This is a genomic window from Thermanaerosceptrum fracticalcis (assembly GCF_000746025.2).
Classification (GTDB): Bacteria; Bacillota; Peptococcia; order DRI-13; family DRI-13; genus Thermanaerosceptrum; species Thermanaerosceptrum fracticalcis.
In genome coordinates this window covers 2,210,401-2,268,071 of the sequence record NZ_CP045798.1, presented here as the reverse complement: position 1 = coordinate 2,268,071, position 57,671 = coordinate 2,210,401, and the positions used below count along the sequence as shown (strand labels likewise).

At 46.6% G+C, this 57,671-nt stretch carries 57 protein-coding genes and 1 other RNA gene (2 of these 58 only partly in view); 50 read left to right on the top strand and 8 right to left on the bottom strand.

Features of this window, described 5'->3' with window-relative positions:
• Nucleotides 1–1,159, top strand: partial view of a PDZ domain-containing protein gene (locus BR63_RS11565; protein WP_153802006.1) — the 3' portion only. 104 nt of this gene lie to the left of the window's left edge; only the last 1,159 of its 1,263 coding nucleotides appear in the window; the start codon falls outside the window, past its left edge; it ends in the stop codon at nucleotides 1,157–1,159.
• On the opposite strand, the gene BR63_RS11560 is transcribed toward BR63_RS11565, so the two are convergent.
• The 4 genes from BR63_RS11560 to BR63_RS11545 form a co-directional block, all read right to left on the bottom strand.
• Nucleotides 1,160–1,642, bottom strand: a complete 483-nt coding sequence (locus BR63_RS11560; RefSeq protein ID WP_034420329.1) for a hydrogenase maturation protease — start codon at nucleotides 1,640–1,642, stop codon at nucleotides 1,160–1,162.
• 152 nt (nucleotides 1,643–1,794) lie between these two features.
• The gene (locus tag BR63_RS11555; protein ID WP_034420328.1) at nucleotides 1,795–2,379 is read right to left on the bottom strand and encodes a cytochrome b/b6 domain-containing protein; all 585 of its coding nucleotides are present in this window, start codon (nucleotides 2,377–2,379) and stop codon (nucleotides 1,795–1,797) included.
• 286 nt (nucleotides 2,380–2,665) lie between these two features.
• Entirely contained in the window at nucleotides 2,666–4,045 is a 1,380-nt protein-coding gene (locus tag BR63_RS11550) for a nickel-dependent hydrogenase large subunit (protein WP_034420327.1), read from the bottom strand.
• On the bottom strand, nucleotides 4,045–5,259 hold the full coding sequence (locus BR63_RS11545) for a hydrogenase small subunit (protein WP_051965432.1): 1,215 nt from the start codon (nucleotides 5,257–5,259) through the stop codon (nucleotides 4,045–4,047). Before BR63_RS11545 ends, BR63_RS11550 begins: the two co-directional genes overlap by 1 nt.
• 422 nt (nucleotides 5,260–5,681) lie before the next feature.
• On the opposite strand from BR63_RS11545, the gene uvrB reads away from it, so the two are divergent.
• The 32 genes from uvrB (at nucleotide 5,682) to ssrA (ending at nucleotide 41,978) form a co-directional block, all read left to right on the top strand.
• Nucleotides 5,682–7,658, top strand: coding sequence for an excinuclease ABC subunit UvrB (gene uvrB, locus BR63_RS11540; protein ID WP_034420326.1), 1,977 nt, complete (start codon nucleotides 5,682–5,684; stop codon nucleotides 7,656–7,658).
• 107 nt (nucleotides 7,659–7,765) lie between these two features.
• On the top strand, nucleotides 7,766–10,606 hold the full coding sequence (gene uvrA / locus BR63_RS11535) for an excinuclease ABC subunit UvrA (protein ID WP_034420325.1): 2,841 nt from the start codon (nucleotides 7,766–7,768) through the stop codon (nucleotides 10,604–10,606).
• 279 nt (nucleotides 10,607–10,885) lie between these two features.
• Entirely contained in the window at nucleotides 10,886–12,754 is a 1,869-nt protein-coding gene (gene uvrC, locus BR63_RS11530) for an excinuclease ABC subunit UvrC (protein WP_051965444.1), read from the top strand.
• 96 nt (nucleotides 12,755–12,850) lie between these two features.
• Nucleotides 12,851–13,189, top strand: a complete 339-nt coding sequence (locus BR63_RS11525; protein ID WP_034420324.1) for a phage holin family protein — start codon at nucleotides 12,851–12,853, stop codon at nucleotides 13,187–13,189.
• A 153-nt stretch (nucleotides 13,190–13,342) separates the two neighbouring features.
• Nucleotides 13,343–14,140, top strand: coding sequence for a Cof-type HAD-IIB family hydrolase (locus BR63_RS11520; RefSeq protein WP_034420323.1), 798 nt, complete (start codon nucleotides 13,343–13,345; stop codon nucleotides 14,138–14,140).
• A gap of 146 nt (nucleotides 14,141–14,286) precedes the next feature.
• Nucleotides 14,287–14,496 carry an aspartyl-phosphate phosphatase Spo0E family protein gene (locus BR63_RS11515; protein ID WP_034420322.1) on the top strand — a complete coding sequence of 70 codons (210 nt, stop codon included), beginning with the start codon at nucleotides 14,287–14,289 and terminating at the stop codon, nucleotides 14,494–14,496.
• Nucleotides 14,497–14,612: 116 nt separating this feature from the next.
• Nucleotides 14,613–15,542 (top strand): S66 peptidase family protein, encoded by a 930-nt coding sequence (locus BR63_RS11510; RefSeq protein ID WP_034420321.1) that lies wholly within the window; start codon nucleotides 14,613–14,615, stop codon nucleotides 15,540–15,542.
• Nucleotides 15,542–16,738: a M20 metallopeptidase family protein gene (locus BR63_RS11505; RefSeq protein WP_034420320.1), complete on the top strand. Its 1,197-nt coding sequence runs from the start codon at nucleotides 15,542–15,544 to the stop codon at nucleotides 16,736–16,738. Before BR63_RS11510 ends, BR63_RS11505 begins: the two co-directional genes overlap by 1 nt.
• Before the next feature lie 67 nt (nucleotides 16,739–16,805).
• A complete protein-coding gene (locus BR63_RS11500) occupies nucleotides 16,806–17,543 on the top strand; it encodes a phosphatase (protein WP_034420319.1) in 738 nt (245 codons plus the stop codon).
• Nucleotides 17,544–17,870: 327 nt separating this feature from the next.
• Nucleotides 17,871–18,608, top strand: a complete 738-nt coding sequence (locus BR63_RS11495; RefSeq protein WP_034420317.1) for a PHP domain-containing protein — start codon at nucleotides 17,871–17,873, stop codon at nucleotides 18,606–18,608.
• 233 nt (nucleotides 18,609–18,841) lie between these two features.
• A complete protein-coding gene (gene rapZ / locus BR63_RS11490) occupies nucleotides 18,842–19,738 on the top strand; it encodes an RNase adapter RapZ (protein ID WP_034420314.1) in 897 nt (298 codons plus the stop codon).
• Entirely contained in the window at nucleotides 19,735–21,081 is a 1,347-nt protein-coding gene (locus BR63_RS11485; protein WP_034420313.1) for a gluconeogenesis factor YvcK family protein, read from the top strand. Before rapZ ends, BR63_RS11485 begins: the two co-directional genes overlap by 4 nt.
• A 27-nt stretch (nucleotides 21,082–21,108) precedes the next feature.
• Nucleotides 21,109–22,068, top strand: coding sequence for a DNA-binding protein WhiA (gene whiA / locus BR63_RS11480; protein WP_034420312.1), 960 nt, complete (start codon nucleotides 21,109–21,111; stop codon nucleotides 22,066–22,068).
• Between the two features lie 88 nt (nucleotides 22,069–22,156).
• Nucleotides 22,157–22,327, top strand: coding sequence for a DUF362 domain-containing protein (locus BR63_RS11475; protein ID WP_034420310.1), 171 nt, complete (start codon nucleotides 22,157–22,159; stop codon nucleotides 22,325–22,327).
• A 282-nt stretch (nucleotides 22,328–22,609) separates the two neighbouring features.
• Complete coding sequence (locus BR63_RS20005) at nucleotides 22,610–23,116, top strand: acyltransferase (protein ID WP_034420308.1); 507 nt, start codon at nucleotides 22,610–22,612, stop codon at nucleotides 23,114–23,116.
• Nucleotides 23,103–23,720 carry a DUF1405 domain-containing protein gene (locus BR63_RS11465; RefSeq protein WP_051965431.1) on the top strand — a complete coding sequence of 206 codons (618 nt, stop codon included), beginning with the start codon at nucleotides 23,103–23,105 and terminating at the stop codon, nucleotides 23,718–23,720. The genes BR63_RS20005 and BR63_RS11465 overlap by 14 nt, the downstream gene beginning before the upstream one ends.
• Nucleotides 23,721–23,833: 113 nt before the next feature.
• Nucleotides 23,834–25,213: an RNA polymerase factor sigma-54 gene (gene rpoN / locus BR63_RS11460; protein ID WP_034420305.1), complete on the top strand. Its 1,380-nt coding sequence runs from the start codon at nucleotides 23,834–23,836 to the stop codon at nucleotides 25,211–25,213.
• Nucleotides 25,214–25,388: 175 nt separating this feature from the next.
• Nucleotides 25,389–26,444, top strand: a complete 1,056-nt coding sequence (locus tag BR63_RS11455; RefSeq protein WP_034420303.1) for a sugar-binding transcriptional regulator — start codon at nucleotides 25,389–25,391, stop codon at nucleotides 26,442–26,444.
• Nucleotides 26,445–26,618: 174 nt separating this feature from the next.
• Entirely contained in the window at nucleotides 26,619–27,620 is a 1,002-nt protein-coding gene (locus tag BR63_RS11450) for an ArsJ-associated glyceraldehyde-3-phosphate dehydrogenase (protein ID WP_034420302.1), read from the top strand.
• 206 nt (nucleotides 27,621–27,826) lie between these two features.
• Nucleotides 27,827–29,008, top strand: coding sequence for a phosphoglycerate kinase (locus BR63_RS11445; protein WP_034420301.1), 1,182 nt, complete (start codon nucleotides 27,827–27,829; stop codon nucleotides 29,006–29,008).
• A 10-nt stretch (nucleotides 29,009–29,018) separates the two neighbouring features.
• Complete coding sequence (gene tpiA / locus BR63_RS11440; protein WP_034420300.1) at nucleotides 29,019–29,777, top strand: triose-phosphate isomerase; 759 nt, start codon at nucleotides 29,019–29,021, stop codon at nucleotides 29,775–29,777.
• 10 nt (nucleotides 29,778–29,787) lie between these two features.
• Nucleotides 29,788–31,329, top strand: coding sequence for a 2,3-bisphosphoglycerate-independent phosphoglycerate mutase (gpmI, locus tag BR63_RS11435; protein ID WP_034420299.1), 1,542 nt, complete (start codon nucleotides 29,788–29,790; stop codon nucleotides 31,327–31,329).
• Nucleotides 31,330–31,536: 207 nt separating this feature from the next.
• Nucleotides 31,537–32,832, top strand: a complete 1,296-nt coding sequence (eno, locus tag BR63_RS11430) for a phosphopyruvate hydratase (protein ID WP_034420297.1) — start codon at nucleotides 31,537–31,539, stop codon at nucleotides 32,830–32,832.
• Between the two features lie 208 nt (nucleotides 32,833–33,040).
• Complete coding sequence (gene secG, locus BR63_RS11425; protein WP_034420425.1) at nucleotides 33,041–33,268, top strand: preprotein translocase subunit SecG; 228 nt, start codon at nucleotides 33,041–33,043, stop codon at nucleotides 33,266–33,268.
• 33 nt (nucleotides 33,269–33,301) lie between these two features.
• Nucleotides 33,302–35,311, top strand: coding sequence for a sodium-translocating pyrophosphatase (locus BR63_RS11420; protein ID WP_034420295.1), 2,010 nt, complete (start codon nucleotides 33,302–33,304; stop codon nucleotides 35,309–35,311).
• 312 nt (nucleotides 35,312–35,623) lie between these two features.
• Nucleotides 35,624–36,631: an aldo/keto reductase gene (locus BR63_RS11415; RefSeq protein ID WP_034420294.1), complete on the top strand. Its 1,008-nt coding sequence runs from the start codon at nucleotides 35,624–35,626 to the stop codon at nucleotides 36,629–36,631.
• 10 nt (nucleotides 36,632–36,641) lie between these two features.
• Entirely contained in the window at nucleotides 36,642–37,409 is a 768-nt protein-coding gene (locus BR63_RS11410; protein ID WP_034420293.1) for an alpha/beta hydrolase, read from the top strand.
• The gene (locus BR63_RS11405; protein ID WP_034420292.1) at nucleotides 37,409–37,837 is read left to right on the top strand and encodes a PaaI family thioesterase; all 429 of its coding nucleotides are present in this window, start codon (nucleotides 37,409–37,411) and stop codon (nucleotides 37,835–37,837) included. The genes BR63_RS11410 and BR63_RS11405 overlap by 1 nt, the downstream gene beginning before the upstream one ends.
• A gap of 183 nt (nucleotides 37,838–38,020) precedes the next feature.
• Nucleotides 38,021–38,572: an HDIG domain-containing metalloprotein gene (locus BR63_RS11400; protein WP_034420424.1), complete on the top strand. Its 552-nt coding sequence runs from the start codon at nucleotides 38,021–38,023 to the stop codon at nucleotides 38,570–38,572.
• 82 nt (nucleotides 38,573–38,654) lie between these two features.
• A complete protein-coding gene (gene rnr / locus BR63_RS11395; RefSeq protein WP_081908015.1) occupies nucleotides 38,655–40,850 on the top strand; it encodes a ribonuclease R in 2,196 nt (731 codons plus the stop codon).
• A gap of 187 nt (nucleotides 40,851–41,037) precedes the next feature.
• Nucleotides 41,038–41,511 carry an SsrA-binding protein SmpB gene (smpB, locus tag BR63_RS11390; protein ID WP_034420290.1) on the top strand — a complete coding sequence of 158 codons (474 nt, stop codon included), beginning with the start codon at nucleotides 41,038–41,040 and terminating at the stop codon, nucleotides 41,509–41,511.
• A gap of 117 nt (nucleotides 41,512–41,628) precedes the next feature.
• Nucleotides 41,629–41,978, top strand: a transfer-messenger RNA (tmRNA) gene (gene ssrA, locus BR63_RS11385).
• Here ssrA and BR63_RS11380 read toward each other — a convergent pair.
• The 4 genes from BR63_RS11380 to BR63_RS11365 are packed head-to-tail and all read right to left on the bottom strand — an operon-like array spanning nucleotide 41,957 to nucleotide 45,032.
• Nucleotides 41,957–43,453: a recombinase family protein gene (locus BR63_RS11380; RefSeq protein WP_051965430.1), complete on the bottom strand. Its 1,497-nt coding sequence runs from the start codon at nucleotides 43,451–43,453 to the stop codon at nucleotides 41,957–41,959. The genes ssrA and BR63_RS11380 overlap by 22 nt on opposite strands.
• A gap of 18 nt (nucleotides 43,454–43,471) precedes the next feature.
• Nucleotides 43,472–44,254, bottom strand: a complete 783-nt coding sequence (locus BR63_RS11375) for a copper amine oxidase N-terminal domain-containing protein (RefSeq protein WP_051965429.1) — start codon at nucleotides 44,252–44,254, stop codon at nucleotides 43,472–43,474.
• Nucleotides 44,244–44,582, bottom strand: a complete 339-nt coding sequence (locus BR63_RS11370) for an ImmA/IrrE family metallo-endopeptidase (RefSeq protein WP_051965428.1) — start codon at nucleotides 44,580–44,582, stop codon at nucleotides 44,244–44,246. The genes BR63_RS11375 and BR63_RS11370 overlap by 11 nt, the downstream gene beginning before the upstream one ends.
• Before the next feature lie 54 nt (nucleotides 44,583–44,636).
• Nucleotides 44,637–45,032: a helix-turn-helix domain-containing protein gene (locus BR63_RS11365; RefSeq protein ID WP_034420289.1), complete on the bottom strand. Its 396-nt coding sequence runs from the start codon at nucleotides 45,030–45,032 to the stop codon at nucleotides 44,637–44,639.
• A gap of 136 nt (nucleotides 45,033–45,168) precedes the next feature.
• Here BR63_RS11365 and BR63_RS11360 point away from each other — a divergent pair, with 136 nt between their 5' ends.
• The 17 genes from BR63_RS11360 to BR63_RS11280 form a co-directional block, all read left to right on the top strand.
• A complete protein-coding gene (locus BR63_RS11360; RefSeq protein WP_034420287.1) occupies nucleotides 45,169–45,417 on the top strand; it encodes a helix-turn-helix transcriptional regulator in 249 nt (82 codons plus the stop codon).
• 136 nt (nucleotides 45,418–45,553) lie between these two features.
• A complete protein-coding gene (locus tag BR63_RS11355; protein WP_034420286.1) occupies nucleotides 45,554–45,751 on the top strand; it encodes a hypothetical protein in 198 nt (65 codons plus the stop codon).
• Nucleotides 45,752–45,893: 142 nt separating this feature from the next.
• Complete coding sequence (locus tag BR63_RS11350) at nucleotides 45,894–47,396, top strand: AAA family ATPase (RefSeq protein ID WP_034420284.1); 1,503 nt, start codon at nucleotides 45,894–45,896, stop codon at nucleotides 47,394–47,396.
• The gene (locus BR63_RS11345; protein ID WP_034420283.1) at nucleotides 47,393–48,412 is read left to right on the top strand and encodes a YqaJ viral recombinase family nuclease; all 1,020 of its coding nucleotides are present in this window, start codon (nucleotides 47,393–47,395) and stop codon (nucleotides 48,410–48,412) included. The genes BR63_RS11350 and BR63_RS11345 overlap by 4 nt, the downstream gene beginning before the upstream one ends.
• Before the next feature lies 1 nt (nucleotide 48,413).
• The gene (locus tag BR63_RS11340; protein ID WP_153802005.1) at nucleotides 48,414–48,740 is read left to right on the top strand and encodes a hypothetical protein; all 327 of its coding nucleotides are present in this window, start codon (nucleotides 48,414–48,416) and stop codon (nucleotides 48,738–48,740) included.
• Nucleotides 48,741–48,756: 16 nt separating this feature from the next.
• The gene (locus BR63_RS11335) at nucleotides 48,757–49,086 is read left to right on the top strand and encodes a hypothetical protein (protein WP_034420281.1); all 330 of its coding nucleotides are present in this window, start codon (nucleotides 48,757–48,759) and stop codon (nucleotides 49,084–49,086) included.
• A 31-nt stretch (nucleotides 49,087–49,117) separates the two neighbouring features.
• Nucleotides 49,118–49,879, top strand: coding sequence for a hypothetical protein (locus BR63_RS11330; RefSeq protein ID WP_034420279.1), 762 nt, complete (start codon nucleotides 49,118–49,120; stop codon nucleotides 49,877–49,879).
• 169 nt (nucleotides 49,880–50,048) lie between these two features.
• Nucleotides 50,049–50,963 (top strand): recombinase RecT, encoded by a 915-nt coding sequence (locus BR63_RS11325; RefSeq protein ID WP_051965426.1) that lies wholly within the window; start codon nucleotides 50,049–50,051, stop codon nucleotides 50,961–50,963.
• Between the two features lie 38 nt (nucleotides 50,964–51,001).
• The gene (locus BR63_RS11320) at nucleotides 51,002–51,544 is read left to right on the top strand and encodes a 3D domain-containing protein (RefSeq protein ID WP_034420277.1); all 543 of its coding nucleotides are present in this window, start codon (nucleotides 51,002–51,004) and stop codon (nucleotides 51,542–51,544) included.
• Nucleotides 51,528–52,460, top strand: a complete 933-nt coding sequence (locus BR63_RS11315; RefSeq protein WP_051965425.1) for a hypothetical protein — start codon at nucleotides 51,528–51,530, stop codon at nucleotides 52,458–52,460. Before BR63_RS11320 ends, BR63_RS11315 begins: the two co-directional genes overlap by 17 nt.
• Nucleotides 52,460–53,194: an ATP-binding protein gene (locus tag BR63_RS11310; protein ID WP_034420276.1), complete on the top strand. Its 735-nt coding sequence runs from the start codon at nucleotides 52,460–52,462 to the stop codon at nucleotides 53,192–53,194. Before BR63_RS11315 ends, BR63_RS11310 begins: the two co-directional genes overlap by 1 nt.
• A gap of 24 nt (nucleotides 53,195–53,218) precedes the next feature.
• On the top strand, nucleotides 53,219–53,671 hold the full coding sequence (locus tag BR63_RS11305) for a class I SAM-dependent methyltransferase (protein WP_034420273.1): 453 nt from the start codon (nucleotides 53,219–53,221) through the stop codon (nucleotides 53,669–53,671).
• A 238-nt stretch (nucleotides 53,672–53,909) separates the two neighbouring features.
• Entirely contained in the window at nucleotides 53,910–54,266 is a 357-nt protein-coding gene (locus tag BR63_RS11300; protein ID WP_034420271.1) for a RusA family crossover junction endodeoxyribonuclease, read from the top strand.
• A 2-nt stretch (nucleotides 54,267–54,268) separates the two neighbouring features.
• Complete coding sequence (locus tag BR63_RS11295; protein WP_051965424.1) at nucleotides 54,269–54,556, top strand: hypothetical protein; 288 nt, start codon at nucleotides 54,269–54,271, stop codon at nucleotides 54,554–54,556.
• A gap of 84 nt (nucleotides 54,557–54,640) precedes the next feature.
• On the top strand, nucleotides 54,641–55,321 hold the full coding sequence (locus BR63_RS11290) for a hypothetical protein (RefSeq protein ID WP_034420269.1): 681 nt from the start codon (nucleotides 54,641–54,643) through the stop codon (nucleotides 55,319–55,321).
• On the top strand, nucleotides 55,309–56,721 hold the full coding sequence (locus BR63_RS11285; RefSeq protein ID WP_034420267.1) for a terminase large subunit domain-containing protein: 1,413 nt from the start codon (nucleotides 55,309–55,311) through the stop codon (nucleotides 56,719–56,721). Before BR63_RS11290 ends, BR63_RS11285 begins: the two co-directional genes overlap by 13 nt.
• 16 nt (nucleotides 56,722–56,737) lie before the next feature.
• Nucleotides 56,738–57,671, top strand: partial view of a portal protein gene (locus tag BR63_RS11280; protein WP_051965423.1) — the 5' portion only. 908 nt of this gene lie beyond the right edge of the window; the window shows 934 of its 1,842 coding nt (coding positions 1–934); the start codon lies at nucleotides 56,738–56,740; its stop codon lies beyond the right edge, outside the window.

Here is a 57,671-nt window from a genome sequence, read left to right as displayed (position 1 = left end):
CAAACGGATGGCGCGCAACAAAAGCTACCAGTTTAATCTGCCGGAAGAGCCGGTATGGCGTCCAACCCTTATTGCGGCACTCTTTGGATTGGGCGGCGGGATTATCGGGAGTTTCCTGATGATTCTTGTAGGTGTCTCTGTACTGGAGGTAGGCGTTAATTACCTGTGGCTTACGGCCATTGCTTTAATGTTTATCCAGCAGCGCTTTTTGTGTTTTGCCTATGCAGGGGGTGTTTTATCCCTGAGCAAACTCATTTTTGGCGTACCGGAGCTCTCTATACCACAGCTCATGGCCCTGGTAGCCATTCTCCATATGGTTGAATCGTTACTTATTCTCTTTAGCGGGCACCTGGGTGCGGTGCCGGCCTATATTCGAGCCCATGATGGGCGTGTGGTGGGAGGGTATAACCTGCAGAAATTCTGGCCCTTGCCCCTGGTGGCACTGGCCGCCTGGATTTATCCCAATACGGAAGCGCTGCAGGGGGCAGTACAGATGCCCGATTGGTGGCCTCTTATTAAACCCGAACTCTTGAAAGGTTCGGGAGAGACTGTGTATATGATGATGCCTGTAGTAGCTGCTCTGGGTTATGGTGACATAGCCTTGACCGCCCTGCCTAAGGATAAAACCTACAGGTCAGCTTTGGAACTGGCCGGTTACAGTCTGATTCTGCTGACCTTAGCCATCACGGCCAGCTACTACCCTGCCCTGGCCTTTCTTCCCGCCCTCTTTGGGCCCTTTGGCCACGAATTTTTGATTTATACGGGGCAGAAACGGGAACTGCGGGGCAAGCCTGCCTTTGTCCCCCCCGAAAGGGGCATCATGATCCTGGATACGCTACAGGATTCCCCGTTGAAAAAAGCAGGTGTGAAGCCGGGTGATATCCTGCTTTCCTTGAATGGGATACCTGTGAACAGCGAATACCAGGTGGAAACCTTGCTTTTGGATGCGGGGAAAGTTGTTGAGATTGAGTATCTTTCTGGAAAAAGGCGAAGTTTTCGCCGGGCCCTGGTCAACAGGGGATTTGGTAAACCCTTGGGCTTTATCCCGGTACCCAACTGGTATGAACACAGTTACATGGAAGTGACCGGTTCGGTAAGCTTCTTAAAAGGTCTGTGGCAGCGGTTAATAAACAGAATTAGCTACAAGAAAAGGCCTTAGCTAAAGTGTGCTAAGGCTTTTTTCTTTCATTTTTTTTATTTCTTTTTTCGCAAGTTCCAAAAGTCGGGGCAGGCTTTTTCTTACTTCTGACGACATTGCTTTACCCCAGGTCAGGTTGAGGGGTTCTATCCCCAGGATAACCATCTCTTTAGGCCCTTTAGTACCCAGCTTTTCCAGGTAGGAGGCCAGGCTGACCTGGTGGAGGGAGAAAGGTTCCTCCTCTGGGACCAAATCCGTGATGTTAAGCCGATGTAAATTACCTGGCTGGCCGCCGGCCTGGATACAATCAAGGACTAGAAGCCTTTCCGCCTGCCATAAGGTGGAGAGAATAGCGCCGGGATCGATACCTGCAGGTACTACTCTAATTCCCGGTATGTTTTCTTTTTCCAGTCTTTCTGCGGCAATGATGCCTACCCCGTCATCTCCACACATGATATTGCCCAGGCCTAGGACGATTATCTCGTTAGTTTTTGCCAGGTCCAAAATGCTTCGACCTCCGATATCCGAAATCCGACTTCTGACTGACTTAATCGCTGCCCGCTACCAACTACCCGAAAAAGTATCGGGAAGCGGGAAACGGGAAGCATTAGTCACTGCCAACTGCCAACTAGCAACTACCAACTATCAACTAACAACTACTTCCGCCTCAGATAACCACTAAAAATGGCCTGGAGTTTAGCCGGGTTTTCTGTGAGGGCTAAATAGATATGGACGGGAACGGTGGCGGCAAAATACACGGCCAGGTAATAGTGTAAAAGGCGGACCGAACTTATATTGAGATAAGGTGTAAAGAAGTCCAGGAAAGGACCCTTGAGTTTAAGAGTCAGTCCTGTTAAGGACAGTCCCAGACTGGTGAGATACCAGGAAGTATAGATTAACTTTTGTCCGGGATTATATTTGCCATAAAAAGGGTGGTATTTTTTCAGGAAAAAAGCGTAGCGAAGGAAGCCCGGGAACTCCCGGAGGTCTCGCCAGCTGAGGATAATATGGTACCATTGTTTGCTAAAGATATAGTAATATGTGTAGCCTGCCAGGTTAGACATAAAGATAAAGGCACTGGTGGCGTGGATTGTTTTTATTGTTCGCATAGGAAGCCCCTGGATGAAGGGATAGGTAATGTAGAAACCGCTGATAATGAGAAAGATGGTGGTAAAGACTAAAGTCCAGTGAAAGAGGCGCGTGGCCAGGGTTTGATGGAGAACCTTTTCATTTTTGAGCATGGATACCTCCTTTTATTAGTTGTTAGTTGTTAGTTGTTAGTTGTTAGTTGGTAGTTACGGACGCTCCCCGTTTACCGACCTCCGACTACCGACTTCCGACAATTCTGTACTAGAACATGAACTTGAGAAGCAACTAAATTCGGAAATCGGATATCGGATATCGGAAGGCGAAGCCGTATTCGCCCAAAAAGATATCGGATAACGGAAAGCGGATATCGGAAATCGTATAAAATATCGGAAGTCGGTTGGTAGAAATCGAATGTCGGAAATCGGATTTCGGTTATGGTTACCTGGCCCGTGTCACCTGCACGGCGCAGGAAAAGCAGGGGTCGAAAGAACGCAGGATACGCCCTACGCTAAGGGTGTTGTCCAGGTCCTCCACAGGGGCCCCGATGAGGGCCTGTTCGGCAGGACCGCGCTGACTTTTTTCGTCTCGGGGTGAAAAATTCCAGACCGAAGGGGTGATTACCTGGTAGTGGCTGATTACCCCTTTTTCTATTTTCACCCAGTGACCCAAGGCACCTCGCATAGCGCCGGTTAAACCGATTCCCTGAGCGTTGGGTAAGGGCTCATAGGGGTATAAATGGGGCTGCCCCGGAATAATTTCCATAATCCAGCGGGCCAGGAGTTTGGAAATTTCCCGGGCTTCCAGGGCCCGGGCCACCAAACGATCCATGGTGGAAATGCCGTTACGGTACGTTCCTTTGACCCAGAGCCGGGCCAAAGGGCCTGTTTCCATAGGAATTCCCTTATAACGGGCAGCTTTGTTCCAGGTATAGGCCAGGGGTTTCTCCCGGTCAGGAACGGTTTTACCTTGATAGGGGTGTTGGGTTGCCCCCTCTTTATACCAGGAGTAGGTTATATCCTCTGTAATAGCATTCTGATCAAGCTCCTGGGGTTCACCGGCATTGATAACAACACCCGAAGGATAATAAGGCTTTCTCTCTTTACCTTCCGGGAAGAGACCAAAATTGAGCAGGTTGGAATAACCGGTGCCGATCTTATAGTAATCGGAATAATAGCGGCTAATGATGTCTACATCCTGGAGATAGACATTTTCGATAAAACTTGTGACCTCCTCCAGGAGTGACGCATAAGTAATGATTTTGTCTCTGTCGGGAGACTGGATATTGCCCGTGGGAATAATGGTTTGAACATGGGGGGCCTTGGCGCCAAAAGTGGCCACCATCTGGTGGCATTTCATACTTATTACCAGTCCTTGCCAGTAATGCTCCAAGAGTTTTTTTTCCAGTTGAGCCGGGAGGCGGTAGTCTCCTCCAAGGGGTTTAGGTCTAAAAGGAGCCTGTTCGGATCCCCGTATATAGTCAGCTAAAGAAAGAACATAAAACTGGCGCAGGTGGTTTTGTAAAAAATCGGCGCCGAAGATCAAATTGCGCAGGAGTTCACCGTTTTGGGTGGGAACGAGACCATAGGCATCTTCCAGGGCATAGGCTGCGGCTATGGCATGGGCGGAAGAACAGATACCGCAGATGCGCTGGAGAAAAAGGGAAGCATCGCGGGGGTCACGGCCCACAGCCATTAATTCAAAGCCTCGGAAGAGCTGGTTGGTAATGGTGGCTTCCACTATTTGACCGTTAGCTACTTCAATATCCACCTGTAAAGGCTCATGAACCCGGGTAACGGGGAAGATGCGTTTTTTTACCACTAGATTTTCTTCCTTCCTCGCGGTACCAATTTATTCATCTTATTAATTAACCCCTCTTTCTTACGAAGGTTATGGTCTATGAGAGTTTCCTGTTTGTGGAGAACCTGATCCAGTTTGTGCATGATAATTTCTTCTTGTTTAACTTTCTCCTGAGATGTTTCGTCTGTATCCACAGTACCTTGCAGCCAGTGTTTACCCAAACGGCCTGTAAGCACATTAAAGGTAAGATGGCTCCCAATACCCAACGCTGTAATTGCTCCGGCAATTTTCCCAACTGTTAGGGGATTGATAGGCTTGAGGCTTGTCTGGAGGTTGGAGAGATGCTGAAAGAAAGGCATTGTTGCATCGGGGAAGCCTGGATTGGCACAGCCAATGCAGGGGGCACCCGCTTCTACCGGCCAGTTTATGTGGTTGTTCCACTGGCGTACAGGGCAGTCCGCAAAAGTCACAGGACCTTTACAACCCACTTTAAAAAGGCAGCCAGGTTCCCCGGGATAAGAGGCAAATTTGCCGGCTTCAAAGTCTGAGCGGCGGTGACAGAGGTCATGAATGGTCTGGCCGAAAAACATCTTGGGCTGGTTATAGTCATCCAGCTCGGGCTCACCATACATGACGACATGGGCTATGGTACCCGTCATCCAGTCAGCATTGGAAGGACAGCCAGGGACATTAATGACTTTGCGGTCTATGACCTGCCATACTCCCACTGCTCCTGAAGGGTTGGGAAAGGCGGCGGTGGGGCCGCCATAGGCGGCACAGTCACCCACGGCTATCACATGTTTGGCTTTTTCCGCAATGAGTTTGAGGGCATCTATTCCCGTATACATCTTGTTGTTATACTCGAAGACCATATTGTACCTTCCCTGGTCCTTTGTAATCACAGACCCTTCCACTACCAGGATGTATTCGTTGGGGTGATTATCCATTGTCTCGAATATGGCCTGTACAGCCTTTTCTCCCTGAGCTTGCATCAAAAGCCAGTGGTATTTTAGGTCGATCATATCTTGAAGCAGTACCTTGAGGTTGGGATTTACTGCGTTATCCAGGCTGATGGACTCGCCGGTGCAGGTACCCAGCTCCAGCCAGATAAGAGGAGGTTTGGGAATCAATTTTTGGACAAAAGCCTCAGCCATTTCCGAGATGAGGATATTAGATAATCCCAGGGAAAGGGAAGCTGTAGCACAGAGTTTAAGAAATTCCCGTCGTGTGAGCAAAGTTTCACCTTCTTATTACGACTGCCGACATCCTATCTCCGAATATGATAATTATTTTAGGGCCTGCTATTCTTGTAATATTTATAGGGCCTTTCCTTATTTTTCAGCAAGATTAAACATAATTATGCGTAGGCAAACAAAAGGTATAATCAGTATGTTGTGTAAAATTGTTTGTACCAGTAAGCAAGTTTCTTTGTCGGAAGTCGGAGGTCGTAAATCGGTAGTCGAACTGTAGTAATACGAAGTACTCTTAATTATGGTATAATTAAATGATATAATTGCTGTGTCCAATACCGATGGGGACATTCCCGTCCCTTTTTCCGATTTCCGTTTTCCGACTTCCGAAGTTCGCCCCAAATCACTAGTAACTAGTAACTAATAACTAGTAACTTCTTCAGATAAGCGTAAGTTGGTGATATAACATGGAAAATCTCTTTAAGTTAAAATCTGAATATCAGCCCCAGGGTGACCAGCCCAAAGCCATTGAGGCTCTGGCCAATAATATCCTAAAAGGGCTTAAACACCAGACCTTACTGGGGGCTACCGGTACCGGGAAAACTTATACAATGGCTCATGTCATTCAGAAAGTGCAGAAGCCTACCCTGGTCATTGCCCATAACAAGACTTTGGCCGCCCAATTGTGCAGCGAATTTAAGGAATTTTTCCCCGATAATGCCGTAGAATATTTCGTTAGTTACTACGACTATTACCAGCCGGAGGCCTATGTTCCCCAGACTGATACCTATATAGAAAAAGATGCTTCTATTAATGAGGAAATTGAGAAACTGCGCCATTCGGCCACGGCAGCCCTTTTTGAAAGAAGGGATGTTATTGTGGTGGCCAGTGTTTCCTGTATCTATGGCTTGGGTTCCCCGGAGGAGTACCGGGACCAGACTTTGTCCTTACGCGTAGGACAAACTTATGATCGTGAAGCCATTCTCAGGAGACTTATCGATATCCAGTACGAAAGAAATGACATCAATTTTGTCCGCGGTACTTTCAGAGTACGCGGCGATATCATCGAGGTATTTCCTGCCTCCTACGGGGAGAAAGCTATCAGGATAGAACTTTTCGGTGATGAGGTGGAGAGAATTGTTGAGGTAGATGTCCTGACCGGCGAGGTTTTGGGACTCAGGCGCCATGTCAGCATTTTCCCGGCCAGTCACTATGTCACAGGCAGGGAGAACATGGAGCGTGCACTCATTGATATAGAAAAAGAATTGGAAGAGAGACTCTCTGAGCTGCGCCGTGAGAATAAAATCCTGGAAGCAGAGCGTCTGGAACAGCGTACCCGTTATGACATGGAGATGATGCGGGAAGTGGGTTTTTGCTCCGGGATCGAGAATTATTCCCGTCACTTAACGGGAAGGCAACCCGGAGAACCTCCCTATACCCTGCTGGATTATTTCCCCCAGGATTTCTTACTTATCATCGACGAGTCTCATGTGACCATTCCCCAGTTGGGCGGCATGTACGAAGGGGACAGGTCCCGTAAGACAACTCTGGTGGAACACGGGTTCCGGCTGCCCTCTGCCCTGGACAACCGTCCCCTGCGTTTCCCCGAGTTCGAAAAAATGATTAATCAGGTTGTCTATGTTTCGGCTACTCCCGGCCCCTATGAACTGAAACACAGCCAGGCAATCGTGGAGCAGATCATTAGGCCTACCGGTCTCCTTGACCCCGAAATATTTGTCCGTCCTACCAGGGGGCAGATCGACGATCTTTTAGAGGAAATAAAGAAACGGGTAGACCGGGATGAACGGGTTTTAGTCACAACCCTCACCAAGAAAATGGCGGAAGATTTAACTGACTATTTCCGGGAGATGGGGGTTAGGGTACGCTATCTTCATTCGGAAATAAAGACCCTGGAACGCATGCAGATTATCCGTGATTTGCGCCTGGGTACTTTTGATGTCCTGGTAGGTATTAACCTTTTACGGGAAGGATTGGATCTGCCGGAGGTATCCCTGGTGGCCATACTGGATGCTGACAAAGAAGGTTTTCTGCGTTCAGAACGTTCCCTTATCCAGACCATCGGTCGGGCTGCCCGTAACGTCAACGGACAGGTTATCATGTATGCCGATAACATCACAGACTCCATGCAAAAAGCCATCGATGAAACCAATCGCCGGCGTAAAATTCAGTTAGCATTCAATGCCGAGCATCATATCACGCCCAGTACTGTGAAAAAAGCGGTCCGGGATGTGATTGAAGCAACCATGGTGGCCGACACCAAAGCTATTTATGAGACAGATACGCATAAACTTTCGAAAGAAGAAATTAAACGTCTTATTGCTAATCTGGAGAAAGAAATGAAAGAAGCTGCCAAACAGCTGGCCTTTGAAAGGGCTGCCCAGTTAAGAGACGCCATCATTGAACTGAGGGGGCAGCTGTACTAGTTACTAGTTACTAGTTATTAGTTACTAGTTGGTTGTTGTTAGTTGGCAGTTGGTAGTTAACGGTTCACTGTTCACGTACTTTAAGTATTGCGGAAAGGAAACAGGAAATGGCCAAGGATAAAATAATTGTCAAGGGGGCGCGCTCCCACAATTTAAAGAATATAGATGTGGAAATTCCACGGGATAAATTAGTCGTCATCACAGGCTTAAGCGGCTCGGGTAAATCCTCCTTAGCCTTTGATACCATCTATGCGGAAGGCCAGAGACGGTATGTGGAATCCCTTTCGGCCTATGCCCGCCAGTTTTTGGGACAGATGGACAAACCCGATGTAGATTATATCGAGGGGCTTTCTCCGGCTATTTCCATTGACCAGAAGACCACCAGCAAAAACCCCCGTTCCACCGTGGGTACGGTGACAGAGGTCTATGATTACCTGAGGCTTTTATTTGCCAGGATCGGTAAGGTCCACTGTCACCGCTGCGGTCAGCCCATCAGCCAGCAGACGGTGGAGCAGATTGTGGATAAGCTCATGAGTTATCCGGAAGTAAACAGGCTGCAAATTTTAGCCCCCCTGGTTCGTGGACGCAAAGGGGAGCATCAGAAAATTTTTGAGGATATCAAGAAAAACGGTTTTGTGCGGGTCCGGGTTAATGGCGAAATCAAAGAAGTAACGGAAGAAATTAAACTGGAAAAAAATAAAAAACATACCATTGAAGTTGTCGTCGATCGGATTATCATCCGGACCGAGATAGAGAAGCGGCTGGCGGATTCCCTGGAAACGGCCATGGCTCTCTCCGATGGGCTGGTGACGGTGGATGTTATTGACAAAGAAGAACTGGTCTTTAGCCAGAAATTTGCCTGTGTAGACTGCGGGATCAGTTTTGAAGAAGTGACGCCGCGTATGTTCTCCTTTAATAATCCTTACGGCGCCTGTTCTGCCTGCAGCGGCCTGGGAATTAAAATGGAAATAGACCCTGACCTGGTGATCCCCGACCCCAGTAAGACCCTGGCCGAAGGTGCCATAGCGCCCTGGAACAGGGCTACTAATCTCTGGTATATGAATATGATCGAATCTTTGGCCCAGCAGTACGGGTTTTCCATGCACGTTCCTTTCCGGGACCTGACACCCGAACAAAAGGATCTGATCCTGTACGGCTCTAGGGGGCAGAGAATTCGTTTCCGCTATCATAACGCCCAGGGAGAACTGCGGGTCTATGACACCATTTATGAAGGGGTTATTCCCAATTTAGAGAGGCGCTATAAAGAGACCCAGTCGGACCACTCCCGCCAGGAAATAGAGGAATTCATGAGCAGTACTCCCTGCCCCCAATGTCAGGGAGCCCGTTTAAAGCCTGAGAGTCTGGCCGTTACCATAAATGGAAAAAATATTTGGGATGTTACCCGGTTTTCCATTCGCGAAGCTCTGGAGTTCTTCCATGGGTTGAAGCTTACGGAACGGGAACAGTACATTGCTCGCCAGGTGTTGAAAGAGATCAAAGAACGCCTGGGGTTCCTGGTCAATGTGGGACTTGATTATCTCACCTTACACCGCTCAGCGGGTACGCTCTCGGGCGGGGAAGCCCAGCGGATCCGGCTGGCCACGCAAATCGGTTCCAGCCTGGTCGGTGTTTTGTATATCCTGGATGAACCCTCCATAGGACTGCACCAGCGGGATAATGACCGGCTTATCGCTACCCTCCAGCGCCTGCGGGATCTGGGAAATACGGTGCTGGTGGTAGAACACGATGAGGATACCATGCGGGCGGCCGATCATATTATTGATATTGGCCCCGGAGCCGGTGTCCACGGGGGGCAAATCGTGGCTCAAGGCACTCTGGAGGAGATCATGGCTGCTCAGGAGTCCATTACCGGCGAATACCTGCGGGGCGACAAATACATTCCTGTTCCTCCCCTACGGCGTACGCCCAACGGCAAATGGCTGGAAGTACGGGGCGCCCGGGAGAACAACCTGAAGAATATTGATGTACGGATTCCCCTTAATCTCTTTACCTGTGTCACAGGGGTATCTGGTTCCGGTAAAAGTACCCTGGTCAATGAAATCTTGTACAAGCGCATATCCCAGGAACTTTACGGTTCCAAGACTAAGCCCGGTGAGCATGATGAGCTTCTAGGCCTGGAATACCTGGATAAAGTCATTGATATTGACCAGTCGCCCATAGGAAGAACGCCCAGGTCTAATCCCGCCACGTATACGGGAGTCTTTGATGCCATCAGGGAGGTTTTCTCCCAGACGCCGGAGGCCCGGATGCGGGGCTATAAGCCCGGACGTTTCAGTTTTAACGTACGGGGCGGGCGCTGTGAAGCTTGCGGCGGCGATGGCATCATCAAGATTGAAATGCATTTCCTGCCTGATGTCTACGTGCCCTGTGAGGTTTGTAAGGGTAAACGCTATAACCGGGAAACTCTGGAGGTTAAATATAAAGGGAAATCTATCGCTCAGGTGCTGGAGATGACGGTAGACGAAGCCACCGAATTCTTCCAGAATCACCCCAAAATCTATCGCAAATTGAAGACTATGCAGGATGTTGGTCTGGGGTATATCCAGCTGGGCCAGCCTGCTACCACCCTTTCCGGCGGCGAGGCTCAAAGGGTTAAATTAGCTACAGAATTAAGCAGGCGTACCAACGGGAAAACCCTTTACATTCTGGACGAACCCACCACAGGCCTGCATGTGGCCGATATTCATAAACTGCTGGGGGTTTTGACCCGTTTGGTCGACGCCGGTGATACGGTATTGGTCATTGAGCATAACCTGGATGTGATTAAGACGGCCGATTACTGTATTGACCTGGGACCGGAAGGCGGGGAAAAAGGGGGAGAGATTGTAGCAACAGGAACCCCCGAAGAAATCTGTGCGAATCCCCGGAGTTACACGGGTAAGTATTTGAAGCCTGTGCTGGAGAACGCTAAGTGTGCTGCGAAGTAGTTGTTGTAATTCTTTGTAATTCTTGACGTGAACCGTTAACAGTTAACAGTGAACCGACTACCGATTACCGACTACTGACAGCCGAAAATGCTGTGCTAGAACATGGACTAGGAAGCAATTAACCTCGTAAATCGGATATCGGATATCGGGAGGCGAAGCCGTATTCGCCAAAAAGTTTACGGTTCCCTGTTCACGGTTTTCGGTTAACGATTAAAGATCACAGGACACCGGACTCTGGTCACTTTCGTAAGTCGGAAGGCGGAAGTCGAGGTGAAAGCTATGCTTGAAGATAAATTAAAGAATCTGCCTGAAAAGTGCGGAGTTTATCTGATGAAAAATGATAAAGGTAAAATTATCTATGTGGGCAAAGCCCTGAACCTGAAAAACCGGGTGAGGTCTTATTTTACCTCCCAGCACGCCAATTCCCCCAAGACCAAGGCTCTGGTGAGCAATATCGCCGACCTGGAGTATATTCTTACTGATACGGAAGTAGAGGCGCTTATCCTTGAATGTAACCTGATTAAGGAGCACAAACCCAAGTACAACATCCGTCTTACGGATGATAAAAACTATCCCTATCTGAGAGTTACTGTTCAGGAACCTTTTCCCCGTATAGAGGTTGTCCGGGTTATGAAAAAGGACGGAGCTCGTTATTTTGGCCCCTATACCAGTGCCGGGGCTGTCCATGAGACCCTTAAGCTCTTAAAGCGGTTATTCCCCCTGCGTTCCTGCAAACAGCGCACCTTTGAAAGACAGGAACGGCCCTGTCTTAATTCCCATATCAAACGCTGTGCGGCACCTTGCAGCGGCAGGATCAGCGAGGAAGAATACAGGAAAATGATCCAGGAAGTAATTCTTTTTCTGGAAGGCAAACAGGAGGATTTGACAAACCTGTTAAATAAACGGATGGAAGAGGCAGCAGAAAACTTGCAGTTCGAAAAGGCAGCAGAAATCAGGGACCAGCTTCTGGCGATAGAAAAAGTGATTGCCAAGCAAAAGATTATTTCCGGCAGTTTCACCAACATGGATGTCATCAATATGGCCCGCGGCTTTAATGAGGCCTGTGTCCAGGTGTTTTTTGTACGGAGCGGTAAATTGATTGGGCGGGACCATTTTTTTTTATCCGGTACTGATGAAAAAAAACGGGGAGAAATCCTGGCGGCTTTTATCAAGCAATACTACAGCCAGGTGGAGTTCATCCCCGGCGAGATCCTGCTTCCCGAAGATTTGGAAGAAGCAGTAGTGCTTGAAACCTGGCTCAGCGGTAAGAGAGGCAGCCGGGTACATTTGAAGGTTCCCAAACGGGGTGATAAACACCAGTTGGTTGAGCTGGTAGGCAGGAATGCCCTGGAGGCCTTAGAGCAGGAAGTCCGTACCAAAGCCCAGGCCAAGGACCGGGCAGAAGAGGCTTTGAAGGAAATTGCCGAGGCTTTGGAGATGGAAGAATTTCCTCAGCGCATTGAGTGCTATGATATCTCCAATATCCAGGGCAGCGAATCCGTAGCTTCCATGGTTGTTTTTGAAGGAGGCAAGGCCAGTCCCCAGGAGTACCGTCGCTTTAAGATTAAAACGGTGGAAGGTCCCAACGACTTTGCCAGTATGGCCGAGGTTATCCTTCGCCGGTTCAAAAAGGCCCGGGAGAATGAGCCGAAATTCAGCACCCTGCCTGATTTGGTCATTATTGACGGGGGAAAAGGGCAGCTTTCCGCCGCCAGGGAAATTATGCATCAGCTTGGTTACGGCGCCATCATAACCGTGGGCCTGGCCAAAGAAAATGAGTGGCTTTTCAGGGAAAACTGCCCGGAACCCATCATCTTGCCCAGGAACTCCCAGGGCCTCTACCTTATCCAGAGAATCAGAGACGAGGCCCACCGTTTTGCCATCACCTATCATCGACTGTTAAGGGGTAAGCGTAACCTGGCTTCAGTATTAAACGAAATACCCGGTATCGGGCCAAAAAGAAAGGAAGCTCTTCTCCAGCACTTTGGCCTTTCTTTAAATAAGATAAAGAATGCGTCTCTGGAGGAGCTCCTAAGTGTACCAGGCCTTTCCCGGGAAGCGGCCAGCAATGTATGGAACTACTTCCATCCGGCGGAAATGAATGACGTAAACCGTGAAACCGCAAACCGTGTCTTAGCAGGATTATAGGGATATATTTAACGCATTATGAAATCTTAATTACGGTTAACTGTTAACGGTTAACGTTTTTACGAAAAAGTAGCGAACTACTGAGGAGGTACCAACATGTCTTTACTCATTCGGTGGTTATTAAACGGTTTGGCCTTATTGCTTACAGCGGCCTTACTTGAGGGAATAAAAATCAGCGGGCCCGGGGCTGCTTTGATGGCTGCCTTAGTCCTGGGCATTATTAATGCCGTGATTCGCCCCCTCTTTCTCCTCCTTACCCTGCCCATAAACATTATTTCACTGGGGCTTTTTACTTTTGTGGTCAATGGCCTTATGTTAATGATCGCTGCCGGTCTGGTCCGGGGTTTCGCTGTCAGCGGCATTTTCTCCGCCATTGTGGGTTCTATCGTACTCTCCCTCATCAGTAGCTTACTGACTGCGCTGGTCAAAGACTAAGTCCGACAATCCGATAGCCGACAGCCGAAGTCCGACCTTTATCTTAAGCCTTTATATTCGGTCGTCGGAAATCGGAAGTCGTACTAACCAACTACCAACTATATTACACTAGTAACTAGTAACTGATAGCTAGTAACTGACTGGAGGTTTACCGTGTCCGAGATAAAGTTAATTGCCTTAGATCTGGATGATACGCTGCTGCGTAACGACTTGCAAATTTCACCCCGGGCCAAAACAGCTATCCGCTCAGCTGTAGAGCGTGGTGTAGCGGTAACACTGGCTACGGGTCGCATGTTTGCTTCTGCCATTCCCTTTGCCCAGGAACTGGGTTTGGATCTGCCTTTAATCACCTACCAGGGGGCGCTAGTCAAATATGCTGATGGCCGGGTGGTATATCACAGACCCATACCCCTGGAAATCGCCAGGGAGTTAGTGGACTTTATTTTGCCTTACGGCTATCATCTCAATGTCTACTTAAACGATGAATTATTTATGCAGGAAGATTCTCCGGAAGGACAGCGTTATGCAGCCATAGCCAAGGTACCTGTCCACCTGGTCTCTGATTTACGAAACATTATTGCCATTGAACCCACTAAGCTTGTGATTATTGCCAAGGAGCCCCAGCTTGATGCCTTAGCTGAGGATTTAAACCTACGTTTTGGTAACAAAATTAATATCACCAAATCGAAACCTTACTTCCTCGAACTGGCCCATCCCCAGGCCACCAAGGGGAAAGCCCTGGCTACCCTGGCCGAAAGCCTGAATATCGGGGCCCATGAGGTTATGGCCGTTGGTGACAGTCCCAATGACCTGGATATGATCAGATATGCCGGGTTTGGCGTAGCCATGGGAAATGCTGTCGAAGAAGTAAAGAAATGTGCCCGTTATATAACCCGTAGTAATGATGATGATGGCGTAGCTGAAGTCATTGAAAAATTTGTTCTCAGCTAAATTACCTTATAGTTACATTAAAATATTTTAATAAACAAAATTTAACAATTTTTACAAAAAAGATTTAAACTGCTGGCAGGAATTTGAAAGTATAACTCGAAATAAGTCAATAGTAATTCATAAATATGTCGCATCAGGAGGTTAAAATGGACAAGCACATGTGTCCCCAATTACTGCAGGAAATGGAGCAGCTGAGAAAAGAATTGTACAGTGTAGTGAATGGGAACCGTAAACTTTTAATGACTAAAGAAACTTATGCCGTGAGTACCAAATTAGATGAACTCATTGTAAAACATATGCGTGACCAGGCCAGGCAGTTAGCTTTAAGAGGGGCCGTCTATGAATATACCCCATGAAGAGGTTCTTCGTGGGGTTTCTTTTTCATAAGGAAACTTTTTTGTTCTTCGTAATAATATAGCCATAGTAAAGCATTAGAATCATGTCCTTTACATGATCCGGAATGGGTGATGAAATGATAAAACCGCAAGCCTTAAAAATCGGAGATACTGTGGGAGTGATAGCTCCGGCCAGCCCTGCCACCGAAGAAAAAAGAGAAGTGGCCAAAAAGGCCCTGGAAAAATTGGGTTTTCAGGTGAAGATGGGTCAAAGCTGTTACAGCAAACGTGGCTACCTGGCTGGTTCAGACGCGTTAAGGGCTCATGATGTTAACACCATGTTTGCCGACCCGGAAGTTAAGGGGATCTTCTGCCTGAGAGGCGGCTACGGCGGGGGTAGGATCTTAGACAGGCTTGATTATGAGCTGATTAGAAAAAATCCTAAGGTATTCGTGGGCTACAGTGATATCACCGTGATCCATATCGCCTTGAATCAGAAAAGTGATTTGATCACCTTTCACGGGCCCATGGCAGCCTCCAATATGGTGGGGGATTTCGATCCTTACTCCAGGGAGTATCTCTTTAGAGCCGTCACTTTCCCTAAACCAATGAATACCGTCTTTAACCCGGAAAACGAAGAAATAAAGACACTGGTGGGAGGAAAAGCGCAAGGCCAAATCACCGGTGGCAACTTGGCCCTGATCGTTTCTACTCTGGGTACCTCCTATGAAATTGAGACAAAGGGAAAACTTTTGTTTTTAGAGGATATCGATGAGAAACCCTACCGGGTAGACAGGATGCTTACGCAATTGCTGCTGGCGGGTAAGCTCCGGGAAGCCGGCGGTTTCATTATCGGTGACTGGCAAAATTGTGAGGCCGATAATCCTGCGGAGAGTTTAACCTTGCAAGAAGTCTTCGAAGACATTCTTGTCCCTCTCGGCAAACCAACCCTCTATAATGTGAAAGCCGGCCACTGCCGTCCCCAGCTCACCCTTCCTTTGGGTGTAGAGGGTTTTATTGACGGTGATGAAGGAAAGTTAGTGATTAAGGAGAGCGCGACGAGATAATGACAAATGAGAAGATCCTGGACAAAGCCAGGGAAATTAAGGAATGGCTCACCCAGGTCAGGCGGGAATTTCATCAATACCCTGAACTGGGAACTGAAGAGTATATGACGGCCCAAAAAATTGCGAGTTATCTGGAAGACTTAAAGATTGAGTACCTTACGGGTGTTGCCGGTACGGGTGTGGTGGGAATCATCAGGGGCCAAGGCGGGGGAAAAACCGTGGCCTTAAGAGCCGATATGGATGCCCTCCCTATAGAGGATGCCAAAAATACTCCCTATAAATCAAAGGTGAAAGGAAAAATGCATGCCTGTGGACATGATGCCCACATGACTGTTGTACTGGGCGCTGCCAGAGTATTAAAAGGACTGGAAAACGAGCTTTCAGGAAATGTAAAACTATTTTTTCAACCTGCGGAAGAAACCATCGGAGGAGCCAAAAGAATGATCGAAGAAGGCGTCATGGAGAACCCCCTTGTAGATGTAGTGCTGGGTTTGCATGTGAATCCTGAAATTCCTACCGGCAGCATTAGCCTTAAATATGGAAAAGTGAATGCCGCGTCAGATATTTTTACCATAAATATTTACGGGCAGAGCGGCCACGGCGCCTATCCTCATTCGGCCACGGATGCCATAACGGCGGCCGCTCAAGTCATTTCAGCCTTGCAGACAATTGTCAGCAGAAACGTAGACCCCCGGGATTGTGCCGTTATTTCTCCGGGCACCATTAAGGGTGGATCCATAAGCAACATCATTGCGGATAAAGTGGAGATAACGGGCATTGTGAGAACACTTAGTCCTGTTACGAGAAAAGAGATCCTTAGAAGGCTTGAGGACCTGGTTAAGCAAGTAGCGGCAGGGCTGGGAGCACGGGGAGAAGTTATCTGGGAAGAAGGATACCCATCCCTGATAAATACAGATGAATTTGTTGATCTGATTCGGAGAAACGCGGAAGACCTTCTAGGCAAAGAAAAGGTGCATATCCTTACCGAGGCCAGCCTGGGGGTGGAAGATTTCGCGTATTTTTTGGAAAAAACACCCGGCGCCTTTTTTGGTCTGGGCTGCGCCTGTAAAGAGAAAGGAATTACGCATAGCCTCCACAATAAACATTTTGATATCGATGAAGATTGTTTGAGTATTGGCGTAGCTTTACAGGTGAAAAACGTGTTGAGTATCCTGAAACAGTTGTTCTTAGAATAAGTATATAATGTATAATGAAAGAAACTTGGGTTTGTAAAGATACCTAAAGGAACAGGTGAATAGATTTATGGAGATAGTAGCAGATCTTCATACCCATAGTGTGGCTAGCGGCCATGCCTACAGTACTATTCAGGAGATTATTACTGCAGCCAGGGAAAACGGGTTAAAGTTAGTGGCCATCACCGACCATGGCCCCGCTATGCCAGGGGCTCCCCATTCCTACCATTTTAGCAATTTAAGGATTATTCCCACCTCTTACAATGGTGTAGAGGTTTTACGGGGAGTGGAAGCCAATATCATGGATTACGAGGGTAACTTAGATCTGGCAGCGAAATATCTAAGAAAACTTGATATCGTTTTAGCCGGTTTTCACCAGGATTGTCTCGAACCCGGGAGTGTAGAGGATAATACAAGAACGATGATTAAGGCCATGCAGAATCCCCTGGTGGATATTATTGTCCACCCTGGTAACCCCTCTTTTGCCATTGATGCAGAGAAAGTCGTACAAGCATCGCTAGAACTGGGGATTCCCCTGGAAATAAACAACAGTTCTTTGGCCCCAACAGCAAGCCGCCAGGGAAGCTTGCACAATTGTAAGGAAATTGCCAGATTGGCCGCTCGCTACGGCTCCTTTATCTCTCTGGGAAGTGATGCTCACTGGGCACCCCTGGTGGGGAAGTTCCCGGAAGCCTACAACCTGATTCGTGAAGCCGGCATCAGGGAAGAGAAAGTTCTCAACACTTCCCTGGACCTGATTAAAAAGTTTCTGGGCGACAGAAAACAGGCCAAAGCCAACATCCGCTAGAGAGACCAATGTATTAAATTATCCACCCTCCTTATACTATTAGTGACCAGTGTCCGGTGTCCGGCCATCTGTATAAGTGACCAGAGTCCGGTGTCCAGTTAATTCACTGGTCACAGGTCACGGGTCACGGGTCACCGGTCACCGGTCACCGATTCCGGCCACAGGTCACAGATCACTGCCAACTAACAACTATCAACTGTCATCCAGACGACATCCGCTATCCGATTTCCGAAGTCCGATGAAAACCACTAGTAACTAGTAACTAATAACTAGTAACCAGTAACTAAACTGCTGCCAACTGCGAACTGACCGGGGAGGCTTTGCTCTGTGCAATTTATTGGTGACTATCATATGCATTCCACTTACAGTGACGGAAAGGCTACTGTAGCAGAAATGGTAGAAGCTGCTTATCATTGTAAGTTGTCTGAGGTTGGTATCTCTGACCATGGTCCCCGCAATATCGGAACAGGTGTAAAGAACAGCAGGGTTTTTTTGCGGGTAAAAGATGAATTAGAAAAGCTTGCGCCCAGATTTCCCGGTTTAAAAATGTTTGCCAGTGCCGAAGCAGATATTATCAGTCCTACCGGCGAACTGGACGTAAGTCAGGAAGTGATTAAGAACCTGGACTATCTGATTGTTGGTTTACATCCTTATGTCTTTCCCAAAGGATTAGCGGGGGTAGAATTTATTCTGGGAAACCAGGTGAAAAAATTTGTACCTTTACTGAGGGAAAAAATAATCAATCTCAATACCAAAGCGCTGGTAGAGGCCATTTACCAGTATGATGTTTGGACCATCAGCCATCCCGGCCTAAAAATGGAAATAGATATTGGGGAAGTGGCACGGGCTTGTATTAACCGGGATACAGCCTGGGAAATCAATGCAGGTCATAAACACCCCTCTTATAAAGACGTTTTGGCAGCAGCCCGCTCGGGGGTTGACTTCGTCGTCAATAGTGATGCCCATTTTCCGGAGAGTGTAGGTTGTCTGGATTATGGTTCCTGGGTCCTGGAAAAATGCGAAGTACCGGTGGAACGTGTGCGCAATGCCAAGAAACAGAATTAACAGTAAACAGTGAACTGCACCTTTTTTTGGAAGTAACGAGTCATACGTGACGGTCGCCCGGTGACCGGAGTCCGGCACCTGTGTAAGTGACCACAGTCCAGTGTCCGGCGATCTGTATAAGTGACCAGAGTCCAGTGTCCAGTGTCCGGTTAATTCACAGGTCACAGGTCACGGGTCACCGGTCACTGATTCCGGTTACCGGTCACTTTTTTGAATAGGGAGTGTAGATAAGCATGGACCAAAATAAAGAGTTTAGTTTTGTCATCATTACCGGGTTATCAGGTGCGGGGAAAACTCTGGCTGTCTGGTCCCTGGAAGACCTGGGATTCTTCTGTGTAGATAACTTACCGCCCGCCCTTATCCCTAAGTTTGCGGAGCTTTGCCAGCAGGCAGAAGGTCGCATTAACAAAGTTGCCCTGGTCATTGACATACGCGGCCGCAGGTTTTTTGATGACTTATTTCAGGCCCTGGATGAACTAAAAAAACAAGGTTATCCTTATGAGATTCTTTTTTTAGAGGCCAGCACCGAAGTACTGGTGAAACGTTTCAAGGAAACTCGCCGCCGTCATCCTTTATCCAGCCAGGGGCGTCTCTTGGAAGACATCCTCGTGGAACGGGAACGTTTGGAGGAAGTGCGGGGAATAGCCAATAAAATTATTGATACTTCGGAATTAAGTCCCACTCAATTAAAAAATCAGATCATTGAACTGTACGGTCCGGGCAACGAAAAAGTGCGCCTCCATATTACGGTCATGTCTTTTGGCTATAAGTATGGAATCCCCCTGGATTCGGACCTTCTCATCGATGTACGCTTTTTGCCTAACCCCTATTATCAAAAGGATCTCCAGTTGAAGACTGGATGTGACCCGGAAGTCCAGGAATATGTGTTCAAGTCACTCCTGGCTACAGAATTCTTAAATAAATATCACGATTTATTAAATTTCTTGCTGCCCCACTATGTCAGCGAGGGGAAGACCCATTTAGTCATCGCGGTAGGTTGCACCGGAGGCAAACACCGTTCAGTTGCTATTGCCAATCGCCTGGGTGAGGCCTTAGCCCAGAAAGATTATCAGGTTACGGTTCGCCACCGCGATCTTTACAAAAAAGGTGCAGGGGAGGAGCCCACATGAGTTTTTTTAAGTGGCTGTATCCCGGTTTAGGTATTAAGCGCTGGCTAGCCCTGGCCATTTTAGGTATTCTCCTGATCAGTGCCGGCATGGCCGTGGTTTTCCAGGGGGAAGTCCTGGGTTATGTGGAAAACAACCTAAGGAATATCACCAGCGAGCTTTTTGGCTATAGTGGCAGCGGCGTAAGCGGTATTGTTTTAGTAATCATGGGAATATTTGGTATAGTATACAGTTTTCGGGAAATAGTCAAATCCTTTGTCCGTGTGGCCTTCCCCGATTATCTCCATAGCCAGGTGAAAAACGCCTACCAGCGCCAGTATTTACGGAGAGGACCCCGCGTCGTGGTGATCGGCGGCGGCACAGGGCTATCCGTCCTTTTAAGAGGTTTAAAGCAGTATACCTCTAATATTACGGCCATCGTTTCAGTGACAGATGATGGTGGCAGTTCCGGGAAATTACGGGGACAGTTCGGTATTTTGCCTCCCGGTGATCTGCGCAACTGCTTAGTGGCTTTGGCCGATACGGAGCTGGCTATGGAAAAACTTTTCAATTACCGCTTTACCCAGGGGGAGGAACTGGCGGGGCACAGCCTGGGTAACTTATTGATTACGGCCATGGCTGACTTGTCCGGGAATTTCGAAACAGCCATTAAAGAGATGAGTAAAGTATTAGCCATCAGGGGCCGGGTTGTGCCTTCTACGTTGGCGGATATTGTGCTGGTGGCGGAATTACAGGATGGTTCGATGGTGAGGGGGGAGTCTGCCATTGCCCGCGTTAACAAACCCATCAAGCGAGTCTTTACCATACCTGATACCTACGAACCCAACCCGGAGGCCATTGAAGCCATTCTGGAGGCAGATGCCGTTATCCTGGGACCGGGTAGTCTTTATACCAGCATTATTCCTAATCTTTTGGTACCCGGGTTAGTGGAAGCGATACAGCAGTCCCAGGCGCTAAAGATTTATGCCTGTAATGTTATGACCCAACCCGGGGAGACCAGGGATTATACAGCCAGCGACCACCTGAAGGCTATTTATCGCCATTCTGCTCCCGGTCTGGTGGATTATATCATTGTCAACAACGAAAGGATCCCGGAGTACTTCAGTGAAAAGTATGCCCAGGAAGGGGCAAAGGGCGTGGAGGTGGATATGCATAAACTAAATAAGCTGAATGTAAAGATAATTGCCACACCTTTAATACAGGAAAGTAATTATATACGCCATAACTCAGAAAAACTGGCCAGGGTTATACTAAAACTAATCCTGGAGGAGAGAGGGCCCCGGTATGCCCCCAGTCTTATTGACCAGTACCTGCTGGCCGAGAGATTAAAAAAAGAAACCAGGTAAGAAACGATAATAAAGGGAGGGTTACAAGTGTCCTTCTCTACCCAAACTAAGGATGAACTTGCTCATATTTATACAGAAAAAAGATGCTGCCAGCTGGCTGAACTGGCGGCCCTTGTGCGTATGGACGGGACCATTTACATTAGTTCCGAACATAAGGTGGGGTTACAGGTAACAACGGAAAATGCCGCGGTGGCCAGGAAAATATTCCGTTTGCTCAAGAAGGTTTTCGCCCTTGAACCGGAAATCCGCGTGCAGCGCAAAACGCGCCTCAAGAAAAATAATATCTATAATGTGCGTCTCAACCCTCACCCCCAGATGAACAGCCTCTTACAGGAATTGGGCATTCTCGGGGAGGACGGTTCCATTCTTCCCGGTATTAAAAAATCCCTGGTAAAAAAACAATGCTGCCGTCGCTGTTACCTTAGGGGTATTTTCCTGGGGGCGGGTTCTGTCAACAGCCCGGAAGGAAATTACCATTTGGAGATTATCACCAGCAACTTGGAATATGCAGAGGACCTGGCCCGGTTAATTAACAGCTATGAGGGTTTACAGGCCAAGGTCAGCAGCCGCAAGAACTGGCACCTGGTTTACCTGAAAGAGAGTGAGCAGATTGTCTCTTTTCTCAATATTATTGGGGCTCACCAGGCACTCCTTAATTTTGAAAATGTACGTATCGTCAAAGGGATGCGCAATCAGGTTAACCGCCTGGTAAATTGTGAGACGGCTAATCTGAATAAAACCGTGAATGCGTCCTTAAGACAAATAGAGAATATTAAGCTCATCGATGACATGATAGGCATTGACAAATTATCACCCCGGCTGCGGCAAATTGCCCGCCTCCGTTTAGAAAATCCTGATACCAGTCTTAAAGAATTGGGAGAGATGATGGATCCTCCTGTGGGAAAATCCGGTGTCAATCACAGGATTCGTAAAATTGAAGAACTGGCAGAAGAATTAAGGGGGCGGATAAATACCATAAAACCATAAAAAAATATAAAGTTAATATAGTGTTTTACCATGATTTTTTAGTATAATGATAAGAGTAGGTAGATGCGAGGGGTTGGAGGTGAAAATCATGGCACACGTTATTAGTGATGAGTGCTTGTCTTGCGGCGCTTGCGAAAGCCAATGTCCCGTTGGTGCTATCAGTGAGGGTGACGGTAAATTCGTTATCGATGCTGAAAAATGTACTGATTGTGGCTCTTGTGCCGAAGTTTGCCCTGTAGGTGCTATTTCTCAAGGTTAATAAGCATAAAAAAAGCGTGACCGATTAGGTCACGCTTTTTTTATGCTTATAGTTGGTAGTTGGTAGAATTTTATCGTATCACGTTAACCGTTATTAAGGACTACAGGGTGCAACTATAATACGGTTCACGGTTCACGGTTAACGGTTTACGTTCATCGGGTAGCGGGTGGCGACTAAAAATGTCGGAAGTCGGAAATCGGATATCGGACATTGGAAATGCTAGTGACTATTGCCCGATAAGGTTTATAATATTGAATAGTGAATAGAAAAGGCGGTGAGTGTGTGCGGCGACTGCGAGTATTCCCGGTAGAGGGATATAATTCTCTACAGCATTGGACAAAGTTCTGTTCACCCTGGAAAGTAATAAAAAATTTTCTTATCATCCAGCTTTGCCGGTATTCGCCGTCTTTGGAGTTAAAGAGTCTTTTGGCCCGAAGTTTCTTAGGCATGAAAGTGGGTAAAGGTGTTTCCTGGGGGCTCATGGCCATGGTGGATGTATTTTGGCCGGAACTCATAACCATTGGCGATAATACCATTATTGGGTATAATTCGACGATCCTCTGTCATGAATTCCTGATTAAAGAACTCCGTTTGGGGACCGTAGAAATAGGCGCCAATGTCATGATCGGCGCCAATGCCACCATTTTACCCGGTGTCAAGATTGGTGACGGCGCCGTGGTGGCCGCGGGTTCACTGGTTAACAGGGATGTGCTGGCCGGTGAGTTTGTCGCTGGCGTACCTATCAAAACTTTACACAGTTCAGCGGGAGGAAAAGATGCTGCATCATAAAAACCTGATGACCTGGGGGAGAGAAATACTTTTTCATCCTCTGTTCATGAAGACCCTAATTGTTATCAACCTGCTTGGCTCCGTTTATGGCTATTACTGGTACCGGGAGCAGCTGGCAAACACCCCTTTTATCTACTGGATCTTCACGCCTGATTCTCCCTTGTCCACTACCCTTTTAGCATTATCCTTGCTCTTTTTACTTTACGGCAAAAGAACCCCCTATTTGTCTTATTTAGCCTGTGCTACCACCATCAAGTACGGACTGTGGGCTGTTTTCGTAAACTCCCATTACTGGTATGTCTCCGGGCAGTGGCACTGGGAGGAGGTTATGCTCTGGGTGAGCCACCTGGGCATGGCCATTGAAGGGTTTCTCTATCTTCTTTACCTGCTGCCTGACTACAAAGTTTGGGGAGCCGTCAGTCTTTGGCTGATATTTAACGATTATGTAGATTATGTGTGGAAGCTTCATCCCTATCTGTACCTGGAAGAACAACTGGCAACGGTAGAGGTCTTTGCCTATGGTTTGACCACCGTTATTATTCTGGGTACCTTAGTACTAATGTTCGTAGGAAGAAAACGGTTAAAAAATGGTACTGCTGGATAACTATTTCGCCACGTAAATCTCTGAATTTTGCAGGAGATTGTCTTTTCTAAGAGAATCTATTGTTATAACGATTTTAAAAAATGTTAAGGTGGTTCTGGAAAGGAGGTAGGAGGATGAGTTTGGGCTTTGGTTTGAACCTTGAACAGACCCAAAAATTGATTATGACACCTGAACTGCGCCAGGCTATCAAAATTCTCCAACTGTCTTCTTTAGAATTAACTGACTACGTCAATCAGATCATTTTAGAAAATCCTCTCATTGAAGCCCGGGAAGAAGACTATAATTTTCCCGAACCAAAAGAGAAAAAATCTAGCGAGGTCGACTGGGAAGATTATATTGAAGAAATGAGAAACCTGCCGGAACGCCCTATGGCTGTGGAGGCCAAACAGGAATTTACCTTTGAAAATATGGTAACCCGTGGGGTGAGTTTGCAGGAGTATCTTCTCTCTCAATTAGGGTTAATCCGGTTAAAATCAAGTGAAGAGGCAATGGCGCGCTACCTGATTGGCAATATTGATACTACCGGTTACCTGGCCGTTACTTTGGAACAGGCTGCCCGGGATTTACGGAAAAAAGTTTCTGAGATTGAAAAGATTCTTCATCTGGTACAAAGCCTGGACCCACCAGGTGTGGGCGCCCGTGACCTCCGGGAATGTCTTCTCCTGCAGCTCAAACAAAAAGGTCTTTTGAATGAGGAATTAACCCGGTTGGTGCAGAATCATCTGGAAGATATTGGTGCCGGCAAGCTCCAGCGTATTGCCCAGGCCCTCGATATTACTGTGGGAAGAGCACAAGAACTGGCTGATATGATCAAGAGCTTAAATCCCAAACCGGGGGCTTCTTTCGGGGGAGAGGAAGAAATTCGCTATATCGTGCCCGATGTTTTAGTACAACGGGTGGAGGACGAGTATATTATCCTGGTGAACGACACGAATATTCCTCGCCTTACCATTAACCAAACCTATACCTCTATCTTGCATAAAAACAGTAAAGTCGATGAAGATACCCGTAATTTTGTAGAAGGGAAACTGAACCAGGCTTTATGGTTGATTCGTAGTATTGAACAAAGACGAATGACCATCTATCTCGTCAGCCGGGCTATCGTCACAATGCAAAGGGAATTTTTTGATAGAGGGGTCAAATATTTACGGCCACTTACCCTGAAACAAATAGCGGAAGAAGTCGGGGTCCATGAATCCACTGTCAGCAGGGCTACCGCCAATAAATATATGCAGACCCCCCAGGGAATTTTTGAATTTAAATTTTTCTTTTCTTCTGGCCTTAATACCAATAAGGGGGAATGTGCTTCCTCCGAAAGTATTAAGAGTATTATCTCCGACATTATTAAGGAAGAGGATATCACCAGGCCTTACAGTGATCAAAAAATAGCTGACATCCTCCAAGAGCGTGGTGTAAAAATTGCCCGCCGAACGGTAACAAAGTACCGGGAGGAATTAAGTATTCCCAGTGCGGGCCAGCGTAAAAGGTACTAAGTAGGAATTATAAAATATTTCATAATCAACAAAACTCTGTCAACAAAAACTCTTGTCAGTGCATGAAATTTTTGTTAAAGTATAACTGGGGATAATCCCCAGTTATTTTAATTCCGCACCGGGACCCTGAATGATACGGCGGGACACAAATAGTCCCTGCCAAGGGGAGATTTTCTTGAGCGATTTGATAGATATTCTGAAGAGATTCACTCCGGAAATTATAGATTTACTGGAAAGAAGGTATAATATACTTCGAACCATAAGTTATGCCCAGCCTGTAGGACGCCGTCTTTTAGCGGAACAGCTGTCGCTGGGGGAAAGAGTTGTTCGGGGTGAAATAGATTTTCTCAAAGGGCAGCAGCTTCTCTTATCTGATGCAGCGGGTGTTCGTTTAACCCCGGAATGTGAGCTGTTGATCCCGGAGTTGGCTTCCCTGGTACATAAATTACGTGGCTTAATTCCCCTGGAAGTATACCTGGCCGAAAAAATGGGATTAGACAGGGTACATATTGTGCCCGGTGATATTGACCAGGATCCTAAAGTTCTTAAAGAGCTGGGTAAACTTGCCGGACGTTTTATCCGCGATGTAGTGCAGGATGACTGGGTCATTGCTGTAACTGGAGGGACAACAATGTCTGAGGTGGCCCATCATATACCCCCGATGGTGCCTGGGAAGAACAGGGTTCTGGTGGTCCCTGCCCGGGGTGGTTTGGGTGAACAGGTAGAAATCCAGGCCAATACTATTGCGGCTGGGATAGCCCAAAGGTTAGGTGCTTCCTACAGGCTGCTCCATGTACCCGATAACTTGCATGGTGATAAGATGGAAAACCTTTTAACTGATGTGCGGGTACAGGAGATTATCTCCTTGAATAAAGGTGCTAATCTTCTAATCCATGGGATCGGTGTTCCCGAAGAAATGGCCCAGCGCAGGGGGATAGACTGGCAGGAATTTTTACGGCAAGCTCCCCGGTTACCTGTGGGTGAAGCTTTTGGCTATTATTTTGCCGAAGACGGCTCTGTGGTAGGGGTTACGCCTACCGTTGGTCCTAAATTGGAGGACCTGGTGAAGTTAAATATGGTGATGGCGGTGGCCGGTGGTAAGAGTAAGGCCCAAGCCATAATGGCTGTTGTCAAACGCGGTTTTATTGATGTCTTAATTACTGATCAGGGTGCCGCTGAAGCCATGCAGCAGCGCCTGGCAGAGGCTGGTTCCCAGTTCTCAGCAGTTTAGTTACTAGTTACTAGTTGCTAGTTACTAGTGGTTTTCATTGGACTTCGGAAGTCGGATAGCGGATATCGTCTGCTGTTTACGGTTCACTGTTCATGTTCCATAGTTCACAGTTTCCGGTCACAGGTTACCGGTTACCAAAAACAACTATCAACTAAGGATAGAGGAGGAAGGAAAATGGTAAAAGTAGGAATTAATGGTTTTGGACGTATTGGGCGCAATGTTTTTCGCGCCGCACTGGGAAATAAGGACATCGAAATTGTGGCAGTCAATGATTTAACCGATGCAAAGACATTGGCTCATTTGCTGCAGTACGACTCGGTCCACGGCAGATTCCCCGGTAAGGTGGAAGCTAAAGGGGACAGTATTATCGTTGACGGCCTGGAAATTAAAGTCCTGGCGGAAAAAGACCCTGCCCAGCTCCCCTGGGGCCAATTAGGCGTGGACATTGTCGTAGAATCCACAGGACGTTTTACTGATGGAGAAAAGGCTAAAGCCCACCTGCAAGCCGGTGCGAAAAAGGTAATTATTTCCGCACCAGCCAAAGGTGAAGATATCACTATCGTTATCGGTGTTAATGAAGACAAATATAATCCTGCCGAACATCATGTTGTTTCCAATGCTTCTTGTACTACTAACTGTCTTGCTCCTGTTGTTAAGGTTCTCCACGATAAGTACACTGTAAAGCGTGGGATGATGACTACAGTTCACTCCTACACCAATGACCAGCAAATCCTCGACCTCCCCCATAAAGACTTGAGAAGAGCCAGGGCTGCAGGACTTTCCATTATACCTACCACTACCGGTGCAGCTAAAGCCGTAGCCTTGGTTCTTCCCGAGTTGAAAGGTAAACTCAACGGTTTTGCTATGAGGGTTCCTACACCCAATGTTTCCGTAGTAGACCTGGTAGCGGAACTGGGACAAAATGTCACTGTGGAAGAAGTAAACGCCAGCCTCAAGGAAGCGGCAGAAGGGCCCCTCAAAGGTATTCTGGCTTATTCCGATGAGCCCCTGGTATCCAGAGATTACAATGGGGACAGTCACTCCTCCATTGTTGATGGCCTCTCCACCATGGTTATCGAAGGTAATATGGTGAAAGTGGTGGCCTGGTATGATAACGAGTGGGGTTATTCCTGCAGAGTGGTCGACCTGGCTGCTTTAATGGGCAAAAAACTCTAATAAACTGGCAAAGTATCGAGTATCGAGTATTAAGTGACCGGAGTCCAATGTCGCGAGTCCAGTATCTATATGGGTGACCGGAGCCCGGTGACCGGAGTCCAGTTAATTACCGGTCACTGGTCACTGATTCTGGTCACGGGGCACCGGTCACTGTTACCTATTTTATCCACTCGTCACTCGTTATTTTTTTGAGGAGGATTGTTAGGATGAATAAAAAAACCATCAGGGATATTGATGTAACCGGTAAAAGGGTACTGGTCCGTGTGGACTTTAACGTTCCCCTGCAGGATGGCAAAATTACCGATGATACCCGGATCACCGAAGCTTTACCTACAATCAAATATTTAAAGGAAAAAGGGGCAAAAACTATCCTGGTCACCCATGTGGGCAGGCCTAAAGGAAAGGTGGTGCCGGAAATGGGTGTAGCCCCTATCGTCAAGCATTTATCCTCCCTTTTAGGTGAAGAGGTTTTATATGCTGCCGACTGCGGAGGTCCTGAATCCGTCAATGCCGTGGAGAGAATGAACTCAGGGCAGGTACTGCTCCTGGAAAATGTGCGCTTTTATGCCGGGGAAGAGAAAAACGATCCCGAATTAGCCAGAACACTGGCCCAGCTGGCCGATGTTTATGTCAATGATGCCTTTGGTACAGCCCACCGAGCCCATTCATCCACGGAAGGCGTGGCTCACTTCTTGCCGGCAGTAGCAGGGTTTCTCATGGAAAAGGAACTTAAAGCGCTGTCGGAAGCCTTACATAATCCGGCTAAACCCTTTGTGGCCATTTTAGGAGGAGCCAAAGTTTCCGATAAAATTGCGGTGATGGAAAATCTCCTTGATAAGGTCAACTATCTCCTGGTAGGCGGCGGGATGGCCAATACCTTCCTCAAAGCCCAGGGTTATGCCATGGGTAAATCCCTGGTAGAAACAGATAAACTGGATGTGGCCGCCCAAATCTTGAAAAAGGCTGCCGGGCTGGGTGTAGAAATCATTCTTCCCCAGGACATGGTGGTAGCTGACAAATTTGCCGCTGATGCCCAGGCTAAGGTTGTTCCTGTCAATGAAATACCCGAAGAGTGGATGGCCCTGGACATTGGTCCTGCCACCATCCAGAAATTTGCCCATACTATCCAAAAAGCCCAGACAGTGGTTTGGAATGGTCCCCTGGGGGTTTATGAATTCGAGAAATTTGCTGTCGGGACTAACCAGATAGCTGCTGCTGTAGCTTCGGCTAAAGGAAAAACCATTATTGGCGGCGGTGACGTGGTAGCTGCAGTGGAAAAGGCTGGTGTGGCGGAACGGATCTATCACATTTCCACTGGCGGCGGCGCCTCACTGGAGTTCTTGGAAGGGAAGGTACTGCCGGGTGTAGCTGCCCTTCAGGATAAGTAAGGAGGATACTATGCGTAAACCAATCATTGCGGCAAACTGGAAAATGCATAAAACCCTGCGGGAAGCTGAGAACTTTGCCGCTCAGTTTCCCGCAGAGCAAGACCTTTATCAACAGGTAGACGTGGTAATTTGTCCTCCTTTTACTGCCTTACAGGTTGTGGGTGAAGCCTTGCGCGGTACAGGCTTAAAACTGGGAGCCCAGAATCTTTATCCGAGAGACCAGGGTGCCTTTACGGGGGAAATCTCTCCCCTGATGCTCAAAGATTTAGGCTGCAGTTATGTTATTCTCGGACATTCCGAACGGAGACAAATCTTACAAGAGGATAACAAATTTATTAATGAAAAAATTAAATCTGCCCTCAAACATGGTCTTACTCCCATCCTGTGTGTAGGGGAAACCTTAAAAGAAAGAAAAGAAGGTCAAACGGAGACAATTTGCGGGAACCAGCTTTTAGGCTGTTTGGCAGACCTGGAAAAAGAGGACGTAAGCAAACTGGTTATCGCCTATGAACCTATTTGGGCTATTGGCACCGGTGTCAATGCCAGCCCGGAAGATGCTGAAAAAACCATTGCCTTTATCCGGGATTTCCTGGCCTGGCAGTATGGCCTGGAGACGGCAGAGCAAATCAGGATTCAATACGGGGGTAGTGTAAAGCCCGATAATATTAAGGAACTCATGAAACAAAAAAATATTGACGGAGTCTTAGTGGGCGGGGCCAGTTTAGAGGTTGAATCCTTCTTCAGCATTGTCCAGGGGGCAGTAAGATAGGAGTGACAGCATGCCATATAAACCAGTAATGTTAGTAATATTAGACGGGTGGGGCATTTCCGACTGCCAGGTAGGTAATGCCATTGCTTTGGCCAATAAACCCTGTTATAACAGATTGATTGATAAATACCCCAGCGCTGTTTTAGAAACTTCAGGTGAGGCTGTAGGTTTACCGGAAGGCCAGATGGGTAATTCCGAAGTGGGTCACTTGAATATTGGCGCCGGGCGCGTAGTCTACCAGGAACTGACACGGATTAACCGGGCCATCCGCCAGGGGGAATTAGCCCATAACCCTGTTCTTAAAGAGGCTATGGAGACGGCAAGGGAAAGGAATAAAGCCCTTCACTTGATGGGCCTCCTTTCTGACGGAGGGGTGCACAGCCATATCGATCATCTTTTTGCTTTGCTGGATATGGCCAAAGCCCAGGGTGTAGAAGAGGTATACGTTCATGCTATTTTAGACGGCAGGGATGTACTGCCGGCCAATGCTAAGGAATATATTGTAGCCCTGGAGAAGAAGATGCAGGAATTAAATCTAGGGAAGATTGCCACTGTCAGTGGGCGCTATTACACCATGGACCGGGATAACCGCTGGGAGCGTGTGGAAAAAGCTTACCGCGCCATGGTGGCAGGAGAAGGCATTAAGGCCTGTCTGGCCCTGGAAGCTGTTGAGAAGGCCTACAGCTTGAAGATTACCGACGAATTTGTGGAACCTACAGTGATCGTCGATGATAAAGGCGAACCTGTAGGCAGGGTAAAGGCCGGCGATGTGATGATTATGTATAATTTCCGTGCCGACCGGGCCCGGGAGATTTCCCATGCTTTCACTGATGAGGTGTTTGAACCTTTTGCCCGCCCCTGTGGTTACCTGAATCTCCATTATGTTTGTTTTACCCAGTATGATATAACCATCAATGCCCCGGTGGCCTATCCGCCTCAGGATCTGGCCAATACCCTGGGAGAGGTCGTGAGTAAAGCGGGGCTCCAGCAGTTAAGAATCGCCGAGACGGAAAAATATGCCCATGTAACTTTCTTCTTCAACGGTGGAATAGAGGAAGCTTATCCCGGGGAGGAACGGATTCTCATTCCCTCACCTAAAGTAGCCACATATAACCTGAAGCCGGAAATGAGCGCATGTGAGATTTCGGAAAAAGTCCTGGAAAGAATACACGAAAAGGAATATGATTTAATTGTCTTAAACTATGCTAATCCGGATATGGTTGGTCATACCGGACAGCTAGAGGCAGGAATAAAAGCTATTGAAACTGTTGACTACTGCCTGGACATGATTATTGGACCCATTGTGGACAAGGGTGGAGCAATCCTTATCACTGCCGACCATGGTAATGCGGAACAGATGGAAGATAAGTTAACAAACCAGCCCCTTACTTCCCATACTTCCAATATGGTACCCGTAATCTTGGTGGGGAAAGGCACGGAAAACCTGAAATTACGCCACGGAGCCCTGAAAGATGTGGCTCCTACCATCTTAGACCTGATGGGACTACCCAAACCCCCCGAAATGACGGGGGAGAGTCTCATTGTACGTTAACGATTTCCGCTTTCCGACTTCCGATATTTTATACGATTTCCGATATCCGCTTTCCGTTATCCGATATCCGAGGAGTGTACAAAAAAATCTGCTAGGAAGATGTTAAAATCTGTTGTCGGATGTCAGTAAACGGGGGCATCCGTCTCTACCAACTACCCACTAATAACTAGCAACTAGTAACTAGTAACTTAACAAGGAGGAATACCCATGAGCATTATCGTTGATATTTATGCTAGAGAAATCCTGGATTCCCGGGGCAATCCCACGGTGGAAGTCGATGTTACCCTGGAGGACGGGTCTTTTGGCCGTGCTGCCGTACCTTCCGGCGCTTCCACCGGCGCTTACGAAGCCGTGGAACTAAGAGATGACGACCAGGGACGTTTCCTGGGCAAAGGGGTCATGAAGGCCGTAACCAACGTGAATACCATTATTGCACCTGCCTTGATGGAAGTCGATGCCTTGGATCAGGTGGGTATTGACCAGATACTCTTAGAACTGGACGGCACGCCTAATAAAGGCAAACTGGGCGCCAATGCTGTCCTGGGTGTATCCATGGCCGTGGCTAAAGCAGCAGCAAACTTTGTGGGATTACCCTTATACCGCTACATTGGCGGGGCCAATGCCAAAGAACTGCCCGTTCCCCTTATGAACATTCTTAACGGCGGCAAACATGCCGATAACAACGTGGATATCCAGGAATTCATGGTTGTACCCATGGGGGCGGGATCCTTTGCCGAAGCCCTGCGCATGGGGACGGAAGTGTTCCATAATTTGAAAAGCGTGTTAAAGAAGAAAGGCTATAACACTGCTGTAGGCGATGAAGGAGGCTTTGCACCTAACCTCAGTTCCAACGAGGAAGCCCTGGAGGTAATTGTTGAGGCCATCCATAAAGCCGGTTATAAGCCCGGTGAAGATGTGTTCTTGGCCCTGGATGTGGCTGCTACGGAACTGTTTAAAGACGGCGCATACCACCTGGCGGGAGAAGGATTGAGTATGACTTCCGCCCAGATGGTGGAGTATTACAGCAATTTGGTGAAAAAATATCCTATCATCTCTATTGAAGACGGTTTATCAGAAGATGACTGGGATGGCTGGAAGATGATGACCGATACCCTGGGCAAGAAAATCCAAATAGTAGGCGACGACCTCTTTGTCACTAATACCGAAAAGCTGGCCAAGGGAATTAGCATGGGTGTAGCCAATAGTATATTGGTGAAGGTGAACCAGATCGGTACCATTACGGAAACCCTCAATACCATTGAAATGGCTAAAAAGGCAGGATATACCGCCATTATCTCCCACCGCTCAGGGGAGACGGAAGATGTGACCATTGCCGACCTGGCCGTAGCCGTGAATGCGGGCCAAATCAAGACCGGTGCCCCATCCCGTACCGACAGGGTAGCGAAATACAACCAGCTTCTCCGTATTGAGGAAGAACTGGACGAAGCCGCTATTTTCAGAGGACGCAGCGCGCTCTATAATTTGAGAAACGTTAACCTTTAACCGACTCATAGGGCAGTATAATACTGCTCTATGTTTTTTTTATTGCTTTTATTAAAACATGTAATTTGGATACAATAGATAATACAGGAAATTTATTCATTATAAACGGTTAACGTGAGACGGTTAACGGTGAACGTTAGGGAAAACAACGTTGTCTAGCGTTTCGCTATGTGATAAAATATCAATGTTGATTTGTGGAGGGGGTGTCCTGATGAAAACAGTTATTATCGCTCTTCAAGTGCTAGCATCCATCGGCGTTATAGCTACTGTCTTACTGCAATCCGGTAAGAGCGCCGGTCTGTCAGGGTCTATTGCCGGTGGCGCTGAAACTTTGCTAGGTGGTAAGAAGAAAGGCCTAGATGAACTGTTGAGCAAATTGTCAACAATCTCAGCTATTGCCTTTATGCTGTTAACTTTATTAATTTCCCTGTTTTAATTTAGAGAGAGATTTTAAGGAGGAAGGAAAGTAATGAACTTTACATTTTGGGCACCTCTGGCAGGGGTGGTTGCGCTTTTTTTTGCCTTCTATCTGGCAAACCGCATTAACAGTGTGAGTGCTGGTAATAAGACAATGGAAGAAATCGCCCATGCTATACATGAAGGTGCCATGGCTTTTTTATTCCGGGAGTATAAAACCCTGGTAGTGTTCGTGGCCGCTTTAGCCGCAGTCATCTTTGTAGCCGGGATTATGACCCATGGGGCGGAAAGCCTGCAGCCTGAAACCGCTGTTGCTTTTGTTATCGGTGCAATCTGTTCTGTCTTGGCCGGTTATATCGGTATGAACGTGGCTACCAAAGCCAATGTCCGGACAGCCAATGCCGCTCAGGAAAGTGCTAACAAGGCCTTAGGCATTGCTTTCTCCGGCGGGGCTGTTATGGGTATGTCCGTGGTTGGACTTGGACTCGTTGGTTTAGGTATTGTTACCTTTTTATTTGATAACCCCAACGTGGTAAACGGTTTTGCCCTGGGGGCCAGCTCTATCGCCCTTTTCGGCCGTGTGGGCGGTGGTATTTATACAAAAGCCGCTGACGTAGGGGCTGACCTGGTAGGTAAGGTAGAAGCGGGAATCCCAGAAGACGATCCCCGGAACCCCGCCGTTATCGCTGACAACGTCGGTGACAACGTGGGTGACGTGGCCGGCATGGGTGCTGACCTCTTTGAATCTTATGTTGGTTCGATCATTGCAGGTATGGCTCTGGCTGTATCCTTAGGTTTAGGACGAAATGGTATCATTCTTCCCTTATTAATTGCTGCTGCCGGCATTTTGGCTTCTATTATCGGTACCTTCTTTGTCAAGACTGATGAAGGAGCCAATGCCGCTAAAGCTTTGAGCATGGGTACCCTGGTGGCTAGCATCTTATCCGTTATCGCTACTTACTTCCTGACCACTAATCTTTTACCTGCCACTGGTAAAGTTACCGGTATGGGCGTCTTTATCGCTACCGTAGCCGGTCTGATTGCCGGTGTATCTATCGGTAAGATTACAGAATACTATACTTCCGGTGACTTTAATCCCGTTAAAGAAATTGCCAAGGCTTCCCAGACGGGTACGGCTACTAACATCATTGCCGGTATCGCCATTGGTATGGTAAGTACAGCAGCTCCCGTTATTGTTACTGTTATAGCTATCTTAATCGCCTTTAAGTTCGCCGGTCTGTACGGTATCGCCCTGGCAGCAGTGGGCATGCTGTCTACCACAGGAATGGTTGTGGCCGTAGACGCTTATGGTCCTATTGCCGACAATGCCGGTGGTATCGCCGAGATGTCTCATCTGGATCCCAAAGTAAGAAAGATTACGGATGCTTTAGATGCCGTAGGTAACACTACCGCTGCTATCGGTAAAGGTTTTGCCATCGGTTCTGCCGCCTTAACCGCTTTAGCTCTTTTCTCAGCTTACACAACAGCTGCCGGTATCACCAACATCGACCTCTTAAATCCTGCTGTGGTAGCCGGTCTCTTTATCGGCGGCATGCTTCCTTACCTCTTCTCCGCTATGACCATGCAAGCCGTTGGACGAGCCGCCTTTGACATGATTGAAGAGGTAAGAAGACAATTTAAGACTATCCCTGGCCTCATGGAAGGCAAAGCCAAACCCGACTATGCTAACTGTGTGCGGATTAGTACGGGTGCTGCTTTAAGAGAAATGATTCTTCCCGGCTTATTGGCCGTTATTGCGCCTATCTTTGTTGGTCTCATGCCCGGTTTGGGTAAAGAAGCTTTGGGTGGACTCTTGGCCGGTGCCCTCGTATCGGGTTTCCTCTTAGCCATCATGATGGCTAATGCCGGCGGTGCCTGGGATAACGCCAAGAAGTATATTGAAGCCGGCAACTATGGCGGCAAGGGTTCTCAAGCCCACGCTGCAGCCGTTTCCGGTGATACCGTAGGTGACCCCTTCAAAGATACCTCCGGACCTTCCATCAACATCTTGATCAAGCTGATGACCATTGTTTCTCTGGTCTTTGCACCATTGTTTATGTAAAATAAAGAGCCTGGCTCTCAACGGAGTCGGGCTTTTGTTTTGTCATACGACTTCCGATATCCGACATCCGATTTATTGGTGACCGGAGCCCAGTGTCCGGTGTCCGGCACCTGTGTAAGTGACCGGAGCCCAGTGTCCGGTGTCCGGTTAATTCACTGGTCACAGGTCACGGGTCACCGATTCCGGTCCCCGGTCATCGGTCACGGATCACTGCCAACTAACAACTACCAACTAACAACTGGTTGGCTCGCCAACTCCCGCGCTTTGGTATATAATAAAAAGAAGTGCAGCTGGTAATAGGAGGTAGAAGCTATGGAATATCGTCCGTTAGGGAAAACAGGCTTAAAGGTTTCCTTAATGGGCTTTGGGGGCATCCCCATTCAAAGGGTCTCCCGGGAAGAAGCCAAGGAAATAATTACGGCGGCCATAGAGAGAGGTATTAACTTTTTTGATTCGGCTCGTGGTTATACGGACAGTGAAAACAAGATAGGACAAGCCGTTAAAGGAAAAAGAGATAAAGTAATTCTCGCCACCAAAACCATGGCCCGTACCTATGAGCAAATGACAGCGGATATTGATAAAAGCCTTCGAGAATTTGGCGTTGACTATATTGACCTCTACCAGTGTCATAATGTGAAATCCCAGGAAGACCTGGATAAAATACTGGCCCCCGGGGGTGCCATGGAAGCCCTGGATGATGCTAAAAAAGCAGGGAAAATCGGTCATCTTGGAATTACCGGCCATAGAGCCCCCGTTGTGGTGGCAGGGGTAAAAACAGGTAAGTTTGCCACGGTCCAGTTTCCTTTTAATTTCATCGAACGTGCAGCGGAAGAAGAACTTTTTCCTTTAGCGCGGGAAATGAAAATGGGCATTATTGTTATGAAGCCTCTGGCCGGCGGCGCTTTTACGAAACCCCAATTGGCCTTGCGTTTCCTATTACAGCAAAATGTCAGCGCCATCATACCGGGAGTGGATTCCCTGGAACAGGTGGAGCTCAATGTTGGGCTAGCTACCGAAAAAATCCCCCTTTCTCCGGAAGAACTTGAGTATCTTATCAAGGAAGCAAAGGAAATAGGGGAACGTTTCTGCCGCCGCTGCGAATATTGTAAACCATGTCCACAAAATCTCGATATGCCTACTTATTTCATTTTACATGGCTACTATGAACGGTATGGGTTGCCTGACTGGGCACGGGAACGTTACCAATCCCTGGGCGTGAAAGCCAATGCCTGTGAAGACTGCGGTTTGTGTGAAACCCGCTGCCCCTATAACTTGCCTATTCGTGAGATGCTGAAAAAAGTCCATCGAGATCTAGGCTAGGAGGTACACTATGGCCATTGTCCACCGTAATGCCCAACCCTTCTTTTATGACGGAAAAAAGGCCATGTGTCTTTTGGTGCATGGCTTCACCGGATCGCCTTCGGATATGCGGGTCCTGGGAGAATACCTCAAGGGGAAGGGTTATGGCGTGTCTTGTATACTTCTGCCGGGACACGGTACATCGCCGGAGGATATGGAGAAAACAGCCTGGCCTCAGTGGTACCGGGCTGTAGAAGATGAGTACCTGAGACTGAAAGCGATATATTCCCCTGTTATTCCCATTGGTCTATCCATGGGGGGGATTTTGTCTCTTCACCTGGCGGCTCAACATGGGGTACCGGGGCTTGTCGCCTTAAGCTCTCCCATATTTATCGGCAACCGGAAAGCTTATCTGGCACCGCTCTTGCAGTTTATTTATAAATACCACGGTAAACCCGTTGCCGTCGAACAGTGGCGAAAGGAACTTGAAGAAGGGCACTTCTACTACACCACAACTCCGGTTAAGCCCCTGGTTTCCTTGCTGGCTCTCATACGCATGGTCAAAAAGGAGTTGTCCCAGATCAAGGCCCCGGCTTTGATTATGCAATCATGGAAGGATGGCACCGTTAACCCTAGAAGCGCTCAATATATATATGACAACCTGAGTAGTGACGATAAAGAACTTATCTGGCTGGAGAAATCAGGGCATGTGATAACTTTAGGCCAGGAAAGAGAACAGGTTTTCCAGGCCGTGGAAAAGTTTATCCAAAAAATCGCCGGGAATATGGAGGTACATTAATGGAGCTGTCATATGATCATTACTGCTTTGGCTGTGGGGAACATAATCCCCATGGACTTAAATTAAAATTTACTTACGATGGGACAAACATTAAGACGACTTTTGTCCCTGGAGAAGTGCACCAGGGCTATCCCGGTATCATGCACGGCGGTATTACCAGTACAATCCTGGACGAGGTTATGTCCCGCTGCATCAATGTTCTCGGATATATTGCAGTGACAGCACGTTTGGAAGTTCGTTTCCGGGAGAGTATTCCCTTACATACTCCTGTTACCTTTGAAGCCTGGATTGTAAACAGAAAAAGGAATTTGGTTGATACGGAAGCCCGGGCCCTTTTATCTGACGGAAAAGTAGTAGCGGAAGCCCAGGGAAGATTCGTGATCATCCAGGAGCAATCTTCCCCCACAGGCCATCCACAGCAAACGTGAACAGTGAACCGTGTCCCGTGAACAGCAGACGCATCCAGCGAAGTTTATCGCCACCCGCTACCCGTTGCCCGTTACCCGAATTTAACGTTTGCATCGGGAAGCGGGATTCGGGAAACGGGAAGCGTAGAACAATACTAACAACTACCAACTAACAACTAAATTTGGAGGGAAATTGCAACAATGATGAAGCGTGAAGAGGCATTGCAAGTGTTAGGCCAGTACATTTCCAATAAGAACCTTTTAAAGCACATGTATGCGACAGAAGCAGTCATGGGCGCCCTGGCCAAGCATTTTGGCGAAGATGAAGCAGCCTTTAGAATGGCTGGACTTATGCATGATATTGATTATGATGAGACAAAAGACGATCCGGCCCGCCACAGCCTGGTAGGAGGAGAAATTTTGGAGAGATTGGGTTTCCCGGAAAATGTAGTTTACGCCGTGAAATGTCACAACGAGTATCACGATCTGCCCCGGACAACCCTCATGGACAAAGCTTTATATGCTACGGATCCTTTAACCGGCCTTATTGTAGCGGGAGCATTAATTCATCCCGAGAAGAAACTTGCGCCTATTGATGTTAATTTTCTTGTCAACCGTTTTTACGAAAAGTCTTTTGCCCGCGGCGCCAATCGGGAACAAATTGCGTCGTGTTCTGAATTGGGTTTAAGCCTTGAAGAATTTATTGCCATTGGCCTGGAAGCCATGAAAGGTATTCATAAAGAACTGGGGTTATAATAAGATCGGCATTTGGTATTTTACTTAAAAATGGGTAGTATATAAATATCTATCCATTTTTTGCATTAAGGAGATTGAAACGATGATTACCAGAGAAGAATTGCTTGAATACATGTGGCACAACTCTTATAAACCCATGACTGCCGATGAGTTGATCATGCAGCTGGAAATTACTGAAGTGGCTGAATTTAGCGCTATGTTGAAAGCCATGGAGGAAAAAGGCGAGATTATACTTAACCGTAAAGGGCGTTACGGGATTCCCCAAAGGATGAACCTCAGTGTGGGGCGGATCCAGGGTCATGCTAAGGGTTTTGCTTTTCTCATTCCTGATAACCCCCTGGAACAGGATGTCTTTATTAAAAATGAAGACCTCCAGGGTGCTATGCACAATGACCGTGTCATTGTGCGTCTTCACCGTCATCTCGAAGACGGACGAAAAAGAGAAGGGGAAGTTATCCGGATCCTGCAGCGGGCCAATGAACAGGTGGTGGGTACCTTTGAAAGCAGCAAGTATTTCGGTTTTGTGGTTCCTGATGATAAGCGCCTGGGCATGGACATCTTTATTCCCAAAAACGAGACAGCAGATGCCCGTGACGGTGACAAAGTGGTGGTCCAGATTACCAGATGGCCCGAGCCCCGACGTAATCCTGAAGGAAAAGTAATAGAAGTTTTAGGGCATAAAAATGACCCGGGAACCGATATTTTATCCATAGTTCGTAAATACCAGCTTCCTGAGGCTTTCCCTGAGGAAGTTCTGGCCGCGGCGGAAAAAGTACCGTTGACCATTGCCCAAGAAGAAATTAAAGGGCGGCGCGATCTTCGTCATCTGCCCATGGTGACCATCGACGGCGAGGATGCCAAGGATTTAGATGATGCCGTTACCCTGGAGATATTGCCCAATGGGAATTACTATTTAGGGGTGCATATTGCCGATGTGGGTTACTATGTAAAAGAAGGAAGTGTGCTGGACCAGGAAGCACTAAAACGGGGGACCAGTGTATATCTGGTTGACCGTGTCATACCTATGCTGCCACCCCGGCTTTCCAACGGTATCTGCAGCCTCAACGCCAATGAAGACCGTTTGGCCATGACCTGTTTCATGGAAATTAACCATCAGGGTGAGGTTGTCAGTCACGAGATTTGCCAGTCCGTGATTCGGGTCAAAGAACGTATGACCTATACTAATGTGCGCAGAATCCTGGAAGAGCAGGATCCTTGTCTTTTGGAAAGATATTACGAATATGTGCCCATCTTTGAAACCATGCGTGACCTCTGCCATATTTTACGCAATAAGCGCCTGCGCAGGGGCGCTATCGATTTTGATTTCCCTGAAAGCAAGGTAAAGCTTGATGAACGGGGTAAACCTGTAGAAATCATTAAAAGAGAGCGCTCCATTGCCGAAATGATTATTGAGGAGTTTATGATTGCCGCCAATGAAACAGTGGCGGAACACTATTACTGGCTGGAAGTCCCTTTCCTCTACCGGGTCCATGAGGAACCTGATTTAGACGATATTACTGAGCTTAATGAATTTTTAGGTGCTTTTGGCTACCATATCAAAAACAATAACCGTGGGGAAGTCAGCCCCCGTGCTTTTCAACAGGTAGTGGAGAGGGTAGAAGGGAGACCGGAAGAAAGGGCTGTGAATACGGTGATGCTCCGCTCCATGAAACATGCCCGTTATGCTCCCGATGCCCTGGGTCATTTTGGCCTGGCCGCCGAATATTACTCTCACTTCACCTCTCCTATCCGGCGCTATCCTGACCTGGCCATCCACCGGGTTATCCGTGAAATCCAGGCTCATGGGCACCTTTCCAGTACCAGGCATAAAAAACTAGCCCAGCTAATGGCCGAATATGCCGAGCAGTCTTCTCTCCGGGAAAGGATTGCGGAAGATGCGGAGCGGGAATCTGTAGACCTCAAGAAAGTGGAGTTTATGAAAAACTATGTTGGGGAGACCTTTGACGGATACATTAGTGGAGTCACTTCATTCGGTTTCTTTGTAGAGCTCCCTAATTCCGTAGAAGGGCTGGTTCATGTGTCTACGTTAAACGATGACTATTACCAGTTTGTGGAGAAAAACCTCATGCTGGTGGGAGAACACACGAGAAAGGTTTACAAGATTGGTGATCCGGTGAAGGTTGTTCTGACGCGGGTAAATATCCCTGAACGCAATATTGATTTTGAAATTGCCCCGGAAGAAGAGCCGGCCTTCTCCCGGAAATCCCGCCTGCTTGACGCCAAAGGGAAAGCTGGTATAATTAAAGGTAGCAGGTAAAATGATTATTGCGTTGAGTTGTATCATGTGGTATAATCAAAACCCTGACTGTTTTCTAGGAAACAAGCCAGGGTTTCTTGGTAATCTAATCAAATAACAGTTGTAGACCTCACAATCAGCCCCAATGATTCTCGGAGGTCAAAATCGGATATCGGAAAACGTAAAAAGTTACCAGGGGAGAAGAAGAATGGCAGATGCAGCCGTAAAAGTCGTTACCGAAAACCGCAAAGCTCGCCACGACTACTTTATTGAAGAAACTTATGAGGCTGGTATTGCTTTAACCGGTACGGAAGTAAAATCGCTACGTGCCGGGAAAGCTAATCTCAAAGACAGCTATGCCCGAGTAGAAAACGGCGAGATGTTCTTATTCAATATGCACATCAGCCCTTATGAGCAGGGAAACCGCTTTAATGTGGATCCCCTCAGGGCGAGAAAACTCCTTCTCCACAAAGGTGAAATCAACCGCCTTTTCGGCAAAGTGATGCAGCAGGGTTTAACCCTGGTTCCTCTCAAGGTCTACTTCAAACGCGGCCGGGCCAAGGTAGAGATTGCCCTGGCTAAAGGTAAGAAACTTCACGACAAGCGCGATGCTATTGCCGAGAAGGACGCCCGGCGGGAAATGGATAGGGCCTTGCGGGGAAAGGATAAAAACAGTTATTAGTTCCTAGTTATTAGTTACTAGTAAAAATTTGTAATCGTTATGTTATCCTGTATACCCAATTGAAATATTATGATACTAGGAACTAGCAACTAGTAACTAACAACTGATAATTTTTTTGGGGGTGTACTGGTTTCGACGGGGGAAGCGGTGGCAGGAGAAGCGAGCCGAGGTCGCATTAGCTCGTAAAAACAATGCACAAAAAGTAAACGCTAACGAAAATTACGCTTTAGCTGCTTAATTGCAGTCTAACCTCTTACCTTCTGTGCCTGCGGTGAGGGCTAAGGGGTCATTTTAGCAGGCTACTTCCGGGCCAGAGTCTCATAACCCGGGGGGAAACTAATGGGACTGGCCGGCGGGCATCCTGTTTGTGGGAGTCCCAAAGGCGAGATTTAAAACACAAACTACGCTCGTAGAAGCTCTTGTGGTCGGTCCTTCGGACAGGGGTTCAACTCCCCTCACCTCCACCATTAAAAACCCTAACATTCAAGGTGATGTCAAATTCGCCACCATCTGAATGTTTCACAATAACTTTGTCAACAAATTCTTGAATGATCTGCTTTCTATCTTCGTCATTATCGGAGAAGAGCAGGTCTTTTTTATTTTCCATTACTTCAATAATTTTCATTTCATCTATTTCCGGCATTGCCTTGACTATTAAGGCTTTCTTCAGTTCATATTCAAGGGCTTCTTTCCTGTTGATGGCTTCCTGGATTTTGGGAAGCAGCACATTGTCAATTCCCTTGCCCAAATTATAGGTCCAGGCATCAATCTGTTTGTTTAGATTATCTAGTTCTTTTTTTATCGGTTTTAGTTCATTTTCGATATTATTGTATTTTTCCTGATATAGTTCTTGGACTCTTTGGGCGATATCGCGCATGGCTTCTGGCGCAAAGCATGTCTCGATGAGATTTTTTATTACCAGCTCCTCGAGATATTCTTTTTGGATTTTCCTGTTGCCGCATTTTCCGTTACAGGCGTAATAAGTATAATAATTGTCTTTGCTTTTAAAAGCACATCCGTTGTATGGCTTTTCACAGTGTCCACAGTATACTTTCCCGCTCAACAAATAATTAACTTTCGCTTTCATCTTTGCCCCTTTATGTCTCCTTTCTTTCATCATTTCATTAACTTTTTCGAACAGTTCCTTGGAAATTATAGGCGGGATAGCTCCGGGGATAACTATCCATTCTTCTGACGGCTTATTTTTATGATTATTCCTTCTGTTATCTTCATTTTTAGAAGATGATACATCCCAGGTATATTCTCCAATATACTTGCGGTTATTCGCCCAACCATCAAAGCTGTTTTTAGTAAATTTCCTTCCTTCTTGTGTGCGGTATCCTAGTTCATTCAATATTTGAGCGATTTTATTCAAACTTATTCCCTTTGCTACGCTTTCAAAATATATTTGTACTGCCCGATATCTATCCGGATCGATTTCATATTTTTGGGTCTCTGGATTTACCCGCAATCCATACGGAGGGCGGCCGCCAACATGGATACCAGCTTTGGCGTTTTCCAGCATCCCTTTCCTAACCTCCCTGGCCAAGTTTTTTGAATAATATTCGGCCATGCCATCCAGAACAGATTCAAGGATTATGGACTCTGGGGAATCGTCCAGGTATTCAAGAACGCTTTCTATTATTACCCCGTTTTTCTTTAATTGTCGTTTGTAAAAGGCAGCATCATACCTGTCCCGGAATATTCTATCCCGTTTATGGACGACGATAATATTGAAAAGCCCCTTGGCGCTATCTTGGACCATTTTCTGAAAAGCTGGCCGCCTGTCCGTGGTGGCTGTTTTTGCTTCATCGATATATGTATCAACAAGGGTATAGCCTTTTTGCAAACAATAGTTTTGAATAGCGGATATTTGGGCCGATATAGATTCTTCTCTTTGGTTTTCTGAGCTATATCTGGCGTAGGCTACTGCTTTAAGCATTGTATCCTCCGAATAAATTTATTTGCTTATTGCAACTCTCCTTAAATCTGGGTTCCAATTAACGCTAACGCCAAGCGATTCGCCAACAAATCTTAGGGGAATATATGTTGCATTATTTATAATTCTTGCTGGAACGTCCATCATTACCAGTTTGCCGTCTACAAGCGCAGATTTTGAATCAATAAAAAGTACAACTCGTTTTTCTCCCAATTCTAAAGAAACGGTTCTTGTCGAATCATCCCAATATATTTTGGCCCCAAGAGCAGTTCCAATTTCTCTAAAAGGAACCAGAAGCCGATTGTTTTCTATAATGGGTTTATTTCTAAAATCGATCAGTTCTCCATTAATAATTACTAATATTTCGGAGGGTTGCTTTTTTTCTTCTTCTCTTTCCCTGATAATATCGAGCGCGTTTTCCCCTTGGGGTATTGAACTATTCGGCGTTGTTGTTATTGAAGAATTATTACTACTTTCTTGACCTATGTATTCGCTATTCCAAATACGTGCTTCCCGATCCTTGTCTAACAGCATAATTTTTGAACCAACTCCTGCAAATATTCCGGGGGAATATATATGTATATATCTTCCTTCGTATAACCATAGTGATATAACCCCAACGCCATATTCAATTAAATACATTTCTCCATTAGAACGAACAATAATAGCCTTATAGTCAGTATCCATTACTTTTTTAAGCAATACTTTTTCCAATGAAGCTCCGACGGTATTAATAGGTATTGTATTTATAATAATTATCAAAATAAGAAATACCCATGTAACTTTTTTAAGTTTAAAAAACATAATATTCCCTGCCTTTTAAATCGATTTTTCTTGAAAATATATCCGCCTCTTTTTCCATTGGGCTTCTCTGCTTGTCCACCCCAAGAATATAGCCTACTTCCGGCATATCAAAAGTGATGTGATAAAGTTCATGGATAAACACTTTCCTTTGTATTTCAATAGATAGCGATTCATTTACAAAAATATGAAAATTATTTTTCTTTGATCGATACACAAACGCCAGGACCTCACCTCCTAAAGGTACAACATGGGAATATATATTTAGCGCTGCATAAGAATCTGTCTCAATCCTTTCGCGAACTATGCCACAAAGCTCGTCAAAAGTCATTTTCTCCTCCCTTGATAAATAACCCGCTATCCTTCTGCTGGATGGCGGGTTTTATTATTCCTGCGACTCTTCATCTTCAACCATTTTTATGTATTTAATTATTCTTTTGATTGTGTTCTGCGAAAGAGGTTTAACTTGTTTGAAAAGTAATTGAAGGTCATCTCTCTGCTTTAGGTCTTGGAAAAATTCAAGCAATTCCGCGTCATCGGATATGGCTTCCTCGATGACTTTTTCTGCTGGACGGCGTTCATCTGTGCGACCAAGTAGGTAATCTACACTGCAATCTAAGATATTAGCCAAGTTATCTAATGTTTCGGGATCTGGATTGCGTTTCCCCAACTCATACTGAGAAATAGTAGATTTCGCTACTTTAAGTATTTTCCCAAGCTCTTCTTGGCTTAGACCTTTCTCTTCTCTTAACTCTCTTATTCTTTCTCCAAAGGCAACCATAATCAACCACCTTCCTGACCACATTATATACACAATTTGTGAACATGAAAATAGTTTTTTATTACGTAGTCAAAATGACTATTTTTTATTGACGGATACACGGAATGAGTATATTATTTAATTGGTGGTTCACAAAATGACTGCTAAGGAGGTGATTGATGTGTTGCAAAACTTAAGAAAGTTACGCAAAAAAGCGGGTTTTTCTCAAGAAGAGATGGCTAAGCTACTCGGTTATAAATATGCCAGTGGATATAACCAACTTGAAACAGGGAAGAGAAAAATTGACATTGAAACTGCCAAAAAGATATCAGATATCCTCGAACACCCAATTGATGAAATTTTTTTTGAATTTGATGCAGTCGATATGACTACAAAAGTTAGATAAATTAAGCACTGATAAAAGGAGGAGATCAAGTGGACAACCTCGTCGTGATAGAAAGCAGAACAAGCGTCTCAAGGAAATCTACACGGCCATTGTCAAGGGAATGGCTATTGCACATTCGGTGTAATGAGGAGACAGCATGGCTAAGTTAAAAGCGCGTGTAACCGTAATTACAGTTCCTCATCCTAATCCGCAAGCTGCTATCGATGTGGTTGCAAATATCATTGTTAAACAACTACTCGAAGAAGAGAAAAAACAGCTAAAGACTGATTTTGATGCGGAAGGGGGTGAAAAATGTGAGGAGATTCCTTATTCCGCCAATGTGTTGCAAGGTTAAAGAAATGCTTCCGGTATTACAGGTAATGCAACAAGTTAAGGACTCCAGCAAAACAAAAGAAAAAGCCGGGCTTTCACACTGAAAGACCCAGCTAACAAGAAACAATTTATCATCATTTTAACATGAAAGGCAGGGGTGTTAAATGACAAAGATTTCTAAGTTGCAAATCAAGGGCTTTCTTGGCATAAAAGAGCTAAAGTTTGAGCCAAAGCATATCAATATCATCAAAGGAGCTAATGAAGCCGGAAAAACTTCACTTTTGGAAGCAATTGAAAAGGTTATCTTCAACAAAGGACGCAGGGTTAAGTACGTGAAGGCCGGCGAGAATGAGGCCAATTTATACGTTGAGCTAGATAATGGCCTTGCTGTGGAAAGGACTTTGCGGGAAGAGGGCAGCGATAAAGTGACCGTCACTAAGGATGGTTACAATGCGCCCAAGCCTGAGACAACCCTTAAATCTTTGATAGGGACCGAGGGCTTTCAGTTTAACCCTGTTGATTTTCTCCAAAAGAAGGATTCTGAACAGGTTGAGATTCTTCTTTCCCTGGTTCCTATGAGGGTAAACGAGGATCAGATAAAAGGATGGTTTGGCGAAGTCGCTCCGGTCAATCTTCATCTCCATGCGCTCCAGGTACTCAAAGAGCTGGAAAAGTACTACTACAACAAGAGGCACGTTGCCAACGGGGAAGTAAAGGCCCTCAAAAACCAGATTGATGCACTCTTTGAACAGTTGCCTCCTGGATATGTTGCCGAGGATTGGGAAAAGGTCAATATCGGGGAACTTTGGAAAGAGGTCGCAGAAGCACGGGATTTCAACGCGCGTCTTGAAAAGGCCCAGGAGTATTTAGAACAGGAAGAGGAGAAGAAACAGGCCGTCCTAGACAAGCTGGAAGCCCTTAAAGCTACTACTTTAACCGAAGCTCAGAGGCGCAAGGACCGGATTCAGAGCAAAGCCCAGGAACGTAAATCTCAAATTTTGAAACAGATTGAGGAGCTCCAGGCTGAACTTGTGCAGCTGCAAATCAAAACTGGGTCGGATATTAAGGATATTGACAAAGAGTGTGAGGTTGAGATTGCGAGGTTCCAGGAACAAGCTACTGCTGCCTTGGACAAGATCAAAGAACAGGCCGACATTTGCCGCAAACTCATTAAACAGAAACCTATAGACGTTTCTCCGCTAGAAGAACAAGCCCAGGATGCCGAACAAATGAAGGGCTATATTCCCATCTACAAAGATATGTTACGGGTGGAAAGGGAGTACAAGGAAGCTTTGGCCCGTGCCGAGTGGCTAAATCAAGCTGTACAGAAAGCAAGGGAACTGCCCGCACAACTTTTGGCAGATATACAGCTACCGGTTAAGGGCCTGGGCATTGACGCAGAGGGGAACGTCACTATTGATAAGCTCCCTATCCGCAATCTGTCGGACTCCCGGAAGATTCGCCTTGCTCTCGACATTGCCCGCGCTACCTGTGGCCCCCTCAAAGTTATCTGTTTGGACCGTTTTGAAAGCCTGGATCCTGTACGGCAGCAAATGGTCTATGACGAGATCAAGGATGATGAATACCAATACTTCATCACCGATATATCACGCGACTATGACGAAGAGGGTAATTACGTCGGGGAATTGAGGGTGGAAACGTTATGAGTGCAATTAGGATATATAACACCCTGGACATGACTAAGGAACAATGGCTCAAAGCCCGGCAAGAGGGGATCGGGGCTTCCGATATTGGGGCCATAGCGGGTTTGAGTAAGTGGAGGTCTGCTATATCGGTATATTTTGAAAAGACTTCCAAGGTGGAAGAGAAAGAAGAATCTATCCGCTTGGAGCTTGGAAAGTACCTGGAGCCTTTTGTTCGGGATAAAGCCGAGGGAGAACTGCAAAAACGCCTGGGCCGTTCGGTGAAAATTATCCGGCAAAACGCTATCTTTGGAAATACGGATCTTCCCGAGTGGGCCAGGACACAAATTGACTTTAAGATTATTGACCCGGAGAACCCCCTGGGGGATGGTCTCCTGGAGGTCAAAACAGCCGATCGGCTCCTGGCCGGGGAGTGGGAGGAAGGAGAGGACGGGAAAGACGGTAAGGTTCCAGACGATTACTTCTGCCAGTGCCAGTGGGAAATGGGCGTGATGGGGCTCAAGTATTGCTGGCTAGTCTGTCTGGTCGGGGGGTACAAGCTGGTCTATGTGTACATACCTTTCGATGAGCAGTTTTTTACGGTTCTTCTGGAGATTGCGGAAAATTTCTGGAAGAATCATGTACTGGCCAAGGAAGTTCCGCCTCCTGACGGTTCAGAAGCTACCAATGCGGTAATTAAAAAACTCTATCCTCAGGAAAATGCCGGCGAATCTGTGGACATGTCGGATCTGTATGGACTTCTTGAAGCCAGGGCACAGGTTGTTGAACAGTTGAGTTTGTTGGAAAAACAAAAGGAGAAGATGGACCAGGAGATTAAGCTCAGGATAGCTGCGGCAGAGAAAGGCTATACCGCCGAAATTGACGGTCATTATTATGAGGTGAGTTATAAGACCCAAAAAGGTAGGCGTAGTATTGATTTTGATGAGTTTGCCAAGAAAGAGCCGGTTCTTTATAACCAATGGGTAACGCAACCCACTATCCGGGTGCTACGGATTACGAAGAAGAAGGGAGGGAAATAGTTTGGGCATTACCGCAATTACTAAGGAGACGCGGCGAATGAGTTATGATGAGGTCCTTGAAAGCTGCGGGATGATGCAATTAAAGTGTTTGGCCGCTTTGGTTTTTGTTGGTTTGCCCCTGACGGCAAACGAGCTTGCCAAAAAGATGGCTAATAGCGGGGCTATCCCTTACTTTGATCGTAATTTTGTTCATCCACGTTTAAATGAACTGGTAGAAAAGGGCCTTGTCGAGGTCAAGGGAAAGAGGAAGTGTACCGTTACCGGGAAAACCTGTGCGGAGTATTACCTTAGTGATGAAGGTATGAAGGTCATATTGCAGTTACTTTGAAAAGGAGTGAGAGAGATTGGGATTCGAGGAGCTTGTACAAAATCTATCCCTCGCCAATGTCTGCCGTGGAGAGCTAGAGGCAGACTTCCAGCGCCATTACCCCGAGGTAATAGCGGCTTTAAAGGCAGGACAAACAGGCAGTATCACAATTAAACTGGACTTTCAAAGAAAAGACGAAGGGCAAATGATCTGGATAAATTACTCAATGTCAAAGTCTTTGCCCAAGGTTAAGAAGGTCCATTATGCCCAAATGACCAGCGATTTTCAGCTTAAAACTGAAGCCCCACCTAAGAAGAAGGAAAGCAATCTTTCCCTGTTCCCCGGAAAACAGCCGGTCAATGAGTAATCCAAAATCAAATTAAGAAAGGTGAGTAATTATGGATAATGAAAAATTAATTGTTAATATGGCTCCTGGTCAGGAGAAAGCAACCGTTCATATCATTGAGAGCCAACAGAAGGTAAAAGATGAGTACAGCTTCCATTACACAGGTTTTAACTATGTTGCTGGTTCTGCTCAAGCCGTAATTGATCTACTTAAGCATTTAACAGTTGATAGCAGTGGCAAACCCAATCCCAGGAACACAATTATTTTCTATGATGAAAAGCAGGTCCAGGTTATTGTTGATGAATCGGTACAGGACAGACCCCAGGACACCATTGTTTACCGCTTTCAGGAATCTTTAGAACTCCAAGAGTGGAAGAGTGCCTTCAATAAGCCAATCACGCAAAAAGCCTTTATTGATTTCTTGAAACGGCGCAACCCGGAGGAAGTTCCTGATCTGGATCAGCTTATGGCTGCAGTTCAGACGATCAGAATGGCAACAGAAATATCCGGTGACTTCATATACCAGGACAACAATAATGTGACTGTAGCTTTCAAGATTAAGGACGCTGAATCTGCTACAACTTTCCCTTCTTCCTTTGAAATCTATATCCCTATTATTAACGAAAGTGGGAAGCTGGATGAATTAGAAATAGAACTAACAGTAAACAAACCCCGTTCAGAGGGAGAAAAGCTTTACTTCTCTCTGGAGTGTCCTAAACTCCCTTTGTACTGGCGTGAAGCTGTTCGAGCAGAAATCGAAACTATCAGAAAAGAGCTACCGGGGTATTTAGTGGTTACTGGTAGTCCTAGGTAAATAACTTTTGGGCGGGTGGCGTGAAAAACACCTGACGGTGATAACCAGGATAAGGATGAAGCCTGGACCCGCCCATTCCCTTCGGGGAGGGAGAAAGACGCATATGACTTGCCTATGTGCGATAAATGCACAACCGGCGTTAAACTTTAATGTCAAGGAGGTTTAAATCATGGACCTTAAAGATAAAGACAAGCTGAAAGACAGACTAAATAATCAGGCCGAAAAGAAAAATCTTCCGGCCGTGACGGTGAAATCACTCCTATCGAACGAAGCCGTCAAGAAACGGTTTGAGGAAATTCTAGGGGCTAAGGCTGCCGGGTTTATAGCTTCAGTTATCAATGTCACCAACACGAATAGGGAACTGGCCGCTTGTGACCCTCATTCCGTTGTGGCGGCGGCGGCCACGGCAGCGACGTTGGACCTGCCGATTGACCCGAACCTGGGATTCGCCGCAATAATACCTTATGACGGCAAGGAGGGGAAGAAGGCCCAGTTTCAGGTGCAATGGAAAGGCTTCGCTCAATTGTCCATCCGGACCGGGCTATATTCCACCATGCACGTTTCGGAAGTGTATGAGGACGAGCTGGCCAGCTACAATCCTTTGACAGGCGACGTGACTTTCACAGATCCATCCACTTGGAAACATAGGGCAGCAGGTAAAACGGATAAAATCATAGGATACTATGCCTTTTTCCGCCTTGCAAATGGCTTTTCTAAAGGGCTATACATGACTATCGCTGAACTGGAGGCGCATGGGAAGCGGTACAGCAAGTCATACAACAATCCCAAGGGGATGTGGAAGAAAGACCCGCATTTTATGTATCGTAAAACTATTATCAAGCTCTTGCTCAAGACTTGGGGGATTATGTCTATCGACATCCAGCGCGCCATGAAGGCAGACCAGGCCGTCATATACAACGAAAGCCTGGATGAAACAGGTGCCATCGAATATGTTGACGGGGCAGACGGCGATATTCAGGCCGAATACAGTTTTTCCGAGGAAGAAAGCCGGAAATTTGATCAAGAGCTTGCCGAACAGGAGGCCGGCGGTCTGTTTGAGTTTGACAGGGAGAAAGAGAAATAAACGGGGGTGCAAAGCCCCCACCCCTTGAGAGGTTCCTTATGGGTGATATTTACAGAACATGCAAACAGTTGGTGCGCTTATCACTTTTTCTTTCAATTCTCCTTATTTTTTCGATTACCTTAAACATTTTCCAAACCGTAACTTTAGTAAAAATGTCTGACAGGTTTTTAGAAGAAACCGGCAATCGGTTAGAAAAACTCGAAAATACCATCAATGAATTTATGACTAAGTTTGATGTCCTTTTTGTCGAAACCACAGCCTATGCTCCCTACGATTCCAGAGGACTTTGTAATGACGGGGATGTAAAAACTTCTACCGGTGTATATCCCTCCTCCTATACCGTGGCCGTGGATCCGAAAATCTTTCCATACGGAACGAGGTTTTTCTTTCCCGGCCACGGGCTTAAAATAGCCCAAGATACCGGCGCAGCCATGCGCAAAAGGACCCTGGAAGTATCGAGGGGGCAGAGCAGTTTTTACCTGGTTGATATGGCAGTTAAAACTCATCAAGAGGCCGTGAAATATGGCAGGAAGATTGTCCCAGTATTTATGTGGAGGGGTGCCGTTGTACACGAAAGTTGAAAGCAGGTTTTGGCAAGACGAGAAAATGCGAACTATTTCGGATGATGCGCGATATTTGATGCTCTATTTTTTGACGTCTCCCCACCGCAATATTATGGGCTTTTATTTCCTGCCCACACCCTATGCTTGTTTTGATTTAGGCTGGGATGAGAAACGGTTTCAAAAAGGGTTAGAGGAACTGCTGCAGACTGGCAGGGTTAAATATGATGCTTGTACGCATGTGGTGCTGGTGCAAAACTATCTCAAGCATAATCCGTTGGAAAACCCGAACCAGGTTAAAAGCGCTATCGAGAGGCTGGAAGAAATGCCGCAAACCCCGCTGTTTCAGGATTTTTTAGCGGTTGTGGAGCAATGTAAAAAAACGTTTATTCAACCGTTGCGGGAACGGTTGCGGGAACGGTTGCGGCAACCAGTAACAGTAACAGTAACAGGAGCAGTAACAGGAGATATAAATACACATATATGCGCATCAGCTTGCGCCGATGCGCGTGACAGTGAATCAAACGGGGACTTTGGTGACGAACGAGCAGCGGGCCAAGACCCTGATGGGAGCGTAGAGGCCGAACAGGTGACTGCTACATCAGGCGAGCAGCGGGCCAAGACTTCTAAGCCAAGACCGCCTTTTAAGAGCAAAAAACAGGAGAGCCTTTTTGATCAGTTTTGGCAAGCCTACCCGAAGAAAAAAGCCAAAGGCCAGGCGGAAAGAGCGTGGGCTAAACTCCAACCGGACGAGCAGCTCGTGGAGACAATGTTGACTGCCATCGAGCGGGCCAAGAAATCCGAGGAGTGGCGCAAAGAAAACGGGCGCTATATTCCATACCCTGCCACCTGGTTGAACGGCAAACGTTGGGAGGATGAGTATATGTCAAGTGGCGGCGGATATCGTGAATATCGCGATGAGTGGGGGATTGACTGATGTTTGAAGCTGAGATGGCCAGAATGGTTATGCAGTATTGCGATGTTTGTTTAAGTTTGGGTGATTGCCCTTTGCCTATGAAGGGCTGGCAGCCTGTTGCTCCTTCTGAGGAGGCAAAGAAGATGTATGGCGAGGCAGCGCCCTGGTCGTACAGAAAATGCAGGCAACAGGTGAAGGCAGAGATGGAAAAACAGCAGGCGGCAGCTATGGCTGGAAAGTGGCAGGAAAGGACTCTGGATTCATACAAGGTCCATGCCGGAAATAAACAAGCCTATGAAGTTTGTGTCGAGTATGCCAAAAGGCTTAATCCTTTTGTTAAAGATGGAATATTGCTTTACGGTTCGGTGGGTACGGGGAAAACTCATCTGGCAGTTGGTATTCTTAAAACGGCCTTTCACCGGGGATTAACAGGTGTATTGGTTAAGGTCCCGGATCTGTTAGAGGAAATACGTCGGGGATATAACGGCGAATATTCACCTCTTGAAGGAAAAGTGAGAAATATATTTTTGGTGATACTGGATGATCTTGGGGCGGAAAAGGTGACGGATTGGGTGCGGGAAAAGTTATATTCCATCATCGACCATAGGTATGAGAACGAAAAACCCTTGATTATAACCACGAACTGTCCGCCGTCAGAATTGACGGAACGTATTGGGGTAAGGACAGCGGATAGGCTTAGGGAGATGTGCAAAATTGTGGAAGTGCAAGGAAAAAGTTATCGCGCAGTCTGTTAATTATGTGAAGTAAAGGGTGAGGTTATGCAGCGTGTTTTAGATGCCACAGCAGGCAGCAGGATGATATGGTTTGATAAACAGAATTCAGATGCTTTGTATATGGATAATAGACAGTTGACAACAACTCTATGTGATGGTCGGGTACTTAATATCAATCCTGATGTGATTGCTGATTTTAGGAATATGCCCTTCCCCGACAACACTTTTTATCTAGTGGTATTCGACCCTCCACATTTACGAAAAGCTGGTAATAATTCATGGTTGGCCAAAAAGTACGGTCTTCTTACAGAGAACTGGAAAGATGACATTGCCAAAGGATTCAAAGAATGTATGAGGGTTCTCAAACCAAACGGAACGCTGATTTTCAAATGGAATGAAGAACAGATTAAGTTAAGTGAAATTTTTGATGCTATTGGACAGAAACCGCTGTTTGGCAATCGAAGGAGTAAAACACACTGGTTAGTTTTTATGAAATGATGCACACTTCAACGATTATGCGAAGTATAATAAGCCGCCATGTGGCATTGAGTTTTAAGGAGGTGTTAAGGACAATGAGGAAACAGCCAATGCTTAAAGTTTGCCCTCACTGTTCTTGGGATAAATATAAAGTAAATACCGAAGCCTGGATAGATGGTAAAAGTTATATTTGTAAGAGGTGCGGTCATAAATTTAACCAGCATAGGTTAAAACCTGTATCTGCAAGGTGAAGTCTACCATGAACGATAAATTAGTAATACCTATGCAGCTCCCAGGGCTAAATGAGATTATAGATGCTGCAAAAGGTCATTGGTCTAATTACAGAGACTTAAAGGAAACATATACAAATGCAGTAGCATGGCCAGCAAAAATGTTAAAACCTTTTGAAAGAGCTGAATTGGATATAACATGGTTTGAACCAAATAAAAAGCGAGACTTAGACAATATCTCGGCAGGGAAAAAGTTTATTTTAGATGGTTTTCAGAGAGCCGGGCTTATAAAGAATGACGGATGGAAGCAAATCGCCGGCTTTAACGATACGTTCGATGTGGACCCGAAGAATCCCAGGGTAGAAGTGAAGATAAGGAGGTTGTGACCGTGAAAGAACTGACAAAACAACTACCTAAAGGAAAATGCAAGGGTTGTGGTGCAGATATCTATTGGATAAGAACACATGCAGGCCGACTAATGCCGGTAAATACCACTAGAAAGTTAATATTAGCTGATGCCAAGGATAGTGATACTACTATTGTTACTGATAAAGGAGAAGTTGTTACCGGCAAACAGGTAGAAAACGGCTTTTATACCGATTATGGCTATGAAAGTCATTTTGCAACCTGTCCTGCAGCTGCGGAATATCGAAGAAAGAAGGATAATCAAATTTAATAGGGGGCTGACAACCCCCATTTTTTTTGTGATGTGGTATACTCAAGCTGTAAATGTCGAAATTTGTAGAAAGGGGGTTTTACCTTGACAATTGAAAAGCGTAAAATCCCTTGGACCAAGATAAAAACGGACTTTATTAAAAACAATCTCTCTTACAGAGATTTACAAAAAAAATATGGTGTTAGTCTGTATTCTATTGGCCAGCGTGGTAAGAAGGAAAACTGGGTGGAGCTACGCGCGGATTATCACAACAAAACATTTACCAAGGCTATACAAAAGGCCCAGGAAAAACAATCTGAAAAAATGGCCGAGGAAATGATTCTGGCAGACCAGGCAGCGGCTGCAATTATCCGCCTGGCTAATTCCATCCTACAGGACCCAAAGCAATTCAACCGGCATATTGTCAAATTAAGAACTGGCTACGGCAAAGGGAATTTTGATGAAAGGTTAATCGAGGAGGAATTTGATACCGTTGACACCCGCCGTCTCAAAGACCTTGCAGCTGGACTAGAGGCCGCAACTCGCCTCTCTCGCACAATTAAGGGGATCCTGGATGAAGAAGCTAAACAACGGCTACAGATTGAGAGAGAAAAGCTGGAGATTGCCAGAAAGTCTGCTGGTATTGGTAATGAAGATGAAGAAGAAAGCGGCATTATTGAAATTCCGGCAATGGCGGAACCAGATGAGGACGCAATTGAACTGGGAATATTAGATATGGACGTGCCCCAGGGAGGGCCAGGGAGGAAAGGACAGTGGCTAAAGTAATATGGACCCCACAGCCAAAGCAGCGCATTTTCCTTTCCCGTCCTGAATCAGAGGTGTTTTATGGTGGGGCTGCCGGTGGCGGGAAATCGGACGCCATCATTGTTAGACCGTTACGACAGGTACATATCCCGCATTTCCGGGCCATCATTTTCCGTAAAACCTTCCCGGAAGCGTCACAGCTCATTGACAGGAGTCTTGAGCTTTATAAGAAGGCTTTTCCTGCGGCCAAATACAATGACAACAAGCACGTCTGGACCTTCCCCTCTGGTGCCAAGGTTTACTTTGGTTCAATGCAGCACAAGAAGGACCGGCTTAAATATCAGGGGAAGCGATTCGATGAAATAAACTTTGACGAGCTTACGCATTTTACATGGGACGAATACTCCTATATGTTTTCTCGTAACCGGCCAGGGGGCCCAGGGACTCACGTAAGCATAGCGGCTACAGGAAACCCTGGTGGAATTGGTCACGGATGGGTAAAACAACGGTTTATTTTATCAATGCAGCCTTTTAAGAGATACATAGCCAGGGTAAAAGTCGCCGGTAGGGAGTATGTTAAAGACCGGGTATTTATCCCGGCCACAGTGTTCGATAACCCGATTCTCCTCAATAACGACCCCAACTATATTGCAGCTCTGGCACAGCTCCCGGAGGCAGAAAGAAAGGCCCTGCTGTTTGGTGATTGGAACACTTTCCAGGGCCAGGTATTTGTTGAGTGGAGAGATGACCCAACCCATTACAAGGACCGCCAATGGACGCATGTTATCAGCCCGTTTCTTGTCCCACGCGAGTGGAAACGGTTTCGGACGCTGGACTGGGGCTATACAAGGCCGTTTTCCGTCGGTTGGTGGGCTATGGACCATGACGGGCGGCTATACCGCGAGCGCGAGCTTTACGGCTGCACCAATGAACCTGACCGGGGCCTGCGCTGGACCCCTGGACAGGTTGCGGAAAAGATAAAGGAGATTGAGGACAAATATTACAAGGGCATACACTTCCGTGGAATTGCAGATCCGGCCATATTCCAGCGTGACACCGGAGAAAGTATAGCTTGGACTTTTGAAAATTATGGCGTGTATTGGGAGCCGGGCGATAATAAACGTATTCCCGGCAAAATGCAGTTTCACTACCGCTTGACTTTTGATGAGAACGGTTATCCCATGATGTATAGCTTTAGCTGGAACAAGGGCTTCAATCGCACGATCCCAACGCTCGTTTATGATGATCATGATGTAGAGGATGTGGATACATCTGGAGAGGACCACTGCTACGATGAGGCCAGATACCTATTTATGGATAACCCGATACCAGCACCGCCAAGTGTGGGTATTACAGAGCAGCCATACAACCCATTAGATACTGAGCCAGTTAGAGATCACTACGGCTTTATGAGAGCATAGGAGAGGAGGGGCAAAAATGCCAAGAAAGATTAGCGTTTTTGGCTATAATGTATCAATCGAGAAGGCCAAAAAGAACACTTCTACGGACATTGACCTTGCAATTGAGGGGGCAAAAATACTGAAGGAGTATTTTGCCGGCAAAGAGCAGCTTGACCAGCGGATCATCGAGAATCACAAGTGGTGGAAGGGGCGGCATTGGGATTTATTCCGAAGCCAGCTTCGAAAAAACGACCCGGAGCCTGTCACTATGTATCTTTTCAACATGATCGCAAATAAACACGCAGACGCGATGGACAATTATCCTTCGTTCAACGTTTTGCCGCGGAAAGAAGCTGACAAAAAAGAAGCTGAGATGCTGTCAAAAATCATCCCAGCAATATATGATTCCAACCGCTTCCGCAGGACGTATGCAAATGGTTGGTGGTACAAGCTACTGAATGGCTGCGTGCCATATGGCCAATTCTGGGATGCGGAGAAGCTGGAGGGGATGGGCGATATAGTTGTGACAAGGCTTGATCTTCTTAATCTGGCCTGGCAGCCGGGAGTGAAGGATATCCAGGACGGGAGCAATTTCTTTATCATAGGACTGGAAGATGATGAAGTCCTGGCCGACACTTATGCCAACATACTTGATGATACTACTATCATCAAGGGCAAACGGATTATAGACCCCAAGCAGTACGCATATGACGACCATATAGACATCACCAAAAAAAGTGTAGTTGTGGACTGGTATATGCGCCGGCGCGGGAATGACGGGCGGATACAACTGCACCTGGTCAAGTTTGTGGGCAGCACGGTCCTTTACAACAGCATGGAGGACGAACAATACAAAGACCGTGGCATATATGACCACGGCGAATATCCTGTGGATTTCGATGTTCTGTTCCCTGAGGAAGGCTATCCGACCGGTTTTGGGCTGGTAGACCTGGCCAAGAATCCGCAGATGT

What these genes read in the sequence shown, in the direction of transcription:
- BR63_RS11555 (WP_034420328.1), bottom strand. Translation starts at nt 2,379, where the DNA reads ATGCTCAAAAATGAAAAGGTTCTCCATCAAACCCTGGCCACGCGCCTC.
- uvrB (WP_034420326.1), top strand. Translation starts at nt 5,682, where the DNA reads ATGGAAAATCTCTTTAAGTTAAAATCTGAATATCAGCCCCAGGGTGAC.
- uvrA (WP_034420325.1), top strand. Translation starts at nt 7,766, where the DNA reads ATGGCCAAGGATAAAATAATTGTCAAGGGGGCGCGCTCCCACAATTTA.
- uvrC (WP_051965444.1), top strand. Translation starts at nt 10,886, where the DNA reads ATGCTTGAAGATAAATTAAAGAATCTGCCTGAAAAGTGCGGAGTTTAT.
- BR63_RS11525 (WP_034420324.1), top strand. Translation starts at nt 12,851, where the DNA reads ATGTCTTTACTCATTCGGTGGTTATTAAACGGTTTGGCCTTATTGCTT.
- BR63_RS11515 (WP_034420322.1), top strand. Translation starts at nt 14,287, where the DNA reads ATGGACAAGCACATGTGTCCCCAATTACTGCAGGAAATGGAGCAGCTG.
- BR63_RS11510 (WP_034420321.1), top strand. Translation starts at nt 14,613, where the DNA reads ATGATAAAACCGCAAGCCTTAAAAATCGGAGATACTGTGGGAGTGATA.
- BR63_RS11505 (WP_034420320.1), top strand. Translation starts at nt 15,542, where the DNA reads ATGACAAATGAGAAGATCCTGGACAAAGCCAGGGAAATTAAGGAATGG.
- BR63_RS11500 (WP_034420319.1), top strand. Translation starts at nt 16,806, where the DNA reads ATGGAGATAGTAGCAGATCTTCATACCCATAGTGTGGCTAGCGGCCAT.
- rapZ (WP_034420314.1), top strand. Translation starts at nt 18,842, where the DNA reads ATGGACCAAAATAAAGAGTTTAGTTTTGTCATCATTACCGGGTTATCA.
- BR63_RS11485 (WP_034420313.1), top strand. Translation starts at nt 19,735, where the DNA reads ATGAGTTTTTTTAAGTGGCTGTATCCCGGTTTAGGTATTAAGCGCTGG.
- BR63_RS11475 (WP_034420310.1), top strand. Translation starts at nt 22,157, where the DNA reads ATGGCACACGTTATTAGTGATGAGTGCTTGTCTTGCGGCGCTTGCGAA.
- BR63_RS11465 (WP_051965431.1), top strand. Translation starts at nt 23,103, where the DNA reads ATGCTGCATCATAAAAACCTGATGACCTGGGGGAGAGAAATACTTTTT.
- rpoN (WP_034420305.1), top strand. Translation starts at nt 23,834, where the DNA reads ATGAGTTTGGGCTTTGGTTTGAACCTTGAACAGACCCAAAAATTGATT.
- BR63_RS11450 (WP_034420302.1), top strand. Translation starts at nt 26,619, where the DNA reads ATGGTAAAAGTAGGAATTAATGGTTTTGGACGTATTGGGCGCAATGTT.
- BR63_RS11445 (WP_034420301.1), top strand. Translation starts at nt 27,827, where the DNA reads ATGAATAAAAAAACCATCAGGGATATTGATGTAACCGGTAAAAGGGTA.
- tpiA (WP_034420300.1), top strand. Translation starts at nt 29,019, where the DNA reads ATGCGTAAACCAATCATTGCGGCAAACTGGAAAATGCATAAAACCCTG.
- gpmI (WP_034420299.1), top strand. Translation starts at nt 29,788, where the DNA reads ATGCCATATAAACCAGTAATGTTAGTAATATTAGACGGGTGGGGCATT.
- eno (WP_034420297.1), top strand. Translation starts at nt 31,537, where the DNA reads ATGAGCATTATCGTTGATATTTATGCTAGAGAAATCCTGGATTCCCGG.
- BR63_RS11420 (WP_034420295.1), top strand. Translation starts at nt 33,302, where the DNA reads ATGAACTTTACATTTTGGGCACCTCTGGCAGGGGTGGTTGCGCTTTTT.
- BR63_RS11415 (WP_034420294.1), top strand. Translation starts at nt 35,624, where the DNA reads ATGGAATATCGTCCGTTAGGGAAAACAGGCTTAAAGGTTTCCTTAATG.
- BR63_RS11410 (WP_034420293.1), top strand. Translation starts at nt 36,642, where the DNA reads ATGGCCATTGTCCACCGTAATGCCCAACCCTTCTTTTATGACGGAAAA.
- BR63_RS11405 (WP_034420292.1), top strand. Translation starts at nt 37,409, where the DNA reads ATGGAGCTGTCATATGATCATTACTGCTTTGGCTGTGGGGAACATAAT.
- BR63_RS11400 (WP_034420424.1), top strand. Translation starts at nt 38,021, where the DNA reads ATGAAGCGTGAAGAGGCATTGCAAGTGTTAGGCCAGTACATTTCCAAT.
- rnr (WP_081908015.1), top strand. Translation starts at nt 38,655, where the DNA reads ATGATTACCAGAGAAGAATTGCTTGAATACATGTGGCACAACTCTTAT.
- smpB (WP_034420290.1), top strand. Translation starts at nt 41,038, where the DNA reads ATGGCAGATGCAGCCGTAAAAGTCGTTACCGAAAACCGCAAAGCTCGC.
- BR63_RS11380 (WP_051965430.1), bottom strand. Translation starts at nt 43,453, where the DNA reads ATGCTTAAAGCAGTAGCCTACGCCAGATATAGCTCAGAAAACCAAAGA.
- BR63_RS11375 (WP_051965429.1), bottom strand. Translation starts at nt 44,254, where the DNA reads ATGTTTTTTAAACTTAAAAAAGTTACATGGGTATTTCTTATTTTGATA.
- BR63_RS11370 (WP_051965428.1), bottom strand. Translation starts at nt 44,582, where the DNA reads ATGACTTTTGACGAGCTTTGTGGCATAGTTCGCGAAAGGATTGAGACA.
- BR63_RS11365 (WP_034420289.1), bottom strand. Translation starts at nt 45,032, where the DNA reads ATGGTTGCCTTTGGAGAAAGAATAAGAGAGTTAAGAGAAGAGAAAGGT.
- BR63_RS11360 (WP_034420287.1), top strand. Translation starts at nt 45,169, where the DNA reads ATGACTGCTAAGGAGGTGATTGATGTGTTGCAAAACTTAAGAAAGTTA.
- BR63_RS11355 (WP_034420286.1), top strand. Translation starts at nt 45,554, where the DNA reads ATGGCTAAGTTAAAAGCGCGTGTAACCGTAATTACAGTTCCTCATCCT.
- BR63_RS11350 (WP_034420284.1), top strand. Translation starts at nt 45,894, where the DNA reads ATGACAAAGATTTCTAAGTTGCAAATCAAGGGCTTTCTTGGCATAAAA.
- BR63_RS11345 (WP_034420283.1), top strand. Translation starts at nt 47,393, where the DNA reads ATGAGTGCAATTAGGATATATAACACCCTGGACATGACTAAGGAACAA.
- BR63_RS11330 (WP_034420279.1), top strand. Translation starts at nt 49,118, where the DNA reads ATGGATAATGAAAAATTAATTGTTAATATGGCTCCTGGTCAGGAGAAA.
- BR63_RS11325 (WP_051965426.1), top strand. Translation starts at nt 50,049, where the DNA reads ATGGACCTTAAAGATAAAGACAAGCTGAAAGACAGACTAAATAATCAG.
- BR63_RS11320 (WP_034420277.1), top strand. Translation starts at nt 51,002, where the DNA reads ATGGGTGATATTTACAGAACATGCAAACAGTTGGTGCGCTTATCACTT.
- BR63_RS11310 (WP_034420276.1), top strand. Translation starts at nt 52,460, where the DNA reads ATGTTTGAAGCTGAGATGGCCAGAATGGTTATGCAGTATTGCGATGTT.
- BR63_RS11305 (WP_034420273.1), top strand. Translation starts at nt 53,219, where the DNA reads ATGCAGCGTGTTTTAGATGCCACAGCAGGCAGCAGGATGATATGGTTT.
- BR63_RS11300 (WP_034420271.1), top strand. Translation starts at nt 53,910, where the DNA reads ATGAACGATAAATTAGTAATACCTATGCAGCTCCCAGGGCTAAATGAG.